Source organism: Ruegeria lacuscaerulensis (assembly GCF_013034745.1).
GTDB classification, from domain to species: domain Bacteria; phylum Pseudomonadota; class Alphaproteobacteria; order Rhodobacterales; family Rhodobacteraceae; genus Ruegeria; species Ruegeria lacuscaerulensis_B.
Genome location: NZ_WQGP01000001.1, coordinates 1 through 57,671, shown reverse-complemented (window position 1 = coordinate 57,671; position 57,671 = coordinate 1). Strand labels below are relative to the sequence as shown.

At 58.3% G+C, this 57,671-nt stretch carries 48 protein-coding genes and 1 tRNA gene (1 of these 49 running past the window's edge); 21 read left to right on the top strand and 28 right to left on the bottom strand.

Annotation, left to right across the window (positions count from 1 at the left end; translation table 11 throughout):
• Positions 1 to 46: the 3' end of an ATP-dependent Clp protease ATP-binding subunit ClpA gene (clpA, locus tag GOV79_RS00245; RefSeq protein WP_170783775.1), read on the top strand. 2,279 nt of this gene lie to the left of the window's left edge; the window shows 46 of its 2,325 coding nt (coding positions 2,280–2,325); its start codon lies off the left edge, out of view; its stop codon occupies positions 44 to 46.
• A 358-nt stretch (positions 47 to 404) separates the two neighbouring features.
• Positions 405 to 1,091 carry a YHYH protein gene (locus GOV79_RS00240; RefSeq protein ID WP_331252302.1) on the top strand — a complete coding sequence of 229 codons (687 nt, stop codon included), beginning with the start codon at positions 405 to 407 and terminating at the stop codon, positions 1,089 to 1,091.
• 19 nt (positions 1,092 to 1,110) lie between these two features.
• On the opposite strand, the gene GOV79_RS00235 is transcribed toward GOV79_RS00240, so the two are convergent.
• The 3 genes from GOV79_RS00235 to GOV79_RS00225 all read right to left on the bottom strand — a co-directional run bounded on the left by GOV79_RS00235 (position 1,111) and on the right by GOV79_RS00225 (position 4,618).
• Positions 1,111 to 2,832 (bottom strand): peptidoglycan -binding protein, encoded by a 1,722-nt coding sequence (locus tag GOV79_RS00235; protein WP_170788156.1) that lies wholly within the window; start codon positions 2,830 to 2,832, stop codon positions 1,111 to 1,113.
• A gap of 3 nt (positions 2,833 to 2,835) precedes the next feature.
• Positions 2,836 to 4,017 carry a biopolymer transporter ExbB gene (locus GOV79_RS00230; RefSeq protein ID WP_170768990.1) on the bottom strand — a complete coding sequence of 394 codons (1,182 nt, stop codon included), beginning with the start codon at positions 4,015 to 4,017 and terminating at the stop codon, positions 2,836 to 2,838.
• 70 nt (positions 4,018 to 4,087) lie between these two features.
• Complete coding sequence (locus GOV79_RS00225; RefSeq protein WP_170768989.1) at positions 4,088 to 4,618, bottom strand: gamma-glutamylcyclotransferase; 531 nt, start codon at positions 4,616 to 4,618, stop codon at positions 4,088 to 4,090.
• Positions 4,619 to 4,685: 67 nt separating this feature from the next.
• Between GOV79_RS00225 and GOV79_RS00220 the strand changes: the two genes are divergently transcribed.
• On the top strand, positions 4,686 to 5,687 hold the full coding sequence (locus tag GOV79_RS00220) for a DUF2125 domain-containing protein (protein ID WP_170788155.1): 1,002 nt from the start codon (positions 4,686 to 4,688) through the stop codon (positions 5,685 to 5,687).
• Here GOV79_RS00220 and GOV79_RS00215 read toward each other — a convergent pair.
• From GOV79_RS00215 to GOV79_RS00200, 4 genes are all read right to left on the bottom strand, one after another.
• Positions 5,684 to 6,493, bottom strand: coding sequence for an extensin-like domain-containing protein (locus tag GOV79_RS00215; protein WP_170768987.1), 810 nt, complete (start codon positions 6,491 to 6,493; stop codon positions 5,684 to 5,686). The two genes, GOV79_RS00220 and GOV79_RS00215, sit on opposite strands and share 4 nt — an antisense overlap.
• Before the next feature lie 2 nt (positions 6,494 to 6,495).
• Positions 6,496 to 7,410: a prephenate/arogenate dehydrogenase family protein gene (locus GOV79_RS00210; protein ID WP_170768986.1), complete on the bottom strand. Its 915-nt coding sequence runs from the start codon at positions 7,408 to 7,410 to the stop codon at positions 6,496 to 6,498.
• Positions 7,407 to 8,492 (bottom strand): histidinol-phosphate transaminase, encoded by a 1,086-nt coding sequence (gene hisC / locus GOV79_RS00205; protein WP_170768985.1) that lies wholly within the window; start codon positions 8,490 to 8,492, stop codon positions 7,407 to 7,409. The genes GOV79_RS00210 and hisC overlap by 4 nt, the downstream gene beginning before the upstream one ends.
• A gap of 65 nt (positions 8,493 to 8,557) precedes the next feature.
• Positions 8,558 to 9,973: an aminotransferase class V-fold PLP-dependent enzyme gene (locus tag GOV79_RS00200; protein ID WP_170788154.1), complete on the bottom strand. Its 1,416-nt coding sequence runs from the start codon at positions 9,971 to 9,973 to the stop codon at positions 8,558 to 8,560.
• A gap of 102 nt (positions 9,974 to 10,075) precedes the next feature.
• Here GOV79_RS00200 and GOV79_RS00195 point away from each other — a divergent pair, with 102 nt between their 5' ends.
• A complete protein-coding gene (locus GOV79_RS00195; RefSeq protein WP_170788153.1) occupies positions 10,076 to 10,537 on the top strand; it encodes an Lrp/AsnC family transcriptional regulator in 462 nt (153 codons plus the stop codon).
• Between the two features lie 5 nt (positions 10,538 to 10,542).
• Here the strand turns inward: GOV79_RS00195 and GOV79_RS00190 are convergent, their stop codons facing one another.
• The 4 genes from GOV79_RS00190 to GOV79_RS00175 form a co-directional block, all read right to left on the bottom strand.
• Positions 10,543 to 11,031 (bottom strand): hypothetical protein, encoded by a 489-nt coding sequence (locus GOV79_RS00190; protein ID WP_170768982.1) that lies wholly within the window; start codon positions 11,029 to 11,031, stop codon positions 10,543 to 10,545.
• 146 nt (positions 11,032 to 11,177) lie between these two features.
• On the bottom strand, positions 11,178 to 11,798 hold the full coding sequence (gene rpsD, locus GOV79_RS00185; protein WP_170325974.1) for a 30S ribosomal protein S4: 621 nt from the start codon (positions 11,796 to 11,798) through the stop codon (positions 11,178 to 11,180).
• 200 nt (positions 11,799 to 11,998) lie between these two features.
• The gene (locus GOV79_RS00180) at positions 11,999 to 12,493 is read right to left on the bottom strand and encodes a hypothetical protein (RefSeq protein WP_170788152.1); all 495 of its coding nucleotides are present in this window, start codon (positions 12,491 to 12,493) and stop codon (positions 11,999 to 12,001) included.
• Positions 12,494 to 12,672: 179 nt separating this feature from the next.
• The gene (locus tag GOV79_RS00175; protein ID WP_170788151.1) at positions 12,673 to 14,955 is read right to left on the bottom strand and encodes an adenosylcobalamin-dependent ribonucleoside-diphosphate reductase; all 2,283 of its coding nucleotides are present in this window, start codon (positions 14,953 to 14,955) and stop codon (positions 12,673 to 12,675) included.
• Between the two features lie 129 nt (positions 14,956 to 15,084).
• Between GOV79_RS00175 and GOV79_RS00170 the strand changes: the two genes are divergently transcribed.
• Positions 15,085 to 15,516: a DUF1489 family protein gene (locus GOV79_RS00170; protein ID WP_170788150.1), complete on the top strand. Its 432-nt coding sequence runs from the start codon at positions 15,085 to 15,087 to the stop codon at positions 15,514 to 15,516.
• On the opposite strand, the gene hisG is transcribed toward GOV79_RS00170, so the two are convergent.
• Genes hisG through hisS form a run of 3 tightly spaced genes read right to left on the bottom strand, consistent with a single transcriptional unit; the run spans position 15,513 to position 18,778 of the window.
• Positions 15,513 to 16,202 carry an ATP phosphoribosyltransferase gene (gene hisG, locus GOV79_RS00165; RefSeq protein ID WP_170788149.1) on the bottom strand — a complete coding sequence of 230 codons (690 nt, stop codon included), beginning with the start codon at positions 16,200 to 16,202 and terminating at the stop codon, positions 15,513 to 15,515. The two genes, GOV79_RS00170 and hisG, sit on opposite strands and share 4 nt — an antisense overlap.
• Positions 16,199 to 17,287, bottom strand: coding sequence for an ATP phosphoribosyltransferase regulatory subunit (locus GOV79_RS00160; RefSeq protein ID WP_170788148.1), 1,089 nt, complete (start codon positions 17,285 to 17,287; stop codon positions 16,199 to 16,201). Before GOV79_RS00160 ends, hisG begins: the two co-directional genes overlap by 4 nt.
• A gap of 3 nt (positions 17,288 to 17,290) precedes the next feature.
• A complete protein-coding gene (hisS, locus tag GOV79_RS00155) occupies positions 17,291 to 18,778 on the bottom strand; it encodes a histidine--tRNA ligase (RefSeq protein WP_170788147.1) in 1,488 nt (495 codons plus the stop codon).
• Between the two features lie 124 nt (positions 18,779 to 18,902).
• On the opposite strand from hisS, the gene GOV79_RS00150 reads away from it, so the two are divergent.
• Positions 18,903 to 19,097, top strand: a complete 195-nt coding sequence (locus GOV79_RS00150) for a SlyX family protein (RefSeq protein WP_170352274.1) — start codon at positions 18,903 to 18,905, stop codon at positions 19,095 to 19,097.
• A 210-nt stretch (positions 19,098 to 19,307) separates the two neighbouring features.
• On the opposite strand, the gene dnaE is transcribed toward GOV79_RS00150, so the two are convergent.
• The gene (gene dnaE, locus GOV79_RS00145; RefSeq protein WP_170788146.1) at positions 19,308 to 22,808 is read right to left on the bottom strand and encodes a DNA polymerase III subunit alpha; all 3,501 of its coding nucleotides are present in this window, start codon (positions 22,806 to 22,808) and stop codon (positions 19,308 to 19,310) included.
• A gap of 344 nt (positions 22,809 to 23,152) precedes the next feature.
• Here dnaE and xdhA point away from each other — a divergent pair, with 344 nt between their 5' ends.
• The 8 genes from xdhA to GOV79_RS00105 all read left to right on the top strand — a co-directional run bounded on the left by xdhA (position 23,153) and on the right by GOV79_RS00105 (position 34,443).
• Positions 23,153 to 24,550 carry a xanthine dehydrogenase small subunit gene (gene xdhA / locus GOV79_RS00140; RefSeq protein WP_170788145.1) on the top strand — a complete coding sequence of 466 codons (1,398 nt, stop codon included), beginning with the start codon at positions 23,153 to 23,155 and terminating at the stop codon, positions 24,548 to 24,550.
• Positions 24,547 to 26,949: a xanthine dehydrogenase molybdopterin binding subunit gene (xdhB, locus tag GOV79_RS00135; RefSeq protein ID WP_170788144.1), complete on the top strand. Its 2,403-nt coding sequence runs from the start codon at positions 24,547 to 24,549 to the stop codon at positions 26,947 to 26,949. The genes xdhA and xdhB overlap by 4 nt, the downstream gene beginning before the upstream one ends.
• Positions 26,949 to 27,884 (top strand): xanthine dehydrogenase accessory protein XdhC, encoded by a 936-nt coding sequence (gene xdhC, locus GOV79_RS00130; protein ID WP_170788143.1) that lies wholly within the window; start codon positions 26,949 to 26,951, stop codon positions 27,882 to 27,884. Before xdhB ends, xdhC begins: the two co-directional genes overlap by 1 nt.
• Positions 27,881 to 29,398: an ABC transporter ATP-binding protein gene (locus tag GOV79_RS00125; RefSeq protein WP_170787403.1), complete on the top strand. Its 1,518-nt coding sequence runs from the start codon at positions 27,881 to 27,883 to the stop codon at positions 29,396 to 29,398. The genes xdhC and GOV79_RS00125 overlap by 4 nt, the downstream gene beginning before the upstream one ends.
• Positions 29,399 to 29,460: 62 nt before the next feature.
• Positions 29,461 to 30,543: an ABC transporter permease gene (locus GOV79_RS00120; RefSeq protein ID WP_170788142.1), complete on the top strand. Its 1,083-nt coding sequence runs from the start codon at positions 29,461 to 29,463 to the stop codon at positions 30,541 to 30,543.
• A 1-nt stretch (position 30,544) separates the two neighbouring features.
• Positions 30,545 to 31,465 (top strand): ABC transporter permease, encoded by a 921-nt coding sequence (locus GOV79_RS00115; RefSeq protein WP_170788141.1) that lies wholly within the window; start codon positions 30,545 to 30,547, stop codon positions 31,463 to 31,465.
• 32 nt (positions 31,466 to 31,497) lie between these two features.
• Positions 31,498 to 32,571, top strand: a complete 1,074-nt coding sequence (locus tag GOV79_RS00110; protein WP_170768968.1) for a BMP family ABC transporter substrate-binding protein — start codon at positions 31,498 to 31,500, stop codon at positions 32,569 to 32,571.
• 117 nt (positions 32,572 to 32,688) lie between these two features.
• On the top strand, positions 32,689 to 34,443 hold the full coding sequence (locus GOV79_RS00105) for an adenylate/guanylate cyclase domain-containing protein (RefSeq protein WP_170788140.1): 1,755 nt from the start codon (positions 32,689 to 32,691) through the stop codon (positions 34,441 to 34,443).
• A gap of 27 nt (positions 34,444 to 34,470) precedes the next feature.
• Here the strand turns inward: GOV79_RS00105 and GOV79_RS00100 are convergent, their stop codons facing one another.
• Together GOV79_RS00100 and GOV79_RS00095 are read right to left on the bottom strand one after the other, a co-directional pair.
• Entirely contained in the window at positions 34,471 to 35,703 is a 1,233-nt protein-coding gene (locus GOV79_RS00100) for an HlyD family secretion protein (protein WP_170788139.1), read from the bottom strand.
• A gap of 3 nt (positions 35,704 to 35,706) precedes the next feature.
• Entirely contained in the window at positions 35,707 to 36,075 is a 369-nt protein-coding gene (locus GOV79_RS00095) for a hypothetical protein (protein WP_170769817.1), read from the bottom strand.
• Positions 36,076 to 36,217: 142 nt separating this feature from the next.
• On the opposite strand from GOV79_RS00095, the gene GOV79_RS00090 reads away from it, so the two are divergent.
• Positions 36,218 to 37,291, top strand: coding sequence for an NAD(P)/FAD-dependent oxidoreductase (locus GOV79_RS00090; RefSeq protein WP_170788138.1), 1,074 nt, complete (start codon positions 36,218 to 36,220; stop codon positions 37,289 to 37,291).
• Complete coding sequence (locus GOV79_RS00085; RefSeq protein ID WP_170788137.1) at positions 37,288 to 37,941, top strand: DUF938 domain-containing protein; 654 nt, start codon at positions 37,288 to 37,290, stop codon at positions 37,939 to 37,941. The genes GOV79_RS00090 and GOV79_RS00085 overlap by 4 nt, the downstream gene beginning before the upstream one ends.
• Positions 37,942 to 38,291: 350 nt before the next feature.
• Here GOV79_RS00085 and GOV79_RS00080 read toward each other — a convergent pair whose 3' ends face one another.
• The 4 genes from GOV79_RS00080 to GOV79_RS00065 all read right to left on the bottom strand — a co-directional run bounded on the left by GOV79_RS00080 (position 38,292) and on the right by GOV79_RS00065 (position 45,186).
• Entirely contained in the window at positions 38,292 to 40,799 is a 2,508-nt protein-coding gene (locus GOV79_RS00080) for a GcvT family protein (RefSeq protein WP_170788136.1), read from the bottom strand.
• A 137-nt stretch (positions 40,800 to 40,936) separates the two neighbouring features.
• Positions 40,937 to 42,334 (bottom strand): FAD-binding oxidoreductase, encoded by a 1,398-nt coding sequence (locus tag GOV79_RS00075; protein ID WP_170788135.1) that lies wholly within the window; start codon positions 42,332 to 42,334, stop codon positions 40,937 to 40,939.
• A 26-nt stretch (positions 42,335 to 42,360) separates the two neighbouring features.
• Positions 42,361 to 44,154 (bottom strand): gamma-glutamyltransferase, encoded by a 1,794-nt coding sequence (gene ggt / locus GOV79_RS00070; protein WP_170788134.1) that lies wholly within the window; start codon positions 44,152 to 44,154, stop codon positions 42,361 to 42,363.
• A 45-nt stretch (positions 44,155 to 44,199) separates the two neighbouring features.
• Positions 44,200 to 45,186: a 2-hydroxyacid dehydrogenase gene (locus GOV79_RS00065; protein ID WP_170787414.1), complete on the bottom strand. Its 987-nt coding sequence runs from the start codon at positions 45,184 to 45,186 to the stop codon at positions 44,200 to 44,202.
• Positions 45,187 to 45,365: 179 nt separating this feature from the next.
• Here GOV79_RS00065 and GOV79_RS00060 point away from each other — a divergent pair, with 179 nt between their 5' ends.
• Positions 45,366 to 45,845: an SH3 domain-containing protein gene (locus GOV79_RS00060; protein WP_237217912.1), complete on the top strand. Its 480-nt coding sequence runs from the start codon at positions 45,366 to 45,368 to the stop codon at positions 45,843 to 45,845.
• A gap of 2 nt (positions 45,846 to 45,847) precedes the next feature.
• Here the strand turns inward: GOV79_RS00060 and GOV79_RS00055 are convergent, their stop codons facing one another.
• Positions 45,848 to 46,756 carry a haloalkane dehalogenase gene (locus GOV79_RS00055; RefSeq protein ID WP_170788133.1) on the bottom strand — a complete coding sequence of 303 codons (909 nt, stop codon included), beginning with the start codon at positions 46,754 to 46,756 and terminating at the stop codon, positions 45,848 to 45,850.
• A 302-nt stretch (positions 46,757 to 47,058) separates the two neighbouring features.
• Between GOV79_RS00055 and GOV79_RS00050 the strand changes: the two genes are divergently transcribed.
• A tRNA-Gln gene (locus GOV79_RS00050) sits at positions 47,059 to 47,133 on the top strand.
• A gap of 298 nt (positions 47,134 to 47,431) precedes the next feature.
• Here the strand turns inward: GOV79_RS00050 and GOV79_RS00045 are convergent.
• A complete protein-coding gene (locus GOV79_RS00045) occupies positions 47,432 to 48,358 on the bottom strand; it encodes a hypothetical protein (protein WP_170788132.1) in 927 nt (308 codons plus the stop codon).
• A gap of 785 nt (positions 48,359 to 49,143) precedes the next feature.
• Here GOV79_RS00045 and GOV79_RS00040 point away from each other — a divergent pair.
• On the top strand, positions 49,144 to 49,854 hold the full coding sequence (locus GOV79_RS00040) for a DUF6994 family protein (RefSeq protein WP_170560510.1): 711 nt from the start codon (positions 49,144 to 49,146) through the stop codon (positions 49,852 to 49,854).
• Positions 49,855 to 50,039: 185 nt separating this feature from the next.
• On the opposite strand, the gene GOV79_RS00035 is transcribed toward GOV79_RS00040, so the two are convergent.
• The 5 genes from GOV79_RS00035 to GOV79_RS00015 all read right to left on the bottom strand — a co-directional run bounded on the left by GOV79_RS00035 (position 50,040) and on the right by GOV79_RS00015 (position 53,461).
• Positions 50,040 to 50,957, bottom strand: a complete 918-nt coding sequence (locus GOV79_RS00035) for a TerB family tellurite resistance protein (RefSeq protein WP_170560508.1) — start codon at positions 50,955 to 50,957, stop codon at positions 50,040 to 50,042.
• Complete coding sequence (locus GOV79_RS00030; protein WP_170560500.1) at positions 50,957 to 51,439, bottom strand: hypothetical protein; 483 nt, start codon at positions 51,437 to 51,439, stop codon at positions 50,957 to 50,959. The genes GOV79_RS00035 and GOV79_RS00030 overlap by 1 nt, the downstream gene beginning before the upstream one ends.
• A 314-nt stretch (positions 51,440 to 51,753) precedes the next feature.
• Positions 51,754 to 53,073 (bottom strand): DUF6538 domain-containing protein, encoded by a 1,320-nt coding sequence (locus GOV79_RS00025; protein WP_170560496.1) that lies wholly within the window; start codon positions 53,071 to 53,073, stop codon positions 51,754 to 51,756.
• A gap of 36 nt (positions 53,074 to 53,109) precedes the next feature.
• Positions 53,110 to 53,301 (bottom strand): hypothetical protein, encoded by a 192-nt coding sequence (locus GOV79_RS00020; protein WP_170560494.1) that lies wholly within the window; start codon positions 53,299 to 53,301, stop codon positions 53,110 to 53,112.
• Entirely contained in the window at positions 53,294 to 53,461 is a 168-nt protein-coding gene (locus GOV79_RS00015) for a hypothetical protein (RefSeq protein WP_170668168.1), read from the bottom strand. Before GOV79_RS00015 ends, GOV79_RS00020 begins: the two co-directional genes overlap by 8 nt.
• A 582-nt stretch (positions 53,462 to 54,043) precedes the next feature.
• Here GOV79_RS00015 and GOV79_RS00010 point away from each other — a divergent pair.
• Both GOV79_RS00010 and GOV79_RS00005 read left to right on the top strand, forming a co-directional pair.
• A complete protein-coding gene (locus GOV79_RS00010) occupies positions 54,044 to 55,768 on the top strand; it encodes a PGN_0703 family putative restriction endonuclease (protein ID WP_170608613.1) in 1,725 nt (574 codons plus the stop codon).
• A 661-nt stretch (positions 55,769 to 56,429) separates the two neighbouring features.
• Positions 56,430 to 57,356, top strand: a complete 927-nt coding sequence (locus GOV79_RS00005; RefSeq protein ID WP_170788132.1) for a hypothetical protein — start codon at positions 56,430 to 56,432, stop codon at positions 57,354 to 57,356.
• Positions 57,357 to 57,671 lie beyond the last annotated feature (315 nt).

The following is a 57,671-nucleotide window of genomic DNA, read 5'->3' as shown; positions in this document are numbered from 1 at the left end:
GCCTCGCATTCCGGGCGACAAGCCGCCGCTGCTAACAGCAGACTGATTGCACAAGCTTTTAGAAACATTGATCGCCCGGTTGCACCTGCATCCGGGCGATTTTGCATCAACGCCAGACGATTGCGCGCCCGTGGGCGCGTTTTTCGACGGAACGACTTCTCGCGCACGTTTCACAATCACCGTTGAAGCGAATTGGAGAGTCGAATGCTTAAACCCGCCGTCCTTTGGGGCTCTTCCTTAACCTTTGCCGTGATCGCCACAATAACGACCGCACAACGCAGGTTTCGCTATCAACATGAAACGACAACACGGCCACTAATTCTGCAACCGGCCACGATTGATCCGGGGGTCAGTTACGTTGATCTCACCGAAGCCAAAATCGCGTAAGCGTTTCCGCAAATGGAATACCGGACCATCTGGTCGGTCGCTTTCCAAACCGAGGCAACCCGCACGGCCTTTCCGAGCAACGAGTCAATCTCTGCGTACCCGCGCGCCCAAAACCAAGTCGCATGCCTAAGCCTCTGGAGCTGGGTTGGAATTTCGGCGTGTCGATAGACGGTGTGGTGTTTGATCCGCTGGCGGCAGAATACTGGAATGGAGATCCAAGATCGGGTTGGTCTTACAACGCACTTGGCGGTGCAATTTCGCTGGGTCTTGATGAAAACCACGCCCATGTTCTCCCCGGAGGAAAGTACCACTATCACGGTATCCCGACCGGCTTGATCGAACTATTGGAATACACGCCGACCCGACATTCGCCTCTGGTCGGATATGCCGCAGATGGTTTCCCGATCTATGCGATGACTGGTATTGAGGATGGGAACGTGACGCAAATGTCCTCATCCTACCAACTGAAGAACGGCAATCGACCCGGAGGCAGCGCACCAGATGGAAACTTTGATGGCACCTTCAATGAGGACTATGTTTACCGCGCAGGAACCGGAAATCTGGACGAATGCAACGGAGGCATCACGGTCTCACCCGAATATCCGTCTGAAACATACGCCTATTTCCTAACTGAAAACTACCCGGTCATCCCACGGTGTTTCACTGGTACGCCAGACGACAGCTTTCGCTTTGGGCGTCGCTGAGCACAAGGCAAAGCGCTAGTTATCGTTCCGTCAACTTCAGCTCGATGCGCCGGTTCTGGGCCCGCGCTTCGGGTGTTTCGGCCGGATTGACGGGCTGGAACTCTCCAAAGCCGTTTGCCGCAAGCCGGCTGGGTGGAATACCCAGCGCCTCGACCATATACAGAACCACCGACAGGGCGCGCCCCTGGCTCAGTTCCCAGTTGTCGCGATAGCGCCCCGTCCCAGCGAGGGGGACATTGTCCGTGTGGCCGTCGACACGAATGACCCAGTTCAGCCCTTCGGGGATTTCAGCGGCCACGGTGCGTAGGATGTTGGCCACTTTGGCGACCTCGAGTTGGCCTTCGGGCGACAGCACGGCCGAGCCGGTGTCAAACAGAACCTCGGACGAAAAGACGAACCGATCCCCTTCGATCCGGACCCCGTCTTGATCCCCCAGAACATCGCGTAATCTGCCGAAGAATTCCGAGCGGTAACGCTGCAAGTCCTCGGCCTGCGCAGCCAGTTCCTCATTCTGGCCTGACAGAGCTTCGGCTTCAGCCTCCAGACGGGCGCGTTCGGCCTCTTCCAGCAGACGGCGGCGACGTTCTTCCGAGGCCGCGCGGGCCAAAGCCGCGTTAAGATCCTGCCCCAGAGTTTGGATGCGGATATCGGCGGCGGCGTTGCGTTCTTCATAATCGTCCAGCAGCGCCTGCAACCCGCCCAATTGTTGACGCAGCGCAGCGAGTTGCTGGTTCAACAAAGCGGTTTGACGCTGCGCCTGCTCAGATACTTCTTTTTCAGTCGAAATCGCTTCGCGGGCCACGGCCAGCAGGGCAGCGCGCTCCTCGGCCAATGTGCGTTGTTCCTGTGCATCCGCCTGCGCCTGAGTTTGAGCGGCAAGGGCAGCCTGCAACTGCGCCTCAAGCTCTTCGGTATTCAGCTCTCCAAATTGACGCTCAAGCTCGGCACGAGCGGCTTGGGCGGCAGCCAAAAGGGTCAGCGTTTCCTCGGCCTCTTTGCGCTGCGCTTCCAACGCCAGTGTCATCGCAGTCAGTTCGGCATCGGCGTTCTGCAATCGGTCGCGCAGGTTTTCAGCCGCCGCCGCCTCAGCCAGTCGCGCGGCCTCTTCAGCGCTAAGTTGATCTTCAAGTTCCGTGATCAGCGCCGCCTGGGCAGTTTCGCTTTGCTCCAAATCGGCAACCAGAGCTTCCAGTGCTTCGCGGCGGGCCGCAGCCAACCGTGCAGCCTCGGCTTGCGCGTCAATCTCCGCGCGACTTTGAGCAAGCGCAAGATTCAACGCATCCTGATCCGATAGCAACTGTTCCTGTTGGTCCTGTAACCCCTGCCGTTCCGCTTCAAGCGAGGCTATGACATCTTGCGCGCGATCCTGATCGGCCAGCAATGCCGCAACCTGCGCCTCAAAACCCGTGATCCGCGATTGCGCCTCCGAAAGGCTATCTTCGGCCTGAGCCAACTCATCTTCGGTTTCAGACAATGTCGCGTTCAGCGCCCCAAGCCGAGCTTCAAGTCGGCTGTTTTCGCGTTCTTCCAACCCCAGCGCGCCGGCCAACGCGGCAACTTCGTCAGACAGCGCTGTCAGCTCGTCTTCCTGCCCCGAAATCGTTTCCCGCAGGACGAACTGAACCACCATGAAGATCGTCAAAACGAAGGTCAAAACCATCAAAAGCCCGGTGATCGCATCCACGAAGCCGGGCCAGACCGAGCCCTGAAACCGTTGACCTGTGCGACGGGACAGGGCCATCTTTTATTCTCCGCCCGGCGTCGTGCGCACAGCACCGCGCGGCAATGTCAGGGCCTTGACCAGCAGCTCGATATCCTTGCGCATCTCGCTCATGCTTTCCTGGCGACCGGCCGAGATTTCTTCGAGGATGCGCAGCAATTGCACATCCATCGACCGCAGGCGCATCCGGCTTTCGGCGTCGATCCCGTCGCCGGTGCCCTGTTCGCGCATGTGATCCAGCAGGGCATCCTGTCCCAGCGCCACGCGTTCCAGCGCGGCGGTGACGCCTTCGTTGTCGGATTGGCGCAGGTTCATATCGGTGATCACGTCCACCAACTGACCCAGCTTGGCGGACAGCTCGGCCCGATCCCCCTCCTGTGCCGAGAACAGGTCCTGCAAGGCGTCCATCTGTTCTGACATCGTATCCAACACCGGGGACAGTACGGCCAGTTCTGCGCTGCTGCCTTCATCACCCAGCGCAAAGCCGACCCGTGTGATCGAGGACAGCCATTCCTCCATCTCGCGGTAGAACCGGTTCTGACCATGGCCCGCAAACAGCTCCAGCAAGCCGACTATCAACGACCCGGCCAGACCCAGCAACGAGGACCCAAAGGCCACGCCCATGCCCTGCAACTGCGCCTCAAGCCCAACCATCAAGCGATTGAACACGGCCAGCCCCTCTTCGCCCTCTTGCGGGTTGAGGCTGCGGATCGTGTCGACAATGGCCGGGACCGTGGTGGCGAGGCCGAAGAATGTACCCAGAAGGCCTAAGTAAATCAGGACGTTGGTGATATATCGCGTGATCTCACGCTCTTCCTCGATCCGCTCGGCCACCGAGTCCAGAATGGACCTGGTTGAACTGGAACTGATCTGAGACCGCGCGCCACGTTCACGCAGCAACGAGGCCAGCGGCGCCAGCAATTGCGGGGTGCGCGCATCTTCGCGGACGACGCCACCGACAAAAGCTTCGATCCAGCGGACCGAGCCGATTAACTGTGTTACCTGAAGAAAACAGGCCAGAACACCGATCGCAAAGACCAGCAGGATAAACCCATTGAGATACGGGTTGGCATAGAAGACCGGCAAGACATAGGGCAGCGCCATAAACACGCCCGCCCCCGCCAGACCTATAGCGATCAGCATCGTTACGATCTGACGAATGGGTTGCGAGAAATGCGGTCTCGCGCCCTGATGTGCCTGCGCCATGCGCGTGGTTCCCGGTTCTTACCTGCTCTGACAGTGAATCTAGCGAAAATCCGCCGGTGACGCCAAGGGTTTATGCGGTAATGCTACGCACCCGTTGCGCCAACCACTCAAGATCAGGGTCGCGCAGGCCAATCTCGGCCAGATGTTCGGCGGTGTTATAGAGGTATTCGGTGTTCGGCCCGCGCCCGCCCACGGCGTGGGCGATGATCTGAGCCTGTTCCTCAAGAGGCATTCCACCGCAATATTGCACGTGGTCTTTTTCGATCACATAGGTGACAGCCTCGACCGTTTCGCCGCTTTCCAGATGCACGTCCAGCATCTTCTCAACATAGGCTGACGAGATCAGCTCACGCTCGCGCAGCTCGTGCAGGGTGCGGTCCTCGTGACCGGGCTCGACCGACAGGGCCAGACCCTTGCATTGGGCGCTGTCCTGTTCGTCCAAAGCCAGCACAAGGCCGGGATGATCCTCGGTCCCGCGATGGTGGATCGAGCTCATGCAGAAGGATCGGGCATATCCGTGCAACGTCGCACGCGCGCTGCGGGCAACGGGAAACCCCGGATTCCACAACAGCGATCCATATCCGAATACCCACATTGTCATAGCACTGGTCCTTGCCCGTTTGCGCCTATAAACATCAATTCAGGTACGGGAAAAAGGGCGAACTGCCATGCGCGGGCTGATACGGCTAGTCATTGTCATAACTGTGATCTGGAGCGCATATTGGTTTGTCGCCGGATTTGGCCTGCGCAATGCCATAACCACATGGTTCGACGGACAACAGGACAGGGGCTGGCAGGCTGAGTATTCGCAGGTCGCCACCGCAGGGTATCCGTTCAACCATGTCACCCGGCTGGATAATCCCGCGCTGGCCGATCCGGTCAACGGCACCGCCTGGAGCGCGGATTGGATCGAATTCCAAAGCCCCGCCATCTGGCCCGGCCAGCAAATGCTGCGATTTGCCGACACACCGCAGCGGTTATCGTATTTCGACCAAACCTCGACCATCACGGCGGCGGATTTGGTGGCAGAGTTGCAACTGCAACCCGGTATTGCGCTGGTGCTTGAGAAGATGGCGCTGACTTCCGGGTCGTGGTCAATCGCTGACGACGGAGAAGCGCAAGCGGCGGGCGAGACGCTGCAGCTGATCATGGCGCAGACAGCAATCCCTGAGACCTATGCCATCAGCGCCCGGATTGACGGCTTCACCCCCGGTGACGACTTGCGCGAGCTCATGCGCTCGGCCACCACTCTGCCGCAATCCTTTGAGACGCTCGAACTGGACATGACGACCGTGTTCGACAAGCCATGGGACCGGTCCGCGCTGGAACAGGGTCGCCCGCAACCCACCAGAATTGATCTGCGGCTGGCCGAGATGAAATGGGGGGCCCTTCGTCTTTTTGCTGCCGGAGAGCTGGACGTGGACGCGCAAGGCATCCCCACCGGAGAGATCGCCATCAAAGCCGAGAACTGGCGCGATATGATCGCCATGGCCAACGCGGCTGGCGCATTGCCTGATCAAGCCGTCGACCCGGTGACGCGCGCGCTGAACTTCATGGCCGGACTAGGCGGAAACCCCAATGCGTTGGATTTGCAGTTGAATTTCCGAGACGGCTTCGTTGCGGTCGGCCCCCTGCCCCTTGGCCCAGCCCCGCGGCTAATTCTACGTTAACGGCAATACGGACCCCGTCTGTGGCGTGCCGTATCCAGATGGAAATGATCACGGTGATAGCGGTCCGAGTTTGGCCCCAACACCGTACCAAACGGCCCGCACGCGCCGCGCCAGATTTTGGTCAGTTGTTTCTTCGACGGGTTCTTGCGCCAGCCGTTTAGAACCGTCACCAGCTCTCCGTCCGCCATTCGAAAACCCGAGATATCTATCGCGCGCCCCTTGCCATGCTCGGATATCCGCGCGCCTTTCTGATTGTTTCGTGTTCTGCAGGCATAGTGGGCGGCGACTTGTAGTTCGACCACCGGACCGCGGCGTTTGAAGGTTGGCTTGACCGATTTATCGACCCATTTGTTCAGCGCAATGGCAGTTCCGCAATCCATCGTAGACGGGCGGCTGAGTTTGACACCGGCGACCGAAGTAATCTGCACCGCGTCCTGGATCCCGCAGGCCTTGATCTTGCCCGGAACCTGCCCCACCGGTTTGCCTTGAATGTCGATATCCCCGCAGACCGAACCCTTGCGCAGCTTGCGTTTCTTGAACAGCGCCTCCTGTTCCAGAGCTTTCGGGCGCAGATAAGGCATCAAGGATGTGTCCGGCCCCAGGAACGGCAGCGCTGTCGGGCGCGCAGCGACGGCCAGAACCTGTGCTGAAACAGGACGCAACACGGGGCGAAGCTTTGTGGGGCCAACAACCTGCTCGACCGATGGCCGCGCCACGGGAATCAATGACTGTTCCGGCGCTGCCTGCGCTGTTGAAGCCAAGGCCCCAACAAGCGCAAAAGCAATGGTCCGCCGGATCGCTCTCATGGCTAGGATTTCCCCCGGCCGAAATCCGGCGCATCCGTATCCTGGCCTGCGTCGATGATCCCACGCCGGATCGCACGGGTGCGTGTGAAATAGTCGAACAGCTGCTCACCATCTCCGGTTCGGATGGCACGCTGTAAGGCGAACAGTTCCTCTGTGAACCGGCCAAGAATTTCCAAAGTCGCGTCCTTGTTAGTCAGAAACACGTCGCGCCACATGGTCGGGTCCGAGGCCGCGATCCGCGTGAAATCCCGGAACCCGGCAGCCGAATATTTGATAACCTCGCTATCCGTCACCCGGCGCAGGTCATCGGCCACACCGACCATCGTGTAAGCGATCAGATGCGGTGCGTGGGAAGTAACGGCTAGCACCAGATCGTGGTGGTCGGCGTCCATCTCATCAACGTTCGATCCCATCCCCTCCCAAAGCGCACGCAAGCGCGCGACGGCGGCGGGGTCGGTGCCTTCAACCGGCACCAAAAGACTCCAACGATTGTCGAACAATTCGGCAAAACCGGATTCTGGGCCCGAGTGTTCCGTCCCGGCCAGCGGGTGCGCGGGGATGAAATGCACGCCCTCGGGGATATGTGGCGACACCGCCTCGATCACATGACGTTTGACCGAACCCACGTCAGACACCGTCGCGCCCGGTTTCAGCATTGGTGCGATATCTGCGGCCACCGCACCCATCGCGCCGACCGGAACACAGAGAACGACAAGATCGGCGCCCTCCGCCGCATCTTGGGCGGTATCGCACACCCGGTCGCAAAGACCGATCTTGCGCGCGGTGTCGCGCGTCGCCTTGGACCTCGCGTATCCCGTCACTTCACCCGCTAGCCCGGCGCGTTTGATGGCCCAGAACATGGACGAGGCGATCAGCCCCAGCCCGATCAGTGCAACACGGTCGTAGATCTGGCTCATGCTGCGCCCTCTTTGAATGCGGAGATTGCCGCAACGACCCGGCGGCAGGCGTCTTCATCGCCCACGGTGATGCGCAGCGCATTTGGCAAGTTGTATCCCGCCACACGCCGCACGATCAAACCTTGGGTTTTCAAATAGTCGTCGCAAGCCTCAGCCTCGGCCTGATCGGTGAACCGGGCGAGAATGAAATTGGTACAGGACGCATCCGAAGGCACCCCGATCTTGGCCAGTTCGTCGGACAACCACACCCGCAGCCGCGTGTTTTCGGCCTGACAATGAGACAAGAACTCTTCGTCCTTAACCGCAGCTTCGGCCGCCGCCAAAGCGGTCAGTGATAAGTTAAACGGCTGACGCACTCGGTTGAGCACATCAATGATCGACTGCACGGCATAGCCCCAGCCCACGCGCATCCCACCCAGGCCGTACACTTTCGAGAACGTCCGGGTCATGATCACGTTGTCGAACCGACCCACGATGGATGCCCCACCATCAAAATCATCGACGAACTCGGCATAGGCCCCGTCGATCACCATCAGGCAACTGTCGGGCAGAGCCTCGGCTAGGCGCACAAGCTCACTTTCAGGGATCATGGTCGAGGTCGGGTTACCCGGATTGGTCACAAACACGATCCGCGTCTGATCCGTTACAGCGGCAAGGATGTTGTCAACATCCACGCGGCGGTCCTTTTCAGGCACCATCACCGGCGTTGCCCCCGCCATCCGCGCGATGATCGGGTACATGGAAAAGCCGTGCTCGGTATAGATGACCTCATCCCCCGGCCCGGCATAGGCTTGCGCCACGAATTGCAGCACCTCATCGCTGCCGACACCACAGATGATCCGCGCTGGGTCCAGCCCGTGCCGTACACCGATTGCGTCGCGCAGGGGCGCGTGGTCGGTGCTGGGATAGCGATGCAGGTTTGCGGCACTGTCGCGCACAGCCTCGATCGCCTTGGGGCTGGGACCAAACGGGTTTTCGTTGGAACTCAGCTTGATCACATGCGAAACCCCGGCCACATGCGACTGGCCGCCCTGATACAGCGCGATGTCCATAATGCCGGGTTGCGGGGTGATCTTGGTCATAAGAGGCTCCGTTGATTGGAGCCTCTCATACCTGTCTCAAGGCGTTGAGAAAAGCGGCAATTCCGTCACGCCGCTTTGAAGCGGGCGGTCGCCGGGTCGGCCGTATAGAATGGTGCGAATTCAGCGGTGCGGCGCGACAAGTCATTGACGCTGTCGATCACGAACTGCACCGTCTGTTCGCTCATCAAATATGAGAAGTTCAACCGCACCCAACCGGGCTTCTTCATCTCTTCTCCGGCAGACAGCGCGGCGTGCAACGCCTCGGACGTGTCCCTGTCGATGCCCAACAGGCGATGCGCATAGGGCCCAGCACAGGCACAGCCGCCCCGCGCCTGAATGCCGTAGATATCGCTGAGCATACGGGTGAACAGTTGCTGATGCACCAGGTTCCCCGCATTGTCGCGCACGAGGAAAGAGAAGATCGGCAGGCGATGTGGATTGTCCACGCCCAGCAACGTGAGGTTCGGGTTGTCACCCCATCCCTGCAACGCCATTTGGTTATACTGTACCTCGCGTTTGGTGATCTCTTTTACGCCAACTACATCCTTGACGATAAAAGCCAGCGCCGCTCGGATATCGCCGATAACGTTGGGTGTTCCGGCTTCTTCGCGCGCGGACAGGTTAGCGCTGTAGTCATGCCGCCATGGCGACACAAAGCTGACTGTCCCGCCACCGGGCCAACTGGGACAGGTCCGACGCACGGCCTCCGTGTTGACAACCAACACGCCCGAAGCCCCCGGACCGCCTGGAAATTTATGCGGAGAGACAACTATTGCGTCCTTACGTGTATCGCCTTCCCCTATATCCATCGGCAGGTAAGGCCCACCCCCGGCATAATCCCAAACTGCCAGCGCACCATGCGCTTTCAGCAAGCGTGTCACCGGATCGGGGTCGGTGATGATGCCGGTCACGTTCGAGGCCGCTGAAAACGACCCGATGATAAGATCGGACGCAGAATGATCGACCAATATACGTTCGAGCACTTGCAGATCGACACCCCCGTCCGATGCTTCGGGGATTTCGATCACCCGCGCCTTGCTTTCGCGCCACGGCAAAATGTTCGAGTGATGCTCATACGGCCCCAACAAAACAACCGGCCGGTCCGCCTCGTTAACACCCATCAGGCTGACCAGCCGGTTGAGACCCGCAGTGGCGCCAGAGCCGGTGAAGATCACCGAATCCTCTTCCTGGGCGCCAACGATGCGGGCAATCTCTGCGCGGGCCTCTCCGCGCAGGCGCGTCATATACGCGCCGCAATACGAAGCCTCGGTGTGGCTGTTGGCATAAAACGGCAACACATGCGCAGCCACAAAATCCTCGACCTGCCGTAACGCGCGGCCCGAGGCAACGTAATCCGCATACACAAGCGGCACGTCCCCGCGCAGACCCGGAATCATGACGCCTTCTCCGATCAGCCCATCACGAAAGGGGGTTATGCAATCGGCGGATTGGATGGACGCGCGGAATTGGTTCAGGGTCATGGCTCAGGCTCCGTATTACCCTGACAATATGATTGTTATTTTTTGGATAAACTTCACATTTCTTTGGGTAGTTTTTCCATTTTTTGTGTCATATGATCTGATATGACCGAAAGAATAGATCAAATTGATCAAGGCATACTGCGCGAACTGCAAAAAGACGCGACCCTGTCACAGCGAGAACTGGCGGATCGGGTCGGCCTGTCTCAGAACGCGTGCTGGCGTAGGCTGAAGGCGCTGAACGAAAGCGGCGTCGTCACCGGGTCGACCGCCAAGATCGCGCGCGAGAAACTGGGCCTCAGCCTTGTGGTATTTGTGATGCTACGAACCCGGCATCACTCGGCCGAGTGGCTGCAGGCGTTTCGCCGCCATGTACTGACCATCCCCGAGGTTGTGGATTTTCACCGGATCGGCGGCGATTATGACTATCAGCTCAAGGTCGTGACGCAGGACATGGCATCCTATGACAAGGTGTACCAACGCCTGATCGAAAAGGTCGAACTGGACAGCGTCACGTCCTATTTCGCTATGGAAGCGATCGCCGAGGGGCGACCGCTGCCGATCTGACTGGATCACTCACCAACAATCAGCTGCAAATCCCCGTCTCCGGTCACAAAACCGGTCACGAAGAAATTGCGATTTCCGGACGAAACCCAAGCCCGCGTCGATTCACCCGGGATCGCAGGGGTATAGGCCAACCGCGTGTTCGACGCGAAGGCACGCGCCAACCGGTTGATATCGCCAACCGTCGGCACCGGCCGGGTCGTGCCATATCCACGCACGATAACCTCACAGGACCGATCTCTGGTACTGCCCCCAAGGAATTCCATCCCCCGCTCAAGTCTCGGCTCATTGGCATTGAACCCGGCACGAACCCGCGATTCTTCGAATGTCGGGGCGGTCTCGATACATCCATGTTGAAAACTTTGCAGGATGCCAGTCAAAAGCGGGTCCTCGGACCGCAGCCCACTTGATGTCAGCGGTCTGGTGGCGTCGGAGCAACCGACAAGTAGAACAGCCAGCCCTGCTGCGGTCAGGATTTTCTGAAAACGTGCTGTCATAGCGGTCTCAAATTCACTGTGTTGTCTCATATGCGCTTGGTCACGGACCAAAATGTTGGAATTTCAGCGCGATGGCAACAGAACTGTGTAAACGAAAAAACCGCGCCGGATGGCGCGGTTTTCGAAACTTTCCAGATCGGCGAAGATTAGTTCTTCGCGTAGAATTCGACGACCAAGTTCGGCTCCATCATGACCGGGTAAGGCACATCGCTCAGGCCCGGTGCGCGCACGAAGGTTGCGGTCATTTTCGAGTGGTCGGCGTCGATATAGTCAGGCACATCACGCTCGGCCAGCGCAACAGCTTCCAGAACAACGGCCAGTTGCTTGGACTTGTCGCGTACTTCGATCACGTCGCCTTCTTTGACGCGGTAGCTGGGGATGTTCACTCGCTTTCCGTTCACTTTGACGTGGCCGTGGTTCACGAACTGACGTGCAGCAAACACGGTTGGCACGAACTTGGCGCGGTAAACAACAGCGTCCAGACGACGCTCCAGCAGACCGATCAGGTTTTCACCGGTGTCGCCTTTGACACGCTCGGCTTCGGCGTAGATGCGGCGGAACTGCTTCTCGGTCAGGTCGCCATAGTAGCCTTTCAGCTTCTGCTTGGCGCGCAGTTGCAGACCGAAATCCGACAGTTTGCCCTTGCGGCGTTGACCGTGCTGGCCTGGGCCGTATTCACGACGGTTGATCGGGGATTTCGGACGACCCCAGATGTTTTCGCCCATCCGGCGGTCGATTTTGTACTTGGCAGACGTGCGTTTCGTCACGGCTGATCTCCTTCTTTATGTTCGAAGGCGCTGCACTGCTACAAGAGTAGGCGCCTACTATGAAGGGCGTTGTCCTCTTGGGGTTTCCCCCATGACAGGCATCCCCTTGCGGGGGCCACCAACACCAATGAAGCCGCGCTTATATCTGCAGTTCCGTCAGAGTCAACAGGTCCTGAAAAAATCCGGTCCGTTGAAACGGATCAATCCACCAACGGTCCCGCATTCGCCGCAGGCAGGCGCGGCACTGCGTGAAGATTGGGATCCATGCGTGGACGAGTCGGGAACGAGACCACCGTATTCGCGTGGCTGGCCGATTCGCCGCCAGCCTGACGGATTTCGACAAACTCATCGACCCAAAAGTCCTGTTCGCGTGCAGGACATCCTTCTTCGAATACCAAAAGAGGTTCAGCCTGCGTCGCCGAAACATATAACAGGGCCGAGAATTGCTGTGCCCCGTTGGTCAGGATAACAACACCCTGCGCACCGTTGCCCAATTCGTCTTCCGAGATGAAATGATGCAGAACATTCAGCGCCACCTCTCGGCCGTGCGGCAAAGAACCGTCCACAAAGGCGGCATGCCCGCGCCAGGACCACGCAGCCCCAACATTCAAAAAGGACAGAGGCGCCGCCTCAAGCCCATCCAGTTCCGTCTGTTTCCATAAAATGGCTATACGACCGTTTTGCCCGGCTCTCATTATACCCGCCCGCACCTTTCAACGTATCACTGCTTACGCAGGCGTTCTTATCAGGGCAAATTCTGGCAGAAAAGAGACGTTAACATAACGTTCATAAAAATGTTGCTAAAGAGATTCAGCTTCTGGCTTCTGGCGGGAAACGATCCCGCCAGCGCCACAGCAATTGTCTGCGATCTGCGTCAGCCACACTTAGAATGACCGCAGCTTCGGCAGGTCATGCAGCCCTCGATCATCGCCATATCGAACTGACCACAGGATGGGCAGGCTTTGCCGCGGGGTGCGTCCATATTGACCACCTGCGCCTGCGGGTCGGATTTCAGACCCATTCCTTCGCCTTCAAGAAAGCCGATATTGACCATATGCTGCTCGATCACGCCGCCAATCGCGGCCAGGATCGATGGGATGTATTTCCCTTGCACCCAGGCCCCGCCACGCGGATCGAACACGGCCTTTAGTTCTTCAACGACAAAGGACACATCCCCGCCCCGTCGAAATACGGCAGAAATCATGCGGGTCAGCGCCAGCGTCCAGGCGTAGTGCTCCATGTTCTTTGAATTGATGAACACCTCGAACGGACGACGGCGGCCACCAATGACGATATCGTTGATGGTCAGATAAATCGCGTGTTCGCTGTCGGGCCATTTCAACTTGTAGGTCGACCCCTCCAGCGATTGCGGACGGTCCAGCGGTTCGGACATATAGACAACCTCACCGCCATCCACCTGATGCGGGGCATCCGCGCTTTCGCCGGGGGCTTTGTCGGCGCTTTCGGACACTGTCAGGACCGAGCCGGTCACGTCATTCGGGCGATAGGTCGTGCAGCCTTTGCAGCCCTGATCCCAGGCCTGCATGTAAACGTCCTTGAAGGCGTCAAAGCTGATATCTTCGGGACAGTTGATCGTCTTGGAAATCGAACTGTCGATCCATTTCTGCGCGGCGGCCTGCATCTTGACGTGATCAGACGGGGAAAGCGTCTGCGCGTTCACGAAATAGTCTGGCAAGGCAACATCGCCGAACTTGTCGCGCCACATCTGCACGGCATAGTCCACGACTTCTTCCTCGGTGCGCGAGCCATCCTTCTGCAGCACTTTGCGCGTGTAGGCGTAGGCAAAGACCGGCTCGATCCCCGACGACACGTTCCCTGCATAGAGCGAAATCGTCCCAGTCGGCGCGATCGAGGTCAGCAGGGCGTTGCGGATACCATGTTCGCGGATCGCGTCACGCACGTCATCATCCATTTGCTGCATGTTGCCGCTGGCCAAGTATTTCTCGGCGTCAAACAATGGGAAAGCGCCCTTCTCCTTCGCCAAATCGACCGAGGCCAGATAGGCGGCGCGGGCGATCGCGTGCAACCAGCGTTCGGTTTGACGCGCCGCTTCGTCGGACCCATAGCGCAAACCCAACATCAAAAGCGCATCGGCCAACCCGGTCACGCCCAGCCCAATCCGGCGCTTGTCTTGTGCTTCGGCTTCCTGCTCCGCCAGCGGGAATTTCGACGCGTCTACTACGTTGTCCATCATGCGCACAGCGGTCGCGACCAATTCTTGCAAAGCGGCCTCATCCAGGCGCGCCGCGTCCTCGAACGGATCTGTCACCAACCGCGCCAAGTTGATCGAGCCCAAAAGGCACGCACCATAGGGTGGCAAGGGTTGCTCGCCGCAGGGGTTGGTCGCGGCGATGGTTTCCACATAGCTGAGGTTGTTGACCTCATTGATGCGGTCAATGAAGATTACTCCAGGCTCGGCGTAATCATAGGTGGCCTGCATGATCTTGTTCCACAGATCACGCGCCTGAACGGTATGATAGACCTTGCCGTCGAACTGCAACTCCCACGGACCATCGGCCTTGACGGCCTCCATGAACGGATCCGTCACCAGGACCGACATGTTGAACATGCGCAGGCGGGCCGGGTCAGATTTCGCGGTGATGAACTGTTCGATATCAGGGTGATCGCAGCGCATGGTCGCCATCATCGCCCCACGGCGCGAGCCCGCAGACATGATCGTGCGGCACATCGCGTCCCACACATCCATGAAGGAAAGCGGGCCAGAAGCATCCGCAGCCACGCCTTTCACATCGGCCCCACGTGGACGGATGGTCGAGAAATCATACCCGATCCCTCCACCCTGCTGCATGGTCAGCGCGGCTTCTTTCAGCATGTCGAAGATACCGCCCATGCTGTCGGGCACGGTGCCCATCACGAAACAGTTGAACAGGGTCACCTGACGCGCCGTACCTGCACCCGCAGTGATGCGACCAGCGGGCAGATATTTGAAATCTTCCAGCGCTGCGTAGAACTTATCTTCCCAATGGGCCGCGTCATCCTCGACCCGCGCCAGATCACGGGCGATGCGCCGCCAACTGTCCTCGACCGTCTGGTCGATGGGCGTGCCATCCGCTTCTTTAAAGCGGTATTTCATGTCCCAGATCTGCTCGGCGATGGGGGCGGCAAAGCGGCTCATTGGTGATTCCCTGTTTTGAAAGAGGTATCCAGATTACCGCAATTCACATCCAAACCACAACACCTTGATGACTTCGCATTGCGAGCTACAATATAAAGGTGGGCCTTGGGACGACTCTGTGGGAAAGCTGTGGATAAGTACGTAAACCTCATCAAACTGTCCGTCGGATCGGAAAGCGTTGATACGCTGATGGCGTGGCAGGACAGTCGCAGACCGCTTTACGCGGACGGCTGCCCGCGCCATGTCACCCGCATGTGGCCCAAGCGCGAGGCTGAGATTTTGAATGGCGGATCAATCTATTGGGTGATCAAGGGCGTAATCCAATGCCGTCAGCGCATCCTGCGTCTGGATGAGGTGCGCGGCGAAGACGGCATTCGCCGCTGCGCCATCGTGCTGGACCCGCGGGTCCATCGCACCCAGACCGCGCTCAAACGCCCATTCCAAGGCTGGCGCTATCTCAAACCCGAGGACACCCCCGCCGACCTGCCGGAAGGGCGAGAACAGGACGATGCCTTGCCCGACGATCTGAATCGCGCGCTTGCCGAGATCGGGGTGCTTTAACGCAGGCGATCCAGCAATGCGTTCAGTGTGGCCTTTGTCTCGGGGTCACATTTCGCCACCCGACTGCGCCACAGGGTCGCCTGCGATTGCAGGATCATCCCGTCGGTCAGGATTTTCAGGTGGTTCGCCCGCAGCGTCTCGCCAGTAGATGTGATATCGGCAATCGTCTCGGCGGTCTCATTCATCACCGTGCCCTCGGTCGCGCCCTGACTATCGACCAGAGTGTAATCGGCAACTCCCGCATCGGTCAGGAACTCGCGCACCAACCGGTGGTATTTGGTGGCAATCCGTAGCCGATGCCCGTGGGTCTTGCGAAACGCTGCTGCAGCCGCATCCAGATCATCCAACGTATCCACATCGACCCAGCAGGCAGGTGTGGCGATGATCAGGTCCGCCTTGCCGAACCCAAGCTGCGAGATCTCCTCGACCTGTTGTTCCCAGCGGGGCAGTTTCTCATGCACCAGATCAATGCCGGTGACGCCCAGATGAATGCGCCCGGCGGCCAGTTCGCGCGGGATTTCCCCGGCAGACAGCAGGATCAGAGAGACCCCGTCGATGCCCTCGACCTTGCCAGCATATTCCCGATCCGATCCGCTACGCGACAGGGTGATGCCGCGCTTTTCGAACCAACCAAAGGTCTTGTCCATCAAACGGCCCTTCGAGGGCACGCCCAGTTTCAGGCTCATTGCGCGTCCTCCTCGATCTCCAGCATCAGGTCGGGGCGGATGACACCGCCCACCGCCGGAATTTCGGCCCCGTTCCCCAACTGCCGCGTCAGCGCGTCATAGCGCCCGCCAGTGGCGATGGGGGGTAGATCGGGGCGACCCTCAGCGTAGAAGCCAAAGACAAACCCGTCATAATATTCCATCGAGGTGCGGCCATAGGCGGCCTCGAAGTCCAGACGTTCCACATCCACGCCACGCGCCTGTAGCGAGGCAATCCGCGCCTCAAGCCGGTCCAGCGCCGGAGTGATCTGCGGCAGATCCACCGCCACGTCGCGCAGCTGTTCCAACGCAAAGGGCATGGTCTCACGCACGTTCAGCAGGGTTTCCAGCCCAACCAGTTCGTTGTCGGAGATAGGCGGTGTGTCGCGATCTTCGCGCAAGGCAGCGATCCGCGCTTCGATCTCGGAGGCACGGCGCTTGCCGATCATCGGGATGTCCGTATCCAGCGGATTTTCTGCATCCAACAGGCTGTCGCGCCCTTCAGGTCCCGGTTTGCGACCGGCAAAGCGGTCCAGCAGCACCCGGAATCGACGAGGCCGCCACAAGTGCCGCATCAGCGCCGCCTTGCGCCGGTCTGTGGTCTTAAGGCCCTCGACAGCGGCAGTCAGGATGCCGATATCCCCGGTCGCCGCGCGCAAAGGCAGCCCTCGCAATTGCAACGCGAGCAGCGAGAAGACTTCTGCATCCGCGCCTGCGGGATCATTGCGGTCGAATACTTCGTATCCGACCTGAATGTATTCATTCGAGCGATCCGGGTCATGTTCTTGCCGACGGAAGACCTCGCCGGAATAGGTATAGCGCGCGGGCTCGGCCCCGTCGGACATATGCATCTGCACCACGGGCAGGGTGAAATCCGGGCGCAGCATCTGCTCGCCCCGCAGCGCGTCCGAGGTCACGTAGGCGCGCGCGCGAATATCCTCGCCATAAAGGTCCAGCAGCGTGTCGGCCGGTTGCAGCAGCGGAGGGTCCACGACCTGTGCGCCTGCGGCCTCGAACCTCACGCGCATCATGGCAGCGCGGGCTTGTATCTGGGAACGGTTCGGCATGGGTCAGTCCTGACTGTCCAGAATTTCACGCACCTTGGCGACCAGATCGCCACGCGGCACTTCGAACTGGCTGGGGCGTTCTTTCCATTCCTCAAGCGTGGCGCTTTCGGCGATCTTGGCCCCAAGGATCAGGTCTTTGATCTGCACGATCCCATTTACTTTTTCATCGCCCCCCTCGATCACTGCGATGGGAGAGTTCCGCTTGTCTGCGTATTTCAGCTGATTGCCAAAGTTCTTGGGGTTACCCAGATAGACCTCGGCCCGGATACCTGCATTGCGCAGCTCGGCCACCATCGCCTGATAGTCGGCCATACGGTCGCGGTCCATCACGGTCACAACCACGGGGCCTGTGGCTTGCGCCGCGATCCGGCCCTTTTCGCGCAGGGCGGCCAGCAGCCGGTCGACACCGATAGACACGCCGGTCGCAGGCACTTCCTGCCCTGTGAACCGCTTGACCAGGTCGTCATAACGCCCACCGCCCGAGACCGAACCGAACTGCCGCTTACGGCCTTTCTCGTCGAAAATCTCAAAGGTCAACTCGGCCTCATAAACCGGTCCGGTATAGTACCCGAGGCCCCGTACGACCGACGGGTCAATCTCGATCCGGTCCGAGCCATAGCCGCCCGCATCGAGCAGAGCGCCGATCTGTTCCAATTCGGCAATCCCATCCGCGCCGATCTTGCTGTCGCCCACGGCAGCACGCAGGTTGGCCAGTGTTCCTGCGGTATCCGCAGCCTTCGAGGTCAGGAAGGCAATTACCGGCTCGGCCTGATCGTCGCTCAGCCCCACACCGTCGATAAACGCGCCCGAGGCATCCAGTCGGCCCTTGGTCAGCAGCTCGCGCACACCGGCTTCACCTACTTTGTCGAACTTGTCGATGGTGCGCAGAACATTGTCGCGGGCGGCTACGTCTTCGCCCAGCCCCATCGCCTCAAGCACTCCGTTCAGGACCTTGCGGTTATTCACCCGCACCAGATAGTCGCCGCGCGGAATGCCCACGGTCTCCAGCGTATCCGACAGCACCGCGCAAATCTCGGCGTCGGCGGCCATCGAGGCCGTGCCCACCGTATCCGCATCGCATTGATAAAACTGGCGATACCGCCCTGGCCCCGGCTTTTCATTGCGCCAGACCGGACCCATCGCATAGCGGCGATAGGGCGTCGGCAGGTCGTTGCGGTGCTGCGCATAAACACGGGCCAGCGGCGCGGTCAGGTCATAGCGCAGGGCCATCCAGTCACCGTTGCCGCCTTCGTCAAACTCCTGCCACGCAAATACGCCCTCATTCGGGCGATCCACGTCGGGCAGAAACTTGCCCAGCGCCTCGACGGTTTCCACAGCGCTGCTTTCCAGCGCATCAAACCCATACCGATGATAGACATCCGCAATCGTCCGCAGCATCTCGGTGCGCTGCGAGACTTCCTGGCCGAAATAATCGCGGAACCCTTTCGGCGTGACGGCCTTGGGGCGGGGCTGTTTCTTGGGCTTGGCCATGTGGGGCGTCCTTGCGGTTCATGTTCCGCGCGCGGTCTATCCCATGGCCCGCATCGGGGCAAGGCGCGCTTTCGCTGGTGTTGTGGTCAAAGCGCCGCTATGACCACGCCCAAAGGAGAGCCCCATGCAGCATCTGGAAGAGCAGATCGCCCACCTGACCCGCACGGTCGAAGAGTTGAACACAGTCGTTACAACCCAACAGAGCGAGATCGACCGCCTGACCCGGCGCGTCGAGATGCTGTTGCAGCGCGAGGCTGAACGGGCGCAGGAAGGTTCCGGCGGGGTTGTGTTCGGCGACGAACGCCCACCGCATTATTAAGGGCTGAAACCTTAGCGCTCGTTTCACCGCAAAACCTGCTACGCCGGCGTAGTAACTTTGTCAGCGGCTAGGCAGCAACTGGTGCCAGCATTGTCACCCCCGAGATCGCGGCCCATCCGTGTCCAAGAGAGGATATGGTCGCAAAAAGGCTTTCCAACCGCATGAAGCTAAGCGCATTCAACACAGCTGTGTGGCACCATCGGGTTGGGCTCAAAACTCCTCGACCGACATCACGCCTTCCAGCGATTTGATCGCGCCCTTGATCTGGGGGTTGATCGGGAAATTCTGACCCAAGTCCATCTCGACCTCACCCGGCAATCCGGGGGCCATCAGCAACAATTGGATAGGCCCGCGCGCGGCGTTCTTGGCTGCGCTGGCGGCATCCTCCAGCACTTTAGCCACAGTAGGCAGCGCCTGTTCCTCATCCACAAAGATGCGCAGGCCGGTTGCACCCGCCTCGGCCACGACCGTATCCACCGGGCCGACAGACCGGCCAAGCAGCTTCAGCTGATCAGCTTCCATCGTCGCCTCGGCGGTTAGTACAACTTGCGCACCGGTTTCAAGATATTCGCGCGATTTCTCCAGCGTTTCCGAAAACAGCGTGACCTCATACGCGCCGCTGGGGTCCGAAAGCTGCGCAAAGGCAAACCGGTTGCCGCGCGCCGATTTCCGTTCCTGCCGACCAGCAACAACACCGGCCATCTTCGCGATGAAGGGCCCCGAGCGCGCCTTTTCCGTCACCTCATCCAGCGTCATTACCTGTTTACGTTTCAGCGCGGGCATATAGTCGTCCAGCGGATGGCCTGACAGGTAAAACCCGATGGCCTTGAATTCCTCGCTCAACCGCTCGGCAGGCAGCCAATCGGGCGTGGGCGACAGGCGCGGTTCCGGCAGGTCGTCACCCGCCTCACCAAAGAGCGACACCTGGTTCGAGTTCTTTTGTTCGTGGATAGCCGCCGAATACTGCACAAGCGGATCAAGGCTTTCGAACACGCGGCGGCGGTTCTTATCCAACTGATCAAACGCACCCGCCCGCGCCATCATCTCCAGCGGGCGTTTACCGACCTTCTTCAGATCAACCCGGCGGGCTAAATCGAACAGGTTCACAAAGGGCTTTTCCGCGCGACCATCGACCACCAGGTTCATCGCCTCAACGCCCACGTTTTTCAAGGCGCCCAGCGCATAGACAAGCTCTCCGTTCACCACATCGAAGGTAGCTTGAGATCGGTTCACGCAAGGGGGCACATAGGGCAACTCAAGCCCTTTGCGGACCTCTTCGAAGTAAACGGCTAATTTGTCGGTCAGGTGGATATCGCAATTCATGACACCCGCCATGAACTCTACCGGGTGGTTCGCCTTCAGCCAGCCGGTCTGGTAGCTGACCACCGCATAAGCCGCAGCGTGGGATTTGTTGAAGCCGTAGTTGGCAAACTTGTCCAACAGGTTCCAGACCTCGGTCGCTTTGGTCTCATCGACATCATTTTCGGCAGCCCCTTTGAGGAACTTGGGCCGCTCAGCATCCATCGCCTCCTGAATCTTCTTACCCATCGCGCGGCGCAACAGGTCTGCGCCGCCAAGGCTGTAACCGGCCATTTCCTGCGCGATCTGCATCACCTGTTCCTGATAGACGATGATGCCCTGCGTCTCGTCCAGGATGTGGTCGATGGACGGATGCAGCTTGTCCCGCTTACTGAGCCCGTTCTTAACCTCGCAGAACTTGGGAATGTTCTCCATCGGACCCGGACGGTATAGCGCCACAAGGGCAATAATATCCTCGATACAGTCCGGCTTCATGCGCTTGAGCGCATCCATCATGCCCGAGGATTCCACCTGAAACACCGCAACCGTTTTGGCCGCCGAATAAAGCTTGTACGTCGCCTCATCATCCAGCGGGATGGCGTTGATCTCATTCACCGCGCCTTCGGCGGGTTCATACAACTCGGTGCCATCGGGTGCGATATGAAGTTCGCGCCCGGATTTGAAGATCAAATCCATCGCGTTCTGGATCACAGTCAAAGTCTTCAAACCTAGAAAGTCGAACTTGACCAGCCCGGCCTGTTCCACCCATTTCATGTTGAACTGGGTCGCGGGCATATCGGACCGAGGGTCCTGATAGATCGGCACCAGCGCATCCAGAGGTCGATCACCGATCACCACCCCCGCCGCGTGGGTCGAGGCATTCCGCAACAGCCCCTCAACCTGCTGGCCATAGGTCAGAAGCCGGTCCACAACCTCTTCGCTGCGTGCCTCTTCGCGAAGGCGGGGTTCGTCTTTCAGGGCCTTTTCGATGGAGACAGGCTTGACCCCCTCCACCGGGATCATCTTGGACAGGCGGTCCACCTGCCCATAGGGCATCTGCAATACCCGCCCAATATCGCGCACGGCGGCCTTCGACAACAGAGCACCAAAGGTGATGATCTGCCCCACCTTGTCGCGCCCGTATTTCTGCTGAACGTAACGGATCACCTCTTCCCGACGATCCATGCAGAAGTCGATATCAAAGTCGGGCATCGAGACCCGCTCGGGGTTCAGGAACCGCTCAAACAGCAGCGAATAGCGCAGCGGGTCTAGGTCGGTGATCGTCAGCGCATAGGCCACGAGCGAGCCCGCACCAGACCCCCGCCCCGGCCCCACCGGAATGTCGTGATCCTTGGCCCATTGGATAAAGTCGGCAACGATCAGGAAATAGCCGGGAAAGCCCATGCCCTCGATGATGCCGAGTTCGAAATCCAGCCGTTCCTGGTATTCCTCGGGCGTCACCGCATGCGGGATCACCGTCAGACGTTTCTGCAAGCCCTCATTGGCGATACGCCGCAGCTCGGCGACCTCATCATCGGCAAATTTCGGCAGGATCGGATCTCGGCGATACGCCATGAAAGCGCACCGGCGCGCGATCTCGACGGTATTCTCAATCGCTTCAGGCAAGTCGGCAAACAGCGTCACCATTTCCTGCTGCGACTTGAAATAATGCTGCGCGGTCAGGCGGCGGCGACCGTCCTGTTGGTCGACATACGCGCCCTCGGCGATACAGATCAGCGCATCATGCGCCTCATACATGTCGGTGGTCGGGAAATAGACATCATTGGTGGCGACCAGAGGCAGATTCTTGGCATAGGCCATCTCGACATGCCCACGTTCGGTTAGACGCTCTGCCTCGGGCTGGCCCCCTTCGCCCGGATGGCGCTGCAATTCGATATACAGGCGGTCCGGGAACATCCCAGCCAGGCGATCCACCAGAGCCTCCGCCGACGGACGCTGGCCTTGCTGCAACAGCATCCCCACGGGCCCATCCGGCCCGCCGGTCAGACAGATCAACCCGTCCGAGCGCTCGGCCAATTCGTCCAACGTGACCTGCGGCAACTGTCCGCCCTTGTCCACATAGAGGCAGGAACTCAGCTTCATCAGGTTCTCATACCCCGCCTCGGACTGCGCCAGCAGCACCAGCGGCGCAGGAGCTTTGGGCTTCTCGCCTGGCTGCGGCTGCACATAGGTCAGATCAACCTGACACCCCATGATCGGCTGCACCCCAGCGCCGCTGGCAGTCACGGAAAACTCCAAAGCCGAGAACATAGAATTGGTGTCCGTCACCGCAACAGCGGGCATCTCCATATTCTCGCACAAAGCGGGCAGCTTCTTCAGCCGCACAGCGCCTTCCAGCAGAGAATATTCGGTGTGAACACGTAGGTGAATGAATCGAGGAATACTGCTCATACCCGCTACGCTATCCCAGCCAGCGACGCGGCAAAAGCAGGAACCGCCGCTTTGAGATGCCTAAAAAATCAACACCTATTATTCGGATTTTTCAGAAGGTGCTTCGGCCGCAATTGGACCCGATCTGCAAAAAGCGCTTTATTTACAGACAACTGATGTCTAGACAACGGCGAAAATCGCAGATCGTTCAGGTCCAATGGTGCATCACATAATCAGTTTTTCTTGCCAGATAAGGCGCGCTGTTTCTAACATCTGACGGCAAGCACTCTGCCCGCCCCTTTTTCTACGTCGCATCGAAGAAGGGCACCGAAGGGCGCAACCGGGTAAGGCGACGGGTTTCTCGAATGAACATCACGTTTCTTCTGAATGGAGAGACAGTGGAGCTGGCGGACGTCAATCCGACGGCAACTCTGCTGGACTGGCTGCGCGAGGATCGCGGCCTGACCGGCACTAAGGAAGGCTGCAACGAAGGTGACTGCGGGGCCTGCACCGTCATGGTCACGGATGAAGGTTCCAGCAAAGCACTGAATGCCTGCATCCTATTCCTGCCACAACTACACGGCAAAGCCATCCGCACCATCGAGGGCGCAAACGGCCCCGACCAGCAGGCCCACCCCGTGCAACAGGCCATGATCGACCTACACGGTTCACAATGTGGCTTTTGCACCCCCGGCTTTGTCATGTCGATGGTCGCGGGCCACACCAATGGCGTCACCGACCACGACACCCAGCTTGCGGGTAATCTCTGCCGTTGCACTGGCTACGCCCCCATCATCCGCGCGGCCCAAGCCGCCGAATCCCAGCCAGTCCCAGCATGGGTTAAAGACGACCAATCCTTCTCTTGTTCAAAAATACCTCGGGGGGAGGCCGCAGGCCGGGGGGCGGAGCCCCCTTTGCTCCCCACCTCATCCGACGAACTGGCCGCGATCTATGCACAAAATCCCAACGCCACGCTCATCGCGGGCGCAACCGATGTGGGCCTCTGGGTCACAAAACAACTGCGCGACCTGGATCCGGTCATCTTCCTGAGCCGCTGCGACGACCTGAAAAACATCACCATCACCAATGACGAAATCCACATCGGCGCCATGGTCGACATGAACCGCATGTGCGACACGTTGACAGACCTCCATCCCTCTTACGCCGAGATGATCCGGCGTTATGCCAGCGTCCAGGTCCGCCACGCCGCAACCGTGGGCGGCAATATCGCCAATGGCTCACCGATCGGAGACAACCCGCCCGCCCTGATCGCATTGGGTGCAACCCTGCATCTGCGCAAAGGCGACACTCGCCGTCAGATCCCGTTGGAAGATTTCTTCATCGACTACGGCAAACAAGACCGCTCGCCCGGAGAATTCGTCGAAGCCGTCAGCTTCCCCCGCCAACCGGACCGGCTGAAAACCTACAAACTCAGCAAACGGTTCGATCAGGACATTTCAGCCGTCTGCGGCTGTTTCAACATCACCGTCACGCACGACACCGTCACCCGGGCGCGGATCGCGTTTGGCGGCATGGCGGGCACTCCGAAGCGGGCCACCCATGTCGAGGCCGCATTGATCGGCAAACCCTGGACCGCTGCGACCATTCAGGCCGCGCTGCCCGCCTTTGCTGACGATTACCTACCACTCACGGATATGCGCGCCTCGGCCACCTATCGTCTGGAAACCGCCAAAGCGATGCTGGAGCGGTATTTCCTTGAAGATCAGGGCGAAGTGACCGACGTACTCAAGGTGACGGCATGAGCGTGACCAAACCCCTCCCCCATGACGCAGCCCCGCTGCATGTCGCAGGTGCCGCGCGCTATGTGGATGACATCCCAACGCCCAAGGGCACTCTGCATCTGGCCTTTGGCCTCAGCCCGATTGCCAAAGGCACGATCACCACGATGGACCTGTCGGCAGTAAAAGCCGCCAAGGGTGTGGTGCAAGTGATGACGGCGGATGATCTGCCTTTTGCCAATGATGTCTCGCCCTCGATCCATGATGAGCCGCTGCTGTCGGACGGCACGGTTCATTATATCGGCCAGCCCGTGTTTCTGGTGGTGGCGACCAGCCATCTGGCCGCTCGCAAGGCTGCACGGCTGGGCAAGATTGACTATGCCGAAGACACCCCGATCCTGACCATTGAACAGGCTCTGGCCGCTGACAGCCGGTTCGAGGACGGCCCCCGCATCTATGCCAAGGGCGATGCGGACGTGGCGATCGCGTCGGCCCCCCACGTGATCGAAGGTTCCTTTGAACTCGGCGGGCAGGAACATTTCTATTTGGAAGGCCAGGCCGCTCTGGCCTTGCCGAATGAAGGCGCGGACATGCTGGTCCACAGCTCGACCCAACACCCGACCGAGATTCAGCATAAAGTAGCCGATGCCTTGGGTGTGCCCATGCACGCCGTACGGGTTGAAACTCGCCGCATGGGCGGAGGGTTCGGCGGCAAGGAAAGTCAGGGCAACGCTCTGGCCGTCGCCTGCGCCATCGCCGCCCGCGCCACCGGCAAGGCCTGCAAGATGCGTTATGACCGCGATGATGACATGATCATCACCGGCAAGCGCCACGCCTTCCGCATTGCCTACAAGGCTGGGTTTGATGAGAACGGCCATATTCAGGGTGTCTCCTTCCACCACTACGTCATCTGTGGCTGGGCGCAGGACCTGTCGCTGCCCGTCGCTGACCGCGCGATGCTGCATTCCGACAATGCCTATCTGCTGCCGAATGCCCGGATTGAAAGCCATCGACTGAAAACCAACACCCAATCCGCCACAGCCTATCGCGGGTTCGGCGGCCCTCAGGGCATGGTCGGGATCGAACGCGTGATGGATCACGCCGCGCACGTGCTTGGGCTGGACCCGGTCGAACTGCGTCGCCGTAACTATTATGAGCCTGCGCATAAGGTGGCCGATCAACCGCTGCACGCGAAACCGCTGGACCGCCCCGACCCACACGAAGACCTGACCAGCCGTGGTGCTGTGGAAACCGGGAATGCCCCCGTTCGCCCCCTACCCGCCGACGGCAACACCACGCCTTACGGTATGGAAGTCAGCGATTTCGAACTGCACGGCATGACCGAAGCACTTCTGACATCCAGCGACTATGCCGCCCGTAAGGCCGCCATCGCCGAGTGGAACGCGAAGAACGGCGTGATAAAGAAGGGTATCGCCTTCTCGCCGGTCAAATTCGGGATTTCCTTCACACTGACCCACCTCAATCAGGCGGGAGCGCTGGTGCATGTGTATCAGGACGGCTCGGTTCACCTGAACCATGGCGGCACCGAGATGGGACAGGGCCTGTTCCAGAAAGTCGCGCAGGTGGCCGCGTCGCGGTTCGGTATTCCCCTTGAGACGGTCAAGATCACCGCCACTGACACGGCCAAAGTGCCGAACACGTCAGCCACAGCTGCGTCCTCGGGCAGCGATCTAAACGGGATGGCTGTAAAGGCCGCCTGCGACACGATCCGTGACCGCATGGCCGATTATCTGGCCGAACGGCACCAGGCTGATCCCACAACCGTATCCTTCGCGGACGGCCACGTGAGTGTGAGCAAGGAACGCTATACCTTCGCCGAAGCCGCTGCTCTGGCCTATCAGGGCCGCATAAGCCTGTCGGCGACTGGCTTCTATAAAACGCCCAAGATCGAGTGGGACCGGATCGCAGGCCGGGGGCGGCCGTTCTTCTACTTCGCCTATGGCGCGTCCGTCACTGAAGTCGCGGTGGACACGCTGACCGGCGAAAACCGTATTCTGCGTACCGATATACTGCATGATGCGGGGGCCTCTCTGAACCCGGCGCTGGATATCGGGCAGGTAGAAGGTGGCTATGTCCAGGGCGCGGGCTGGCTTACGACCGAGGAACTGGTCTGGGACGGAAATGGTAACCTGCGCACGCATGCGCCCTCGACCTACAAAATCCCAGCCTGCTCAGACCGGCCCGATATCTTCAATGTCGCGCTCTGGGATGGCGAGAACCGCGAGGACACGATCTATCGCTCGAAAGCGGTGGGAGAGCCGCCCTTCATGCTGGGTATCTCGGCTTGGCTGGCCCTGTCGAATGCGGTGGCAGCCTGCGGTGACGCTTACCCCGCTTTGGATGCGCCCGCCACTGCCGAAGAGGTCTGGCACGGCGTCCAGCGGATGAAAGGGGGCATCTAATGGGATTTGATCTTGAGGCTTTGAGGGAGGCGGTCAATACCCACGGACGCGTGGTCCGCGTGGTCATCACCGTGATCAAGGGCTCGTCCCCGCGTGAGGTCGGTGCCGCCATGCTGGTCTGGGAAGGCGGACAAAGCGGCACAATCGGTGGCGGCACGTTGGAATATCAGGCTGCGCAGGCGGCAAGGTCGCAGGCCGCGCCGGCGCGGCTGACCCATCACGCGCTGGGTCCTGACATGGGTCAATGCTGTGGCGGCGCGGTTTCGCTGCTCAGTGAAGTCTATGATCACAAAGCGGTAAATGCGCTGGACGATACCGTCATCGCGCGATCTCCGACCGGCAGCGACATGCCGTTATCGGTCAAACGGCTGCTGGCCGAGGCGCGCGGTCAGGGCATTGCGCCCGAGCCACAACTGCTGGACGGCTGGATGGTCGAGCCGGTTCATCAACCAACCCGCAACTTCTGGATTTGGGGTGCGGGTCATGTCGGGCGGGCGCTGGTCGACGTTTTGGCCCCCCTGCCCGATCTGGCGATCACCTGGGTCGATACGGGGCCTGAGCGATTTCCCGACAATATTCCTGCGAGCGTCACACCAGTTCCAGCAGCCAAACCTGCCGAGCTTGTCCGCCACGCCCCGCAGGACGCTGAACATCTTGTGCTGACATATTCGCACAATCTGGACCTTGAGCTGTGCAATCGACTGTTGACGCGTGGTTTTGGGTTTGCTGGCTTGATTGGCTCCGCTACGAAATGGGCGCGATTCCGGTCGCGGCTGGCGGCCCTAGGGCATTCCCCCGAACGGATCAGTCGGATCACTTGCCCAATCGGCGACCCCGCCTTGGGCAAACACCCGCAGATGATCGCCGTCGGCGTCGCCGCGCAGCTTCTGCGCCCTGCCCGACAATCCGAGTTGAAGAAGGACCTGAGCGCGTGACCACTCCACTATTAAGTCTGCAAGGGCTGACCAAGGCTTATCCTGGCGTCGTGGCCAATGATCAGGTGTCCTTCGACATCGGCGAAGGCGAAGTACACGCCCTGCTGGGCGAAAACGGCGCAGGCAAGTCCACACTGGTAAAAATGATCTATGGGCTGGTGAAACCCGATAGCGGCACGATGCTGCTGCGCGGCCAGCCGTTCGCCCCGCCCGAACCGCGCGCGGCCCGCGCCGATGGGATCGCGATGGTGTTCCAGCATTTCTCGTTGTTTGACGCGTTGAACGTGGCCGAGAATATCGCATTGGGAATGGAGAACCCGCCGCCCATGGGCGATCTGGCCGCACGTATCCGCGAAGTGTCCGAAACCTATGGCCTGCCGCTGGACCCGTATCGCACGGTGGGCGACCTGTCCGCAGGCGAACGCCAGCGGGTCGAGATCATCCGTTGCCTGCTGCAGGACCCCAAACTGCTGATCATGGACGAGCCAACATCGGTTTTGACCCCACAAGAGGTCGATATCTTGTTTGAAACACTGAACAAATTACGCGCCGAAGGTACCTCGATCCTGTATATCTCGCATAAGCTGGAAGAGATCCGCACGCTGTGCGACCACGCGACAATCCTGCGTCTGGGCAAGAACGTGGGCGAGTGTGTTCCCTCTGAGACCTCGGCGCGGGACATGGCCGAGATGATGGTGGGTTCGACCCTACAAACACCGGAACGGTCAGGGCGGGATTTTGGCGAAGTTGCTCTGGATGTCAGCGGGCTGTCGGTACCGTCTCCGTCGGAATTCGGTACCGCGCTGCGCAATGTTCACATGACCGTCCGCAAGGGCGAGGTTCTGGGCATCGGCGGCGTCGCAGGCAACGGGCAGGATGAATTGCTGGGGGTGCTGTCGGGCGAAATCCCGACTGCCGCCGATGCGATCAAGTTCAACGGCCAGCCGATTGGCAAGCTGGGCCCCACCGCGCGGCGCAAGCTCGGTGTGCTGACCGCGCCCGAGGAGCGGCTGGGCCACGCCGCAGCGCCTGATATGAGCCTGACGGAAAACGCCTTGCTGACAGGATCCGTCCGCGAAGGGTTGGAAAATAATGGCTTCCTGAAATGGGCCGAGACCAAAAGCTTTGCCGAGAAAATCATCAGCGCCTTTGACGTCCGCACGCCTGGCCCCGAGAACGCGGCGCGGTCTTTGTCGGGTGGGAACCTGCAGAAATTCGTAATTGGGCGTGAGGTGTTGCAAAACCCCGATGTGCTGGTGGTGAACCAGCCCACATGGGGCGTGGATGCCGCCGCCGCAGCCTCCATCCGGCAGGCCATTCTGGATTTGGCGGCAAAGGGGACAGCGGTGATCTGCATTTCGCAGGATCTGGACGAGTTGATGGAGATCTCCGACAGCTTTGCGGCGCTGAACGAAGGCCGCCTGAGTGCGCCGCGAGAAACCACCGGTCTGACGGTCGATGAGATCGGCCTGATGATGGGCGGTGCTCATGGCATGGAGGTGGCGCATGTGTAAGCCGTGGAACCGTCTCCGGCGGCCGTATTTGGAACGAGAAGAAGACCTGGGGGTTTGAGCAGATGATTGTGTTGGAGAAACGGCCTCAGCCGTCGAAAGCGTGGTCATATGCGACCCCTCTGGTCGCGGTGGTGGCAACGATGGTGTTTGGCGGTTTGCTGTTCGCCCTGCTGGGCAAGAACCCGGTCGAAGCCATCGGCACCATATTCTGGGAGCCTCTGTTCGGAGAGTTCGCATTCTACTACCGCCCGCAATTGCTGGTGAAGGGCGCGCCTTTGGTGTTGATCGCCATCGGTTTGTCGCTGGGGTTTCGGGCAGGGATCTGGAACATTGGGGCCGAGGGTCAGTACATCATGGGCGCCATCTTTGGCGCCGGTGCGGGTTTGGCCTTTTACCCGCTGGAGGCGATCTACATCTTTCCTATCATGGTGATTGCGGGCGCGTTCGGGGGCTGGCTGTGGGCGATGATCCCGGCCTTTCTGAAGGTACGTTTTGGCACCAATGAAATCCTCGTGTCGCTGATGCTGGTCTATGTGGCCGAACAGATGCTGGCCTCGGTCTCGCTTGGATTGCTGAAGAACCCCGAAGGATTCGGCTTTCCCGGCTCGCGCAACCTGCAGTCCTATGACAGCGCCCATAATGCCGAGCTGATTGCCGGATCGGGGATGCATTGGGGCGTGGTGACGGCGCTGATTGCAGTGATCTTTGCCTATGTTCTGTTGAACCGACACATGCTGGGCTTTCATATCCGCCTGACGGGCGAGGCCCCGCGTGCAGCTAAATTCGCAGGCGTCAATCCGGCACGGCTGATCCTGTTCTGCCTGGGTCTGTCGGGCATGTTGGCCGGGTTGGCGGGTATGTTCGAGGTGTCCGGCCCTGCCGGTCAGGTCAGCATCGACTTTAACGTGGGCTATGGCTTTACCGCCATCATCGTGGCCTTCCTTGGCCGCCTGCATCCGGTGGGCATTCTGCTGGCCGGCTTCCTGATGGCGCTGACCTATATCGGTGGTGAAATCGCGCAATCCCAACTGGGCTTGCCTGCCGCTGCCATCCAGGTGTTTCAGGGGATGCTTTTGTTCTTCCTGCTGGCCTTTGATCTTCTAACAAACTTCCGCATCCGTGCGGCCCGTAGCGAGGTAGCGTGATATGGACCTTGGTGAAATCAATCCCGTCCTTCTGGTCGCCTCGCTAATGGTGGCCGCAACCCCCCTGCTGCTGGCCGCGATCGGAGAACTGGTCGTTGAAAAAGCAGGAGTTCTGAACCTTGGCGTCGAGGGCATGATGATCGTCGGCGCGATCAGCGGCTTTGCGATTTCGGTCGAGACCGGCTCACCTTGGCTGGGGTTCATCGCATCCGCTATCGGCGGCGCGGTGCTGTCGCTGCTATTCGTTCTGCTGACGCAGGTAGCACTGGCCAATCAGGTGGCCAGCGGCTTGGCTCTGACGCTGTTTGGTCTGGGCTTCAGCGCCCTGTTGGGACAAAGCTATGTGGGGATCAAGCCCCCCAGCATGGGCGACATTCATATCCCGGTGATCAGCGATATTCCGGTGATCGGCCCGATCCTGTTCCAGCATGACCCGATCCTTTATGTAGGCATCGCACTCACGGCCGCCGTCTGGGCCACGCTGAAATACACGCGCGTCGGCCTAATTCTGCGCGCCGTGGGCGAGAACCACGATGCGGCGCATGCGCTTGGCTACAAAGTCATCAAGATCCGCATTATGGCGATCCTGTTCGGCGGGGCCTGTGCCGGGCTGGGCGGAGCCTACATCAGCCTGATCCGCGTGCCGCAATGGACCGAGGGCATGACTGCCGGTGTCGGCTGGATTGCGCTTGCGCTGGTGGTCTTCGCCAGTTGGAAGCCATGGCGCGCCTTGATGGGCGCCTATTTGTTTGGCGGTATCACCGTGTTGCAGCTGAATTTGCAGGCAGCGGGCGTTGCCATTCCGGTCGAGTATCTGGCAATGTCGCCCTACATCATCACGATCCTTGTGCTTGTGATCCTTTCGGCCGACAAGAGCAGCGCACCTGCCGCATTGGGCCGAACCTTCCATGCCTCGCACTAGGGGCCAACTAAAACCAACTTGGAGAGTAACACATGAAATTCACCACTCTACTGACAAGCGCCGCCGTGGCGCTGGGTCTGGCCACGGGGGCCATGGCCGAAGACAAGACCAAGGTCGGCTTTGTCTATGTCGGCCCCGTCGGCGATGGCGGCTGGACATATGAGCATGACAAAGGCCGTCAGGCGGTCGAAAAGCACTTTGGCGACAAGGTCGAGACCGTGTTCGTTGAATCCGTCCCCGAAGGCCCGGATGCTGAACGTGTGATGACCCAGATGGCGCTGGAAGGCGCAGATCTGATCTTTACCACCTCGTTCGGCTACATGGACCCCACCATCAACGTGGCCAAGAAATTCCCGAACGTGAAGTTCGAACACGCGACCGGATATAAGACCGCTCCTAACGTCTCGGCATATTCGGCACGTTTCTATGAGGGCCGCGCGGTGCAGGGTCACATCGCGGGCAAAATGACCAAGTCGAACATCATCGGCTATATCGGGTCCTACCCAATCCCCGAAGTGATCCGTGGCATCAACTCGGCCTATATCCACGCCAAGAAGGTGAACCCGGATGTCGAATTCAAGATCGTCTGGGCCTACACTTGGTTCGACCCGGCGAAAGAGGCTGACGCCGCCACCGTTCTGATCGAACAGGGCGCCGACGTGATTCTGCAGCACACCGACTCGACCGCCCCGCAAGCGGCCGCGCAAGAGGCAGGTAATGTTGTCACCTTTGGCCAAGCCTCGGACATGAGCGAATACGCACCCTTCCCGCGTGTTTCGTCGATCATCGACAACTGGGCACCTTACTATATCGCCCGCACGCAGGCCGTCATGGATGGCTCGTGGGAGACCGTAAGCACTTGGGACGGCATCAAAGAAGGCATGGTTGAGATCGGTGAGATTTCCGACGCCGTACCTGCCGACGTCAAGGAAGAGGCGCTGGCCTTGAAAGCCGCGATGGCCGCAGGCGAATACCACCCCTTCACCGGCCCGCTGAAGAAGCAGGACGGCAGCGACTGGCTGGCGGATGGCGAAACCGCTGATGACGGTACGCTGGCAGGCATGAACTTCTACGTCGAAGGGCTGGACGGCGAGATCCCGCAGTAAGCCACGCGTAAATAGCATTAGACAAAGCCCGCCTCGTTTGGCGGGCTTTTTTCTTGTCATGCATTCATGGCGCAAACCGCGTAAGATTGCCCAAGGCACGGCTTGCGAGGGACCGCGATGGAGGATTTTCTGGACGGCAAACGACGTGCCGCCATTCTGGCCATGGATGTGCTGGGCTACGCCCATCTGACCGAAACCGATGAGGTCGGAACCCTGCGCGCTTTACGCCATCTGCGGAACATGATCATCTCGCCCGCGCTGGAACAAAATCAGGGACGATTGGTCAAAACGATGGGCGACGGATTTCTGGCCGAATTCCCGGAGCCTGACACCGCGCTGACCGCTGCGATGCGGATTCAGACCGAGGCCGCAGCGCAAGCTCGGCAGCAGCCGCCAGACGCGCGCATCCTGCTGCGCATTGGGGCGCATCTTGGGGATGTGTTCGTTGACGATCAGGACATTCTGGGCGACGGCGTCAATATTGCCGCCCGATTGGAAGGCCTTTGCCACGCCGGGGGGCTGGCCGCCTCGCAGGCATTTGTCGATGCGCTGCCGCAGGGCAAAACAAAAGACCTGACACATGATGGCCAACATCAGCTCAAGAACATTTCGCGCCCTCTGACCGTGTTTCGCTGGCAGGCCGAGGGGACGTCGCCCGCGCTGTCCCAACCCGTAATCCAAACAGGTCCACCGACCCTTGCGGTCTTGCCTTTCCAGAACCACTCCCCCGATCCTGAACATGCCTTTTTCGCCGAAGGGCTGGCCGAAGACATCATCTCAGGCCTGCAACAGATGGGCCGGGTGCCGGTTGTCTCGGGCGCGTCCAGCCTGTCCCTGAACCCAGAACTGAGCGTCGAAGACGCCGCACGGGTTTTGGGGGCGCAGTATCTTGTGACTGGAACATTGCGCCGGTCGGGCCCTCGGGTGCGGGTGACGGTGGAATATATCGAGGGAACAACCGGACTTGCCCTCTGGTCCGAGAAATACGACCGGCCGTTCGAAGATGTGTTCGAGATTCAGGACGACATCACCTTGCGTGTCGTCACCGCATTGGACACCGAGCTGGTCGAGGGAGAGATCGACCGCATTCGCCGTAAACGCCCCGACCATCTGGGGGCGTGGGAAAGGTACCTGCGGGGGATGTCGGGACTTAGAAAGCCTGGGCTGGAAGATTTGCAAGCGGCACAGGTTGAGTTTCAGGCCGCCGTGGCACTGGATGAAGACTATGGTGATGCCTGGGCGGGTATGGGATGGGCCTATCTAAAGGAATATGGGTTTGGAGCGTCCGAGCGTTCAAAGGACGTGTTGGCCAAGGGTGTGGCCGCTGCGCAAAAGGGGTTGGAGCTAGCCAATAAATCTCCATTTGCGCACTATGTGATGTCGACAGCCTATGTCTGGCAGGGAGAGAAGGCGTTAAGCCTGAAGGAATTGGAATACGCGATCCGCCTGAACCCCTTTTTTACACGCGCTAAACTGGCCTATTTCAACCGGTCCGAACTAGCCGATCCCAGTATCGGCCCCCAGGCAGCCGAGGAAATCCGCAAGGCTTTGGCCTTGTCTCCGCGGGAACCGGACCGGGGGTTCTATTTCTGGGCAATTGCCCGGATGTATTTGGTTGCGGGTGAAAATATCGAAGCGTTGGACTGGGCAGATCGCGCCGTCAATGTGCGCCCCAACGATCCCAACATGCTGTATCGCCGCGCCATCTGCCTTGCCGCCTTGGACCGCGTGGATGAAGCACAGGAGGCTCTGGCCGCTTGCGAAGGCCTGTCCGAGGGCTATGTCGACCGGATGCGGGACTGGCGGCCCTACGACGACGCCCGTAACGACAAGGTTTTTGCGGGGCTGCACCGCAACGGTCTGGCCGGATAACGTGCACCCGGCCAGACCAAGTTGAAATCAGTGCCCGCTCAGCACCAACGTATTCACCGGCATCAGGATCAACCGCAGGCGCAAGCCCGCCGCATGAACCACCCCAATTGTATCAACCACGTGCAAAAACGCGGCGTGCCAGAAGCCGAGGTCCTCATGTTCCAGCCGTTCATGATTGCTGGTATAGACATTCGCCAAACAGTTGCTGCCCGGAGGAATGTCGTCAGCCATCCCTTTATACAACGGCTCCATATAGACCAGAATGGACCCCGGATTTGTATTGGTCTGCACATCGCGCAGTTCATCCGAAGGGCGGAGTTGCCCTGATGGGATCACGTCCTGCACATCGACCACAACCATAGGAATGACCGTAAAAGGCTTGGTCATGCAGCCCAGTTCGCCCACCATGCCCGGCTTGATTACCTGGGCCGCCATCTGGTTGAACGCCGCCTGAAACCGGTCATGACCCGAATGCGACGGCACCAGAATTCCCGCAGGCCGCAGCAAAGGGCTGACAAAATCGCCAACTTGCAGGCCGAATTGTTCGATCCGGCCCGTCACGCCCGCGGCAACCACTGTCTTGTCCAGCTCGGTCAGGGCGGCGTCCAGTTGCGCATTTGCACTGGCCAGCTGCGCCGGGATCAGCTCTTCGATCTGTTGCACAACCGCAGCCCGTTGCGCCTCGGCCGCCACCAGATTGGCTTCGCGTTCGGCGACGATGTTTTCCAGCCGGTCGATCTCGGCCAGACGCACAGCGCTGGATCCCTCGTCGCGCAGCGTGGTGTTGCGCTCAAGGTCTTCAATCGCCTGATCCAATGAGGCTTTGGCACCCGCAATCCCGGCGGTTGCTTCGGCCAGGTCTGTCTCGGCCACTTTCAACGAGGCCTGAACCTGCGCGATCTGCGCATGAGCAGCCTCGACCATCGCCGTTTGGGTAAAATCCTCCATTCGGAAGATCGGCTGACCTGCGACCACCTGCTGGTTGTTGGACACATAGACCTCGGACACGCGCCCTCCCAGTTGCGGCAGGATCGTCACGGTGCGGAAATAGGACGCTGCCGTCCGGCTGGCCGGGTGAAAGTAAAACAGCGTCGTGATCACCGTCAGTGCCAGAATGGCACAGGTCGTCAGCCCCCAGCGCAGCTCGTACCACATGGTGAACAGCGTAATTTCATGGCCTATCCGTTTGCCCTGCACGTAACGACGGAACAGAAAATCAGGCAGCACCGTGATCAGTGCACACATCAGTGTTTCAAGCATGCCTTATTGCTCCTGATGTTCCGCCCGAGGAGGCGTGGCTGGGTCTTGCGCTTGCGGACCCAACGATCGGATCGCATCTGCGATGGCCCGCAAAGGGGCACCAATGTCAGGGAACTGGAATCCGGCAACCAGAATGGCAGCAATCCAAAACAGACCATTATGAGTAAACAGCGCAAGAAGCGCTAGAATACCAACCAGTTGGAACTGGGGGTGGTTGGATTCATGTGCGATTTTTTCTGGGATCGAATGCAGGGTGAAATATCCCACCCCAATCAAAATGATCACTCCAACCGTGAAAATGAACATAAACGTTAAAAGAAAGTCGCTGCCATCGGCCTGGGTCACGTAGGACGGTATATGTCCCGTGGCCATCGGGTGTAAGTTATCGCCAGTCACCCTATCCTCCTATATCAATGGGGCATTCTTTGTATGGGTTGAGGTGCAATTTCAACCCTGCTTGTAGATCGACAGCAAACCTTGTGTACTTCGCCCCGCACTCTGCGAAGAGAGGGATATGATAGATTTCCTGGTCATCGGTGGCGGTATCGCCGGGCTCAGCGCTGGCGCGCGCCTGTCAGCCCATGGACGGGTTGTGGTTTTGGAGGCCGAAGACGCCCTGGGCTATCACGCGTCGGGGCGTTCAGCTGCACTATTTGAAGAAAATTACGGCCCAGAGACTGTCGTTGCCTTGAACCGGGCCAGCGCCAACTTTCTGAAGACCGACAAGGGTGGTTATCTGACACCGCGTGGCCTAATGCTGGTCGGTCGAGCAGATCAAGCCCTGCAAATGTCCAATGATACTGCATCCTTGAACATGCATCCCATATCAATTGCCGAAGCTGTGAATCGAATCCCAATCCTCAACGCTGACGCCGTTCGCTTTGCAGCGATCAGCGACGCCGCGTTCGACATCGATACCGACCGTCTTATGCAGAGCTTTGCACAAGCGATCCGACGCAATGGCGGAGACATTCTGACGAAATCCCGCGTAACCGCGCTGCGCCGGGATCGAAACTGGATTGTCGAGGCCAACGGCAGCTTTGAAGCTCGCGTAATTGTCAACGCAGCCGGGCCGTGGGTGGACCAGGTCGCGGCATTGGCAGGGATCGAACCGATCGGGATATCTCCACTACGTCGATCGATGGCGCGTCTTCCCGCGCCGGGCGGTCATGATTTGCGAGATTGGCCAATGCTGCTGGGTGCTGGGGAAAGCTGGTACGCAAAGCCCGATGCTGGGAAATTGATCGTCTCGCCATCCGAGGCTGACCCGGTACCACCGCAAGACGCTTATGCCGACGACTTGGTCTTGGCGGAAGGGCTTGCGCGCTATGAAGAAATGGTGACCGAAGCCGTCACGCGGGTCGAGACAAACTGGGCGGGGCTACGCAGTTTTGCGCCTGATGGGACGCTGGTTCTGGGACCGGACCCGATCGAACCCAATTTTATCTGGTCGGCTGGCCAGGGTGGCTACGGGTTTCAAACGGCGGCGGCCGCGTCTAAATTAGTTGCCGACTTGGCAATCGGCGCACCGCCGGAACTGGACGCGGAAATTGTGAACGCCCTTAAACCCGACAGGCTGCGACAATGAGCAAACGAACCCTTCCTCCTAACGCCAGCGTTGCAACTCAGGTCGAGGGCGCCCGAATGGTCGCGCCTGCTGCGACCCGCAATGCAGATGTGCTCTGCGATCTGCTGGCGCAATGGGCCCCTGACAGCGGGAACGCATTGGAAATTGCCAGCGGGACAGGCCAGCATGTGAGCGCCTTTGCCCAGCGCCTGCCCGGCCTGACCTGGCACCCGACTGAGATCGACCCCGACCGCCGCGCCAGCATCAATACATACACGGTCGAGCAAGTGAACATCAAAGTCGCCGCCACTCTGGACGCCACGGCGGAGGGATGGCATCGAGAATTTGGCGGCAAGGATCTTATCGTCCTGATCAATCTGACCCATCTTATCAGCTGGGTTGAAACCTGCACGATTCTAACTGAGGTTTCAAAGGCGCTGGAGCCTAAAGGGCGATTTATCCTATACGGTCCTTTCATGCGCGCGGGCAAATTGACCAGCGATGGTGATCAACGGTTTCACCAGGCCCTGGTCCAACAAGACCCCGAGATCGGCTATAAGAATGACTCCGAAATTGCCGCGTATATGCAGGCCAGAGGTCTAACGATTCTCAAAATATCAGAGATGCCCGCAAACAATATCGCTTTCATTGCGGAAAACTCGGGCACTTGATGAGAATAAGTTCTCTGCCAAGGATGGGCCCTATCCAATCCATCTTCGGAAACCACGTAATATTTCTCCCCAGAGATGCGCCACGAAAACCTGCTTAAGCAGGTTTGCCTCCGGCGGAGGTATTTTTGAACAGAAGAAGTAACGGGTCGTTAACTCTGATGAGCAATAGTGATTTTGCGGTACAGGCGGAGGCGCCGTTGGCCGTAACAGGAGAAGGCCCCCCTAGCCAAAAGCAGGGGGCTGGATCATGTCACCAGCCCCCGCTTCTTCTGTTTGAAAATACCTCCGCCGGAGGCATGGGCCGCCTTAGGCGGCCCATTTTGGAGCCCCGCCTAAAGCTAAGCTCAGAATCAACCGTCTTTACGGATCGTTTCGTTCTTAGGATCATAGGGGCTGTCACAAGTCACAACCGCATCCCACAGCTTGTCCTGAATTTTGACTTGTAGCTTGGTGCCTTCAACTGCCAGCTCGGGGGGCACATAGCCCATGCCGATCGATTTCTCGAAGGCCACCGAATACCCGCCCGAGGTCAAACGACCCACGCGCGCGCCCTCCGGCGTATAGAGCGCTTCGCGACCCCACGGGTCAGCATCGTCTGGTCCGTCGATCAGCAGTGTGCAACACTTTACGCGCACACCGGTCTCTTCCAGCTTGGTTTTGCCGTAGAAGTCTTTCGACAGGTCGACAAAGCGCGGCAGATCGGCCTCGAGGGGGGTCGCGTCGCGGCCCAGTTCGGTGCCGAAGGCGCGATAGGATTTCTCCTGACGCAGCCAGTTCTGCGCGCGGGCACCAACCAGCTTCATACCGTGTTTCTCACCAGCCTTTTCCAACAGATCGAACAAATAGTTCTGCATTTCGATCGGGTGGTGCAGTTCCCAACCCAGCTCACCGGTATAGGCCACACGGATGGCGTTCACGGGGCACATGCCCAGTTCGATCTGACGGGCCGACAGCCATGGGAAGCGCTTGTTGGACAGTGCGGTTTCCGGATCGGCGTCTTTGATGACCGCTTTCAGGACATCACGCGACTTGGGTCCGGCGATGGCGAAGACACCCCACTGAGTGGTCACATCCTGTATCTCGATATACCCAAACTCCTCCATCTTGTCCTCGGCCGCTTTTCGCAGATAGTCCGCGTCATACTCGGTCCAGGCACCTGCGGAGACGATGTAGTAGTGATTCTCGCCATTGCGGACGATGGTGTATTCAGTGCGGGTGGTCCCATGCGAGGTCAGCGCGTAGGTCAGGTTGATGCGACCGACCTTGGGCAGCTTGTTACAGGTGAACCAATCCAGAAACTGGGTCGCGCCGGGGCCTTTGACGACATGCTTGGTGAAGGCCGACGCGTCGATCAGGCCAACGCCTTCGCGGATCGCTTTGGCCTCTTCCACAGCGTGTTTCCACCAACCACCGCGACGGAAGCTGCGGCTTTCCTTGTCGAAATTATCCGGCGCATCGACGGGCCCAAAATAGTTCGGACGTTCCCAGCCGTTCACCCAGCCGAATTGTGCGCCACGCGCTTTCTGGCGGTCATAGGCCGGAACAGTACGCAGCGGACGGCAGGCTTCGCGCTCTTCGTCGGGGTGGTGCAGGATGTAGACGTGCTCGTAGCATTCTTCGTTCTTGCGCGCCGCGAATTCGGTGGTCATCCAGTTCGACGAATACCGTTTGGGGTCCAGCGAGGCCATGTCGATCTCGGCTTCGCCGTCAACCATCATCTGCGCCAGATAATAGCCGGTGCCGCCTGCGGCAGTGATCCCGAACGAGAAGCCCTCGGCCAGCCACATGTTGCGCAGGCCCGGAGCGGGGCCAACCAGCGGGTTGCCATCAGGCGTATAGCAGATCGGGCCGTTGAAATCGTCTTTCAGGCCGGATTCGGCGCAAGAGGGTACACGCTCGGCCATCGCCATGTACTGGTCGGCAATCCGGTCGATATCCAGCGGGAACAGGTCCGCGCGGAAGCTGTCCGGCACACCATATTCGAACTGTGCGGGCGCGCCGTGTTCGTAGATGCCCAGAATCCAGCCGCCACGTTCCTCGCGCGCATAAGACTCGTTGTCGGCGTCACGGACGACGGGATGCTCGGGGTTGCCTGCTTCGCGCCATTTGACCAGTTCGGGATCTTTGTCCATGACGATGAAGGTGTGCTCGACCGGGATGGCGGGCATCTTGATACCCAGCATTTTGGCGGTGCGCTGTGCGTGGTTGCCCGAGGCGGTCACGACATGCTCGGCTGTGATGACAACCTGCTCGTCCGACGGCACCAGGTTGCCGCCCTTTTCGACCATCCTGGTGCAGGTGACTTCCCAATGAGTGCCGTTCCAGTGGAACGCGTCAGCCTGCATCTTGCGCACAATATCAACACCGCGCTGACGGGCACCTTTGGCCATCGCTTGTGTCACGTCGGCCGGGTTAATGTAGCCATCTTCGGTGTGATAAATCGCACCTTTCAGATCGCCGGTTTCGATCAGCGGCCAGCGTTCCTTGATCTGCTCGGGTGTGAGCCACTCATAGGCCACATCGCAGGTCTCGGCGGTCGAGGCATAAAGCATGTATTCGTCCATACGCTCTTGCGTCTGCGCCATGCGCAGGTTGCCAACCACGGCAAAGCCAGCATTCAAGCCAGTCTCTTCCTCAAGTGTCTTGTAGAAATCGACCGAGTATTTGTGGATGTGGGTTGTCGCGTAGGACATGTTGAACAGTGGCAGCAGGCCAGCCGCGTGCCAAGTGGAGCCCGAGGTCAGCTCGTCACGTTCGATCAGCATCACATCGTCCCAGCCTGCCTTGGCAAGGTGGTATGCAATCGAGGTCCCGACGGCACCACCGCCAACGACCAGTGCTTTGACTTGGGTTTTCATTCGCCCGTTCTCCGGATTGAGTCTAATTTGCAAGGTTTATGCCCAAGCCCGAGGCCTAAGCGCCAAGTCCAGCCGACGCAAAAAAGTGCAAAACCGACTTTTGGCGTCAGCAATCGCTCAAATGACAGTGAAAGCCGCTACAGGATCTTGCCGGGGTTCATGATATTGTCCGGGTCGAGCGCCACCTTGATCGCCGCCATATAGCGGGTTGCGTCCCCCAGCTCCTTGATCAGATAGGGGCGTTTGCCCTGCCCTATTCCATGCTCGCCGGTGCAGGTGCCGTCCATCGAAATGGCCAATTCATTCAACCAGCCGACAAACTGATCGGCATTGGCCACCTCGTCGGCGTTTTCCATATCGATCAGCAACAAGGTATGGAAATTCCCGTCCCCGACATGGCCGACCATAGGCGCGATCAACCCAAGTTCCTCTGCCTTGTTTTGTGTGGCGGTGACACATTCGGCCAAACGCGAAATGGGCACGCAAACATCGGTTGAAATTCCGCGTGCACCCGGACGCAGCTGCAGACAAGCCCAATAGATGTCGTGCCGCGCCTGCCACAGCTTACTGCGTTCCTCAGTGGTCGAGGTTGCCGCAAAATCGGTACCGCCGAATTCTTCGGCAATCTGACCGAAGGTTTCTGCCTGCTCGATCGCGCCGTTTTCCGAGCCATGGAATTCGAGCAAAAGCAGTGGCGTTTCGGGCAATGTCAGATTGGAATAGGCATTGGCCGCCTTTACCGACATTTCGTCCAGCAACTCGATCCGGGCCACGGGAACGCCGTATTGGATGGTCATCATCACCGCCTGGCAAGCCGCATCCACGGTTGGAAAGGAACAGCGCGCCGAAGAAATCGCCTCGGGGATGCCTTGCAGCCGCAAAGTGATTTCCGTGATGACCCCTAGCGTCCCCTCGGCCCCTATCAACAACCGCGTTAGGTCGTACCCGGCCGAGGATTTCTTGGCCCGTTGCCCGGTGCGAATGATCCGCCCGTCCGGCATCACCGCCTCGAGGCTGAGGACATTGTCCTTCATCGTGCCATAGCGCACTGCATTCGTCCCTGAAGCCCGCGTTGACGCCATCCCCCCCAATGAGGCATTGGCGCCGGGGTCGATGGGGAAGAACAACCCCTGATCGCGAAGATGCGTGTTCAGATCCTCACGCGTGACGCCGGGCTGCACGACACAGTCCAGATCACTGGCATTCACGGTCAGAACCTTGTTCATCTGGGTCAGGTCGACCGAGATACCTCCGGCTGGCGCATTGACATGCCCCTCGAGCGAGGTGCCGGTGCCAAAAGCGATCACCGGCACTTTATGCGTGGCGCAGGTTTTGACAATCTCGGACACTTCTGCAGTGGTCTGAGGAAACACCACAGCATCCGGGGACTGGTTTTCAATCCAGGTCGTCGTGTGCCCATGCTGTTCCCGAATGGCCTGACCGGTTTGCAGGCGGTCGCCGAATTTCTGCTTTAGAACGCCTATGACCGTTTCGATCCCAGCCTCGTTCCGAGGCAAAGCGACTGCCTGCACCATACTGTTCCTCCCCCCTGATCGCCGGGCTATTCGCCCAGCGCAATTCCTTCGCGACGTGGATCTGCGCCGCCGATCAGGACATCCCCGATCTCAATCGCGTGCAGGCCCGAGGTCAGATCCCGTGGATTGACCTCATACCCAAGCGCAGTCAACTGATCTGCATACCCTTCGGCCGCTGTTCCCAGCTCAACATCATAAGTCCCGAACCGGTTGACCAGATGAGGCAGGGACAGGGCCTGCTGCACGTCCATATCCCAATCCGCCCACGCGATGATCGACTTGGCCACATAGCCAATGATCCGGCTGCCGCCCGGAGAGCCAATAGCCAGAACAGGCGCGCCGTCCTGCATCACGATTGTCGGGCTCATCGACGAACGCGGGCGCTTGCCGGGTTCCAACCGGTTGGCAATTGGCACGCCATCGCGATGCGTCTTGAACGAGAAATCGGTCAATTCGTTGTTCAGCAGAAACCCGTTGGTCATCAATCGAGAGCCAAAGCCGTTCTCGATCGTGGTCGTCATGGAAAGGACGTTGCCAAATTGATCGACAATCGAGATATGCGAGGTCGACGGCAATTCCAGAGATTCATCATCCGCCCAGTTTGATGCATGATCGAAGGCCGGGTTGCCCGGCGCCACGTCGATCAAGGCTTCGCTCTCATTCAACAGACCGCCACGCTCGGACAGATAAGACGGGTCAACAAGCCCGTTGGTCGGCATCGGGACAAAGTCGTGATCAGCCATGTACCGCCCCCGGTCGGCAAAAGCCAAGCGCGAGGCATCGCCGATCAGCCGCCAGCTTTGAACATCTTCCGGTCCCATGGCCGCCAGATCATAACCATCCAGCATGCCCAAAATCTGCCCAACTGTCAGCGCGCCCGAAGAGGGCGGCCCCATGCCGCAGATCTCGTAGGCACGATAGGCGGCACAGACCGGCTCGCGCTCGATCACCTGATACAGGGCCAGGTCAATGCCCGATAGCACACCGGGGTTTCCTTCCGCCCCACGCACCGTGCTGACGATCCCCGCTGCGATCTCGCCACCGTAGAACCCTGCCGCGCCTTCGCTGGCCAAAGTGCGCAGTGTTTCCGCATAGTCGGGGTTCATCAGGCGCTGACCCTGCTCTAACGGCTTGCCATCCGGCAGGAAATATTCCGCCGTCACAGGGAAGCGTGACAACCGTTCGGCGTCCTTTTCGACCAGCCCCGCCAGTCGTGGAGAAACCAGAAATCCGTCCTCGGCCAGCGCAATCCCATCCGCAAACAGGCTGGGCCACGGGCTTCGACCCCAGCGGCGATGCGCCTCTTCTAACAGGGCTGGCGTTCCCGGTGTTCCAACGGACAGTCCCCCGACTACAGCATCGAAGAATTTCAGGGGTTCGCCATTTTCGTCGTGGAACAGCCGGTGAGTGGCCTCAAGCGGGGCTGTCTCGCGCCCGTCCAGCGTGGTCATCTTGCCAGTCGCGGCATCATACCAGACCAGAAACGCGCCACCGCCCAGACCAGAGGATTGCGGCTCGACCAGGCCTAGCACCACCTGAACCGCGACCATCGCATCCGCAGCCGACCCCCCTGCCCGCAGCACCTTGGCCCCGGCCTCAACCGCCAACGGGTTGGCCGCTGCAACCATCCAGTTCTGCGCAGTGACCGGCTTGCCCACCATCTTCGCCTCAAGCGCGGCAATGACCTCGGCGGTCAGGCCTTGAACCTGGCCTACGGACCCGCCTTCGGGCGAAACCGCGTCGGCAGCCTCCTGCGCGAAAACCGGTGACGCAAAGGCCAAAGCCGACAGGAACAAGCCGGAAATCAGACGTCGTTTCATAGTATCCTCCTGAAAAATTGATACCCGGCCAGTCGGCCGTGCCGATTAAAGCATTGCAGGAACCACCTGATCCGGTGGGCGGTGCCCATCTTCGAATGTCTTGATATTAATGATAACTTTTTCGCCCATCTCGATCCGACCCTCCAGCGTGGCGGACCCCATATGGGGCAACAGAACCACGTTGGGCAACTGTCGCAATCGCGGGTTCACGTCGGTGCCGTGTTCGTAGACGTCCAGACCTGCCCCTGCGATCTCACCAGCGCGGATCTGCCGGGTCAGCGCGTTTTCGTCTATCACCTCGCCCCGCGAGGTATTCACGATCACGGCCGAGGGTTTCATCAACTTCAGCCGCCGCGCGTTCATCAGGTGAAAAGTCGAGGGCGTGGACGGACAGTTGATCGAAATCACGTCCATACGCGCAACCATCTGGTCCAGGCTTTCCCAATAGGTCGCCTCAAGCGCCTGTTCCGTCTCAGCGCGCAGCCTGCGGCGATTGTGATAATGCACCTGCATTCCAAAAGCGCTGGCGCGACGCGCCACGGCCTGACCGATCCGGCCCATGCCAAGAATACCCAGCCGACGTCCGCCGATCCGGCCACCCAGTAAGGCGGTCGGAGCCCAGCCTTCCCACTCGCCCTTTTGCATAGTTGTCAGGCCTTCGGGGATACGACGGGTCACGGCGAGGATCAGCGCCATCGTCATATCCGCCGTGTCATCGGTCAGCACACCGGGCGTGTTGGAGACAAGGATGCCCCGCTGACGCGCGGTGGCCACATCAATATTATCGACGCCAGCGCCATAGTTCGCGATCAGCCGCAGGTTTTCACCCGCCTGCCCCAGCACCCCGCCATCAATCGTATCGGTAACGGTGGGAACCAGCACATCCGCCGTTTTGACCGCTGCGACCAGCTCATCCCGCGTCATTGGGGCGTCGTCGTCGCGCAGCTTTACATCGAACAATTCGCTCAACCGCGTTTCCACCGCCTCGGGCAACCGTCGCGTTACGACAACACTCAGACGTTCTCTTGGCACCTGTGCACTCCCACTGCTTTGCAAACCTGCGCGCGCCATGTCATCGTGGCGCAGGAAAAGGCGGGGCACAAGAACCCCATGGCATTGAACCAAGCTTTTTTCGCAACAAGATCAACAGGCACAAGAGCAGGCAGTCCGTGAGAGGTTTTCTACCCCAAAAGCGCCGTTTAGCGTCGGTGTTGAGCGTTTTTCTGATCTGGACCGGAGGTCTGGCCGCCAGCGCGCAGGACAAGCGCGGTCCGGTCACGAATCTGCCGCTGCCACGCTATGTCTCGATGAAGGCGGCCGAGGGCAATGTGCGGCGCGGGCCCTCCCTGACTCATCGAATCGACTGGGTGTTCAAGCGGCGCGGCATGCCGCTGCAAATCACCGCCGAATATGGCAACTGGCGCAGGGTCCAGGACCGTGACGGCGCTGGAGGCTGGGTGCACTACGCCCTGTTGTCCGGTGCGCGCACCGTTCTGATCGAAACGGATATGTTGCCGGTCTATGCCAACCCCAGTTCCAGCGCTCAGATCAGCGCGCAATTCGAATCCGGCGTAGTTGCGCGCCTGGGCAGCTGCACATTGGACTGGTGCCATGTCTCGGCCGGAGGACACCGTGGCTGGACGCAGAAATCCAACCTCTGGGGCGTCGACCCCGAAGAAGTTCGGGAATAGCGTCAGGACGTTCGGGCGATGAAATCGCAGGTCAGATCGACCAGTTCCGCCCCGACATCTTCCTGCAGAAAATGACCGGCGTCCGGCAGGATTGTGTGGGGCTGCCCCTTGGCCCCCGGACAGAGCCGCTGAAACACCGTATCTATCCCAGCCATGACCTTGTCATCCGCCCCAAAAGCCGTCAACACCGGGGTCTGCAAAGTGCGGATAAGAGCCCAGGCTTTTCTGTTTGGCTCAGCCTCAGGATCGTCCTGCGACGCTGGCACCAACATCGGGAACTGCCGCGCCCCGGCCTTATAGCTTTCGTCCGGGAATGGCGCGTCATAGGCGGCAATCGTGTCGTCTGACATCGGCTTTTGCGTACCGCCCTTCAAGATCCCCCCCGCCGGGAACACGGGAACCTCCTGGCTGAATCTACGCCAGTTTTCGAATGCCTCTCCCATCGGCTGATCGCCGGTAGGCAGGGCCGTGTTGGCAACCACGATACGGGCAAAGCGGTCCGGCATCTCGGCCCAAAGGCGCAATCCGATCAACCCGCCCCAATCCTGACAGACCAGAGTGATATTCGTCAGATCCACCCCGCGCAGCCAGTCCCCCATCCACGACACGTGGCGAGCATAGGTGTAATCCGAGCGCTCGGTCGGTTTGTCAGACCGACCAAACCCGACCAAATCCGGCGCAACCGCCCGATGTCCGCGCGCGACAAAGCCTTTGATCATGTGACGATAGAGGAAAGACCAGCTTGGTTCGCCATGCATCATCAGAACAGGGTTGGCGTCCGCTGGACCTTCGTCCACATGGTGGACCCGAAGTTCTCCGCCTTCGGTATCATCGACCATCGAATAATGCGGTTCGAAATCGTAACCTTCCAGAGATTGGAACAGCTCGTCCGGCGTGCGTAGAAACTTCATTTCCGGTCTATCCTTTTGCAATTTCACTGGCCTGGCCGAGTGCCAGTCTTCACGATCCCGGCGCGCCAATACCCCCTGGGAAACTTACCGCAAAATCGTACCGACGACATCTACTTGAAACAAGCAACCTGCGCCGCCGACGTTTTCTTGGCAAACCGCGAAATGACCGACACGGAAAAGCAACTCAAAGCTATGTTTCCAACGGTTGCATATCTTGGCAAACTTTTTTCTGACTGCGTTCATATTTTTGCGGGAAAGGGCTTGAACCCCCCAAACAACAATCGTAGATAGCGCCTCACCGTTGGGGTGTAGCCAAGTGGTAAGGCAGCGGTTTTTGGTACCGTGTATCGTAGGTTCGAATCCTACCACCCCAGCCAGTTCATCAGAACATGGAACGAGACTAGGAACTTGGGGTTAAACCCTCCGAGAAATGCCCCCGTTTATGCCCCAGTTGTTTCGGGTGCTACGGGCGCCGAGGGTGGGCCCTCAGAGATCGTTGAAGGCCCATGCCACAGGTCATAGCAGGTCGTAATCGACCCCGTTCGCCCAGAAGTCCCAGTCGTCGCGCTTGTTATCCGCCGCCGACCCCTCAATCAGACGAATCCGCAAATCCTCGGATGCACGTAAGTTTCCAATTGCGCTCTGAACGCTCGAGACGATGTCAATCCAAACATATCATTCGGCGCACCTCAGTCTTGTCCAACTTGATTCACCCCAATCAGCTTCCGCAGATCTAAGAAATAGAGGCAATTCCACGGCAAAATCATACAGCGTTGACTGAAGAGACGTTGTCATGGGCTGACCGTTGTTTTCTGCTAACTCAAACAAGTTACCAGCGAAATTCGTATATCTGAGCGAAATACACTCCGGCTGCAGGACACCCTTAGGTTCGGCGGTCAAAAGCGTCTGAACAATAAAGTCCAAATTTCCAGAACCTGCACCAGAGTCGGCCGGCACTAGGTTAAACGAGGTGCGAATAACAAGATTGGAAGTTTGTGCACCTTGTGGGCAGCTTGATCTGCTTGAACTGGTTGTGAAACACGGCGGCACGCCATCGAAAAGTCCAGTACTCAAAGAGTTGGAAAGTGTCGCTTCGAATGCTCGTTCAAACTTTGATGGTTGGTATGCCCGGTTCAGTGTATCTAATGCACGTACAATTTCCTCACGCGATCGCGACGTTCCACTCGCGGCACCATAGATTCCTCCTGCAGTGGCAAACACAGGAACTAATGCGACACCGAGAGCCAGTCCGAATGGGTCTGCTGAGGAAAGCCCCGCCTCCAAAGCACCTCCGGCGCCTGCGCCAATACCAGAAACAGCACCTTCGCCTCGCGTATAAGCGGTGCTACGGACATCTCCGTCTACGATCCGCACGGACAAGTTTATCGTTGAACGCGATGCTAAATTGGCAGTGTTTATGTCAGGAAGGGAGGGCGCGCACGCAGAGAGAAGCGAGCAAGTAGCTACGCATAGCGCTTTAAGTCTTTTTCTGTCGCTTCTCTTCATCTCAACTGGTGTATCGATTTGCAAGTTTCCGTGGGCCTCATAGGCAGCAGACAACGGTCCAATTTCACCAATGCGGAGCATTGAAACTTCAGCCATCCCTTCCTTTTTGCAGAACTCCGAAAGTGCTTAAATATATCTCAAAATCAGAATGTAACTTTTGATTTGCATCAAGAGGAAGTGCATAATTGAACTCATTCGGAGTAAATTCTCCAGCGCTCGCGGGATGGAGTGCACCGTATGCGCCCGGATAGTCTGATTGAGGGGTCAGCGGCGGATAACAAGCGCGACGACTGGGACTTCTGGGCGAACGGGGTCGATCGCGACCTGCTATGACATGTGGCATGGGCCTTCAACGACCTCTGGGGGCCCACCCTCAACACCCGTAACACCTGAAACCACTGGGGCATAAACGGGGGCATTTCTCGGAGGGTTTAGCCCCAAGCGCCTGCTGTCGTTCCATGTTCTGATAATCTGGCTGGGGTGGTAGGAATCCTTGCCCACCGATGATTGTTATCGGCTTTTCCAACCGGTGACCTGAAGTGGGGCGGTTTCGGGGGCATTTCGAGGGTGAGCACGGGGTATTCTGACCGCTAGAGAGGTCGTTGGCGGGTGCCAACAGGCGCGACTAGACCGCTAGATCGACCGTCCACTGGCGCTGACGACGTCCGTAAGATGGAACCGCTGTCGAGTCGTTCCGGGTGCTGAAGACTGGTCGCTGGTGCTGGCGGGTGGTGTGGGTTAGTACCGTTCCCACTTGGACCGACCGAGGGATTGATGCGTCCGGCAACAGAGGCAGCCTCCCATCTATGCTGTCTTTTTCAATATGCGGTGGCTAAGCTTTTCATCCGAGACGGAGCAGCGCAAACTAAGGGAAAACTACTTTGCTAGAAACTTTGGACACATCTTTCGATTTCTACGAAGACACACCAACTGGAAAAGACCCGGATGCATTCAGTCCTACGCTTCGCCGATATCACAAGTTACTATGGAGCAAACAGCTTCCAAATCAGACTATGTTTGAATTAACTGACAGTACTCCAAACGTTTATTTGCATCATAAATCCCAATTGGGAGAGTTTTTTCTGGCTAGCGATGCAATCACACATACTTATAGCAGGACTAAAAGGACATCTGGAATCGTCGGCAAAATGGACCGCGAAGAAGTGAAATCATTTTTCAAAACCTGCAGTACGATCGGCGCTTACATTGTGTTTCCCGGAAATAAGGTTAATGGGAAATTGACAATCAATGGTGCGCGCGGCCTAAACGGAAAAATCGGTGATAGATTTGACCTGACCTTGGAGTGTATCCGGCTTCACTACTTGCAAGGTGAAAGCCCACTTTCAGAAACACTGAAACGCTACTCGGGTTTTTTTGATTTATTTGGAAACTTTAGAGGCTACGTAAAATTCTTTTTGCTCGAAGACTTGGTTTCCGAGTGCTTCGAGAAAGTCAAATTCCACCTTCCCTTTGATGATTTTACATCTTCACCCTATCCCAGTGATTTAGGGGAGTACAATTTCTATAAAAAAAATGTCTTAGCGTTCGTGACAGCGCGAAATAGACGGATTGAAGGGGCCATTTCCACGTAACGTCAGAGTTCAACTTGCATCCACGCCGTAGGCATCGGCTCCCCCTTTATGAGTGCCGACAGGTTCTGAAGAAACCGCTAGTGGACCGTCCACTGGTGCTGACAGGATCGCCAACGGCTGGCTCCGGGTGCTGACGGGTGGGTGGATTGGTGTTGGCGGTCTGGGGGGGGGGCTTGGTGGCTGTTTTATTCCTCCGTCCCAATATCTGACTCGATCTCTTCACCCTCGCTGCTTGTTCGCCTCAAAGGGTTCAGCCTTGCGACTTGCGACGGCACTGAGCCAATGACACTGCCGACTGATGCCGCTGCCGAACCAATGGCGTTACCCACTGGTGCAACGGTTCTTGATACGGAAAACTTGCCTTCTTCAGCAAACACCTTGGAAATCCGCTCCAAAGCCATTTCTTCGCGCTCATCAAGAATGCCATCCGCCTCGGCCACAGTTTGCAGGAAGGTCATAATGTCCGAATACATATGGTCGAAGCTGCAATCTGGGTTATCTCTCGTGAAAGCACCAAGAGTTTGCGCCGTGGCTTTGATGTTATATTCATCCAGTCGAAGTTTCACGAACTCGAAACCACGCTCGGCAAATTGCTCAGAATAGCCCCACTCTTCAACGAAATAGCGCCTAATGGCTGCTTCTTCTGTTTCTTCGACTTTTCCGTCAACTTGGGCAACCTTCATCGCAAGAGGAGCCAATAAGTCGAAAATTCCTAACCCCAAGACGTCCAGTGGTGTGTTGATGAATGTGGGAATTACGGTCGTCTTACTGTTGTCAGACTTCAGATAACGGGTAATTCCGAGCCACGCGCCACCAGATATAACGCTAGCCGCAGCGATCCAACCGACAGGAGTGGCCGCAGTCGCAGTTCCGATTCCTATAGCAGCGAGCAAACTTGGAGCAGCAAAGAATTTCTGAGCGATCATAGCAGAGCTAGCAACTTGCGCCCCTGTCGCCGCAACGCCAGCAACGTCCCAAGCTTCAAATAGTGCCTTTTTTACTCGTACGGACGTATAGGCGTTCTCACCAATGCCCAGCTTAGCCTTGAACCGCAGATCGTCGTGAACGACATCATCGACACCGTCAAACCAACCGTGTTCCATTAGCTAACCACCGATTTGAGAGCGTCAAACTCAGCCAAAGACGACATAACCCGCCGTTCGAGTGCTTTGTCTGAAATATCCATGACTGCGCCTGCGGACATCCCAAACAGAATTAAGATGGGAGTAACGATTGGACCAAGCACCCATCCAATCACCGGAATGGAACTAATAAGTGTCCCTGCTATCGCCCCGAACACCACACCAAAGGTTGTGTTTGGATAGGTCTTAATAACTTCAAGAACCGTCTCAAGAATCTTTTGGCCGATCTTGATAACCGTCTCCCCCACGCGGATTACCTTCGTTGCGACTTGGAACAGAAGTGCCTTTGCATCAGCCGATATTGCTAAATTGTCGATCTTTGCCTTCAGTTCTCCAGACGATAAGCCCAATGATGCCATTGACTGAAGTTCTTCGGATGAAACATCAGATATTTCCTGAGTGACTGCCTCGCCAGTATCGTCCGCTATCCCGCTAACCTTCATCGTAAACCTCTAAACTCAACTACGTAACCAGCTATAATATCGGTATTTTCCATCGCATTCTCGCCGCGTAATTTCGAAGCGGCAAGAAAAAAATATCAAAGTGATCCCCCCGGCAACCCGCTAAGGGCCGCCGAGGGTTAGGTGTCAGGGTGGTCTTCGGTTAACGACATAGTCAGCCAGCCACTGCCAGTAGGCTTCAGCGTCACGGAACCCTTGAGCCCGAGCCGCCAGATCTTCCGCTGCCTTGCGGGAGCAACCGCCATCGTATTCAGCGATAGCAGCCCGTTCCTCAAACGCATCAATGTCCGGGAAGGTCATGAGGCGACCGTCCCTAGCGGGAGTCTGATTTGGTCAACGATCGACCGGCGTTGCTCGTCACTGATGCCAGCCGAGTAGATGCCGTAGGTGATCCCGTTCTCCGACCGTGCCGATTGGTGACCGACCAGAGATGCTGTGAAGTGCTCAGGGACACCCGTTCGCTCGCACTGGGTGATGAACCACTTACGGGTCGAGTGGAACACCAGTCCCGGTCGTTCCAGTCCCAACCGTCGTCTCAGTCTCGCAAATCCCTTGGTGACGTGCGCCACGGTCAGGTCAGGGAACAGAGGGCCAGAAGCAGGCAGTTGACGGAACGTCTCGTCCAGCACCGGGTGAACCGGAACCAGTCTCTCCGCCGCGCCCGTCTTCAGCAGTCTCAATTCGTTTGGTTGAACATGAACGAAGCAACCGAGGTTGCCCTTGGTCACGAGGTCTTCCCGAAGCAGCCCAACCGCTTCCCCCGCTCGCATTCCTGATAGCAGGCAAGTCAGCAGAACCGGATGCAGGTCTGGGTCTTTGGCTCCCAGCAAGCGCACCACCTCATCGTCAGTCGCGACAGCATAAGGCGCTGGGCGCACCTTTCGATCGAAGAGAACAGTCCGGAAAGGATTGACCTCCAGATACCCCTCGTAGACCACCCAGTCGAGGAAGTGATTGACCTGTGACCAGATACGTCGCTGAGTTCTGGCAGTTATCGTCACAGACCCTCGTGACGAGTACGCGACCAGTTGGTCCAGAGTCAGCCCACGCGTCCGCTCTGACTTGCCGATCATTGGGGAGAGTTGGGCAATTGCCGTCAGGAAGTCTCGTCCGCCTGCTCGGTCCAGGCTGCAAACCGACTGGTCACCAAATCGGCTGGAGAATAACCCGACAGAGTATCGGACCGATTTGAACCCGCTGGGTCGTAGTTCGTTACTGCGCTTGTTCAGATAGGCCCGGCTCAGGTCACGAACCGGCACTTTAACCGGCGCTGATGGCCTGATGAACTTAGACCGCTGCAGATTGCATCCAGAGTCCTCCAGAGTGGCCCGGAGACGGACGAGAGACGACTCCGGCTGGTCAACCCAATCAGGAGCATCAGCGTTGGTCTCCGGTGCAGAGAGAGTCTCCTCTGCTTGAGACCGAACCTGTTCCACCAACGTCTCGAACCGGGCGTTGACTTCAGCGGCTCGGACGCGGGCAGTGTTACGGTCACTGGTCTTGAGGCTCTGCTTCAGCGCCTGAGCGCCCAGCGCGAGAGCCACGTCGACGGGATAGTTACGTCTGAACAACCACGTATGGCCCTTCAGATAAGCATAGCGAATGTGAGCAGACATAGGTCTCCTCCTTTTCTGTTTTGATTTTTTGGGGTGTTAGTCGTTAGGGACGATCCGCAGGATCATCTCACGTGCTGGTTCGCCGTATTCACCAGCCAGTGGACCGGTGACAGCAAAGCCGGTCACGCAGTCTTCGAAAACCTCTTCCACGCGGAAGTGATGCTCAGGGACGTCATCGAAGGCGCGGACGACCACGACGTCACCGGGGTTCAGTTCCAGTTCAGTCATCGTCGGACCTCCACGTCCAGAGAACCACCAGCAGAACCAGCGCCGAAACAGCGGGATGGGACCGCGCAACCACCCAGAGCATCGTCGTCAGGACAGCCTTGGGCGGTGGGTGCAAAAGAAAACCCCCGACGAGAACGCCGAGGGCAGATAGGTACTTCATAGATCAAACTCCTGCAGTTGCTTCTTTATTTAGATGCAGGAGGTTCCTCGGTTTTCTGGGGGGCAGGAGTGAGTAATGCCCGCTGGCTTGTATGCGCCCGACACCTGCGTTAGCCTGAGTCTCCCAAGGCGAATACTGGGTGAGGCCAGAGCAGGTCCATTGCACAGGGTTGAGTTGTCAACGATTTCGCGGGGTATGAAAATGGCCGATACTGAATGCAACTATCAACGGATAGTCTCGGTTGAGGAAGTCAGGTGTGCTCTTGAAGAGGCGCAGTGCCAGCAATGTGGCATCACCACCAAAGAGTTAATGTGGCGCGGGGAGTTGCTCGAGATCTGCGGTGAGGAACTTTGCTCCGACATCTCAACGGGCAAGAAAACTTTCATCGCGATTGCACTATGCCCAAGCTGTCATGCACGGGCTCATCAGGACGCCGAGAACAAGCATAACCCCTGCCAGATAAAGGCTCGGTGGAGTCGAGAGGGCCTAGCGTAGTAAATTGCGAGGTACGGCCCGAATTGATCTCTCGGATGGACCTCTGCCAGACATGACAAGTCATACTTCGCTGATTAATAAAGTTACATGACATTTGATCTATTGTTTGCCCGCCGCTGGCCAAAATCTTCATTAACGAAAGACGTCGCGCGAATTGACGTAGCTTCGTATTGCCAAGCCTATCAATGCCTTAAGGAAGAAGCTCCGAAACGTCCAACTGGTCGCCCCTATTTAGGAGGGAGAAGTGGCTATCCTACGACTGAAGGGAAGACGAACCGCAGGGAAGAGCATTTTGCGATTGCGATGGTTAACGCACAGGAGGGCTGGGATTTACCAGACGGGACTCGATTTGAGCTGCTTGATTATCAAGTTCCGCTAAAGGCGACACGTGCAGATCGTGAAATCGGAAAGATCGATATGTTCGGCCTGACGGAACATGGCCGAGCTGTACTAGTTGAACTCAAGGTGATTGGGCACTCGGGTGGCCCTAGTGATCCGCCCCCTGTCGCTCTGCTGGAAGGGTTACGATATGCCGCCATCGTTGAGGCCAATCTTCCGAGAATTGCGAAGGAAATTCGTGACACCTTTGGTCGTGAGATGGTCTTGGAGCGGCCTGATATCGTGGTCCTAGGAGAAGCAGATTGGTGGTCGCGATGGCTTACATCTGACAGAGCCTTTAAGTCTGTTCTCGAAGAAAAGTCGCAAGAAATCTCAAATGTCCTTGGCCTTAGTATAATCTTCGCATCCTTGCCGAACGCAAAAGTCCAATATGGCCAGCGAAGCAGAGCACCAAGATTAATCGGGCTATCCCAAATTGAGTACCAGAACTCGTTGCCCAAAAGTGCTTTGCAAAAATCAAGTGAAATGGGGGCGGAACCAAAAAAACACGAAGCGCTGCTGCAAGGGGTTTGGTGGAATTATGCCAAATCGTTCTCCAAGGGCGACCTCGACGGGCAATCGGCACCGGGAAGGCCGCCAGTCGTCTCCGTTTCAAAACCTTATCTCAATCTCATGCTGCCATCCGACGAAAGAATGGCCTCGGAGATTGAAGCTGAAATTGCAGCAACGGATCGCCATAGGCATTTTCGATCTTTCAGAAGCTCGCAGGCGATGGCTCAAAGTGTTTTTGGAGCCTTCAAAGCCGCAGGCCAGTTGGAATTACTGTCCCAAATTCCGGCCCAATGTGGGCGTTCAGCTTTTGGAAACGTTTCTCAAGAAACTGCGCTGTCCATGGAAGTCGACGTTCAAACGCTTAATGAGCCTCGACCAACGCAATTGGATGTCTGCCTAGAAAGGGACGATTACCGGGTAGCCGTTGAATGCAAGTTTAGCGAATCCGAGTTCGGAATTTGCTCGCGCGTCAAGCCGCAAAAGTCCGAGACGCCTTTGTGCGATGGGACCTATACTCGTCAGCAAAACAGGCAAACGCGCTGCGCTTTAACGGAAGTTGGCGTTTCTTATTGGGATCACATACCTGACTTATTTGATTGGAGCGACAAGCAGGATCTGTCTCCCTGCCCACTTTTACCAACTTATCAGATCGTCCGGAACGTACTCGCTGCAGTCACCAATATTGACGGAAATGTGGATCCTTCAAATGGACACGCCGTCTTCGTATATGATGGCCGAAATCCTAGGTACAAAGTTGGCGGAGCTGCGGACGTTCAAATTAGACAAGCTGCTTCCGCGTGCCGGGTACCTGGTCTTATTCGTCGCGTGACATGGCAGGAAATTGTTCGAATTTGTTTGGACTCAGAAAGCTTGATTTGGTTAGCGGAAGTAATGGAAGAAAAGCACGGGATATTTCCCTAGCCCACACAATATCAACCCCACCAAAGCCCCCGCCAGCACCAGCGACCAGTCTTCAGCACCCGGAACGACTCGACAGCGGTTCCATCTTACGGACGTCGTCAGCGCCAGTGGACGGTCGATCTAGCGGTCTAGTCGCGCCTGTTGGCACCCGCCAACGACCTCTCTAGCGGTCAGAATACCCCGTGCTTACCCTCCAAATGCCCCCGCAACCGCCCCACTTCAGGTCACCGGTTGAAAAAGCCGATAACAATCATCGGTGGGCAAGGATTCCTACCACCCCAGCCAGATTATCAGAACATGGAACGACAGCAGGCGCTTGGGGCTAAACCCTCCGAGAAATGCCCCCGTTTATGCCCCAGTGGTTTCAGGTGTTACGGGTGTTGAGGGTGGGCCCCCAGAGGTCGTTGAAGGCCCATGCCACATGTCATAGCAGGTCGCGATCGACCCCGTTCGCCCAGAAGTCCCAGTCGTCGCGCTTGTTATCCGCCGCTGACCCCTCAATCAGACTATCCGGGCGCATACGGTGCACTCCATCCCGCGAGCGCTGGAGAATTTACTCCGAATGAGTTCAATTATGCACTTCCTCTTGATGCAAATCAAAAGTTACATTCTGATTTTGAGATATATTTAAGCACTTTCGGAGTTCTGCAAAAAGGAAGGGATGGCTGAAGTTTCAATGCTCCGCATTGGTGAAATTGGACCGTTGTCTGCTGCCTATGAGGCCCACGGAAACTTGCAAATCGATACACCAGTTGAGATGAAGAGAAGCGACAGAAAAAGACTTAAAGCGCTATGCGTAGCTACTTGCTCGCTTCTCTCTGCGTGCGCGCCCTCCCTTCCTGACATAAACACTGCCAATTTAGCATCGCGTTCAACGATAAACTTGTCCGTGCGGATCGTAGACGGAGATGTCCGTAGCACCGCTTATACGCGAGGCGAAGGTGCTGTTTCTGGTATTGGCGCAGGCGCCGGAGGTGCTTTGGAGGCGGGGCTTTCCTCAGCAGACCCATTCGGACTGGCTCTCGGTGTCGCATTAGTTCCTGTGTTTGCCACTGCAGGAGGAATCTATGGTGCCGCGAGTGGAACGTCGCGATCGCGTGAGGAAATTGTACGTGCATTAGATACACTGAACCGGGCATACCAACCATCAAAGTTTGAACGAGCATTCGAAGCGACACTTTCCAACTCTTTGAGTACTGGACTTTTCGATGGCGTGCCGCCGTGTTTCACAACCAGTTCAAGCAGATCAAGCTGCCCACAAGGTGCACAAACTTCCAATCTTGTTATTCGCACCTCGTTTAACCTAGTGCCGGCCGACTCTGGTGCAGGTTCTGGAAATTTGGACTTTATTGTTCAGACGCTTTTGACCGCCGAACCTAAGGGTGTCCTGCAGCCGGAGTGTATTTCGCTCAGATATACGAATTTCGCTGGTAACTTGTTTGAGTTAGCAGAAAACAACGGTCAGCCCATGACAACGTCTCTTCAGTCAACGCTGTATGATTTTGCCGTGGAATTGCCTCTATTTCTTAGATCTGCGGAAGCTGATTGGGGTGAATCAAGTTGGACAAGACTGAGGTGCGCCGAATGATATGTTTGGATTGACATCGTCTCGAGCGTTCAGAGCGCAATTGGAAACTTACGTGCATCCGAGGATTTGCGGATTCGTCTGATTGAGGGGTCGGCGGCGGATAACAAGCGCGACGACTGGGACTTCTGGGCGAACGGGGTCGATTACGACCTGCTATGACCTGTGGCATGGGCCTTCAACGATCTCTGAGGGCCCACCCTCGGCGCCCGTAGCACCCGAAACAACTGGGGCATAAACGGGGGCATTTCTCGGAGGGTTTAACCCCAAGTTCCTAGTCTCGTTCCATGTTCTGATGAACTGGCTGGGGTGGTAGGA

Coding starts and splice junctions, on each gene's coding strand:
- GOV79_RS00235 (WP_170788156.1), bottom strand. CDS start 2,832: ATGGCCCTGTCCCGTCGCACAGGTCAACGGTTTCAGGGCTCGGTCTGG.
- GOV79_RS00230 (WP_170768990.1), bottom strand. CDS start 4,017: ATGGCGCAGGCACATCAGGGCGCGAGACCGCATTTCTCGCAACCCATT.
- GOV79_RS00225 (WP_170768989.1), bottom strand. CDS start 4,618: ATGACAATGTGGGTATTCGGATATGGATCGCTGTTGTGGAATCCGGGG.
- GOV79_RS00220 (WP_170788155.1), top strand. CDS start 4,686: ATGCGCGGGCTGATACGGCTAGTCATTGTCATAACTGTGATCTGGAGC.
- GOV79_RS00215 (WP_170768987.1), bottom strand. CDS start 6,493: ATGAGAGCGATCCGGCGGACCATTGCTTTTGCGCTTGTTGGGGCCTTG.
- GOV79_RS00210 (WP_170768986.1), bottom strand. CDS start 7,410: ATGAGCCAGATCTACGACCGTGTTGCACTGATCGGGCTGGGGCTGATC.
- hisC (WP_170768985.1), bottom strand. CDS start 8,492: ATGACCAAGATCACCCCGCAACCCGGCATTATGGACATCGCGCTGTAT.
- GOV79_RS00200 (WP_170788154.1), bottom strand. CDS start 9,973: ATGACCCTGAACCAATTCCGCGCGTCCATCCAATCCGCCGATTGCATA.
- GOV79_RS00195 (WP_170788153.1), top strand. CDS start 10,076: ATGACCGAAAGAATAGATCAAATTGATCAAGGCATACTGCGCGAACTG.
- GOV79_RS00190 (WP_170768982.1), bottom strand. CDS start 11,031: ATGACAGCACGTTTTCAGAAAATCCTGACCGCAGCAGGGCTGGCTGTT.
- GOV79_RS00180 (WP_170788152.1), bottom strand. CDS start 12,493: ATGAGAGCCGGGCAAAACGGTCGTATAGCCATTTTATGGAAACAGACG.
- GOV79_RS00175 (WP_170788151.1), bottom strand. CDS start 14,955: ATGAGCCGCTTTGCCGCCCCCATCGCCGAGCAGATCTGGGACATGAAA.
- hisG (WP_170788149.1), bottom strand. CDS start 16,202: ATGAGCCTGAAACTGGGCGTGCCCTCGAAGGGCCGTTTGATGGACAAG.
- GOV79_RS00160 (WP_170788148.1), bottom strand. CDS start 17,287: ATGCCGAACCGTTCCCAGATACAAGCCCGCGCTGCCATGATGCGCGTG.
- hisS (WP_170788147.1), bottom strand. CDS start 18,778: ATGGCCAAGCCCAAGAAACAGCCCCGCCCCAAGGCCGTCACGCCGAAA.
- GOV79_RS00150 (WP_170352274.1), top strand. CDS start 18,903: ATGCAGCATCTGGAAGAGCAGATCGCCCACCTGACCCGCACGGTCGAA.
- dnaE (WP_170788146.1), bottom strand. CDS start 22,808: ATGAGCAGTATTCCTCGATTCATTCACCTACGTGTTCACACCGAATAT.
- xdhA (WP_170788145.1), top strand. CDS start 23,153: ATGAACATCACGTTTCTTCTGAATGGAGAGACAGTGGAGCTGGCGGAC.
- xdhB (WP_170788144.1), top strand. CDS start 24,547: ATGAGCGTGACCAAACCCCTCCCCCATGACGCAGCCCCGCTGCATGTC.
- xdhC (WP_170788143.1), top strand. CDS start 26,949: ATGGGATTTGATCTTGAGGCTTTGAGGGAGGCGGTCAATACCCACGGA.
- GOV79_RS00120 (WP_170788142.1), top strand. CDS start 29,461: ATGATTGTGTTGGAGAAACGGCCTCAGCCGTCGAAAGCGTGGTCATAT.
- GOV79_RS00115 (WP_170788141.1), top strand. CDS start 30,545: ATGGACCTTGGTGAAATCAATCCCGTCCTTCTGGTCGCCTCGCTAATG.
- GOV79_RS00110 (WP_170768968.1), top strand. CDS start 31,498: ATGAAATTCACCACTCTACTGACAAGCGCCGCCGTGGCGCTGGGTCTG.
- GOV79_RS00105 (WP_170788140.1), top strand. CDS start 32,689: ATGGAGGATTTTCTGGACGGCAAACGACGTGCCGCCATTCTGGCCATG.
- GOV79_RS00100 (WP_170788139.1), bottom strand. CDS start 35,703: ATGCTTGAAACACTGATGTGTGCACTGATCACGGTGCTGCCTGATTTT.
- GOV79_RS00095 (WP_170769817.1), bottom strand. CDS start 36,075: ATGGCCACGGGACATATACCGTCCTACGTGACCCAGGCCGATGGCAGC.
- GOV79_RS00090 (WP_170788138.1), top strand. CDS start 36,218: ATGATAGATTTCCTGGTCATCGGTGGCGGTATCGCCGGGCTCAGCGCT.
- GOV79_RS00085 (WP_170788137.1), top strand. CDS start 37,288: ATGAGCAAACGAACCCTTCCTCCTAACGCCAGCGTTGCAACTCAGGTC.
- GOV79_RS00080 (WP_170788136.1), bottom strand. CDS start 40,799: ATGAAAACCCAAGTCAAAGCACTGGTCGTTGGCGGTGGTGCCGTCGGG.
- GOV79_RS00075 (WP_170788135.1), bottom strand. CDS start 42,334: ATGGTGCAGGCAGTCGCTTTGCCTCGGAACGAGGCTGGGATCGAAACG.
- ggt (WP_170788134.1), bottom strand. CDS start 44,154: ATGAAACGACGTCTGATTTCCGGCTTGTTCCTGTCGGCTTTGGCCTTT.
- GOV79_RS00055 (WP_170788133.1), bottom strand. CDS start 46,756: ATGAAGTTTCTACGCACGCCGGACGAGCTGTTCCAATCTCTGGAAGGT.
- GOV79_RS00045 (WP_170788132.1), bottom strand. CDS start 48,358: ATGGCTGAAGTTTCAATGCTCCGCATTGGTGAAATTGGACCGTTGTCT.
- GOV79_RS00035 (WP_170560508.1), bottom strand. CDS start 50,957: ATGGAACACGGTTGGTTTGACGGTGTCGATGATGTCGTTCACGACGAT.
- GOV79_RS00030 (WP_170560500.1), bottom strand. CDS start 51,439: ATGAAGGTTAGCGGGATAGCGGACGATACTGGCGAGGCAGTCACTCAG.
- GOV79_RS00025 (WP_170560496.1), bottom strand. CDS start 53,073: ATGTCTGCTCACATTCGCTATGCTTATCTGAAGGGCCATACGTGGTTG.
- GOV79_RS00020 (WP_170560494.1), bottom strand. CDS start 53,301: ATGACTGAACTGGAACTGAACCCCGGTGACGTCGTGGTCGTCCGCGCC.
- GOV79_RS00015 (WP_170668168.1), bottom strand. CDS start 53,461: ATGAAGTACCTATCTGCCCTCGGCGTTCTCGTCGGGGGTTTTCTTTTG.
- GOV79_RS00010 (WP_170608613.1), top strand. CDS start 54,044: ATGACATTTGATCTATTGTTTGCCCGCCGCTGGCCAAAATCTTCATTA.
- GOV79_RS00005 (WP_170788132.1), top strand. CDS start 56,430: ATGGCTGAAGTTTCAATGCTCCGCATTGGTGAAATTGGACCGTTGTCT.